This window comes from Pseudomonas sp. QLc11A, assembly GCF_052112305.1.
Taxonomy (GTDB): domain Bacteria; phylum Pseudomonadota; class Gammaproteobacteria; order Pseudomonadales; family Pseudomonadaceae; genus Aquipseudomonas; species Aquipseudomonas laurylsulfatiphila.
This window is the reverse complement of record NZ_JAVAJJ010000003.1, coordinates 171,825-227,814: the sequence shown is the minus strand read 5'-3', so window position 1 is coordinate 227,814 and position 55,990 is coordinate 171,825. Positions and strand designations below refer to the sequence as shown.

Below are 55,990 nucleotides of genomic sequence, written 5' to 3'. Positions count from 1 at the left end.
AAGTCGACTGACCGAAACCGGCGTCAGTAGTCTGCTTCACAGCTTCGTAGGTCAGGGTGCCGGAACGGGAAACGATACCGACCTTGCCTGGCAAGTGAATGTGACCTGGCATGATGCCGATCTTGCATTCGCCTGGAGTGATCACGCCTGGGCAGTTAGGGCCGATCAGGGTAACACCCAGCTCGTCGCACTTAACTTTAGCGTCCAGCATGTCCAGGGTAGGAATGCCTTCGGTGATGCAGACGATCAGCTTGATGCCGCCGAAAGCAGCTTCCAGGATCGAGTCCTTGCAGAAAGGAGCCGGAACGTAGATCACGCTGGCGGTGGCGCCAGTGGCAGCTACGGCGTCTTTCACGGTGTTGAACACTGGCAGACCCAGGTGCTCGGTGCCGCCTTTGCCTGGAGTTACACCACCAACCATCTTGGTGCCGTACTCGATGGCTTGCTGGGTGTGGAAACTACCTTGCGAACCGGTAATACCCTGGCAGATAACTTTGGTGTCTTTATTGATCAGGACGCTCATTATTTGCCCTCCGCAGCTTTGACAACTTGTTGAGCAGCGTCGGTCAGGCTGGTAGCAGCGATGATGTTCAAACCGCTTTCTGCCAGTACTTTAGCGCCCAGCTCAGCGTTGTTGCCTTCAAGGCGAACAACAACCGGGATTTTCACGCCGACTTCTTTCACCGCGCCGATGATGCCTTCGGCAATCATGTCGCAACGAACGATGCCGCCGAAGATGTTGACCAGTACTGCAGCGACGTTAGTGTCGGACAGGATGATCTTGAACGCTTCGGTAACGCGTTCCTTGGTAGCACCGCCGCCCACGTCGAGGAAGTTGGCTGGCTTGCCGCCATGCAGGTTGACGATGTCCATGGTACCCATGGCCAGGCCAGCACCGTTGACCATGCAACCGATGTTGCCTTCCAGTGCTACGTAGTTCAGTTCGAACTTGGCAGCGTGCGCTTCGCGCGGATCGTCTTGCGACGGATCGTGGAAAGTCTTCAGCTTAGGCTGACGGTACATGGCGTTGGCGTCGATGTTGATCTTGGCGTCCAGGCAGTGCAGATCGCCGTCAGCCTTGATCACCAGCGGGTTCACTTCCAGCAGGGCCAGATCGTGATCCTGGAACAGTTTGGCCAGACCTACGAAGATCTTGGCGAACTGGGCAACTTGCTTGCCTTCCAGACCCAGCTGGAAAGCCAGTTCGCGACCCTGGAATGGCTGAGCGCCAACCAGTGGATCGATAGTGGCCTTCAGAATTTTTTCTGGAGTGTCGTGAGCGATTTTCTCGATGTCCACGCCACCTTCGGTGGAAGCCATGAACACGATGCGACGGCTCGAACGGTCAACGACAGCGCCCAGGTACAGCTCTTTAGCGATATCAGTGCACGATTCAACCAGGATCTTGGTGACTGGCTGACCATTGGCGTCAGTCTGGTAAGTCACCAGACGCTTGCCCAGCCACTGCTGTGCGAAGGCTTTGGCGTCTTCTTTGTTGCGAACCAGCTTTACGCCGCCCGCTTTACCGCGACCACCGGCGTGGACCTGGGCTTTGACAACCCACTCGCTGCCGCCGATTTTGTCGCAAGCTTCTGCTGCTGCTTCCGGGGTGTCTACCGCGTAACCGGTGGATACTGGCAGGCCGTACTCAGCGAACAGCTGCTTACCCTGATACTCGTGAAGATTCATGCTTATTACCGTCTTCGTTAGGTACTGCGCATTCGGTGCTGCACTCATTCGAGTGCCGCACCACCTGTGACTGCTGCTTGCATAGCTGAGCTATGCAAGACTGCGTCCAGCGGATATTCCGCGGTGAGTCTTGCATGCAAGGCTCACGACGGGCCAAACCGCCGTGGTTTCTTATTATCTCTTAACGCTTCTTGCGGTTGGCGATGTGGATGGCGCCGCCATTCACTGCCAAAGCAGCTTCGTGCAAGGCTTCAGACAGGGTCGGATGGGAGAAAACCATCATGCCCAGGTCTTCAGCGCTGGTGCCGAATTCCATACCGATCGCGCCCTGCTGAACCAGTTCGGCAGCGCTTGGGCCAATCACGTGGACGCCCAGTACGCGGTCTGTCTTGGCATCTGCGATGACCTTGACGAAACCACCGGTGTCGTTGGCAGCCATGGCACGGCCGGAGGCTGCGAACGGGAAGGTGCCGACGTTAACTTCAACGCCTTCGGCTTTCAAGGCCTGCTCGGTTTTACCAACCCACGCGATTTCCGGGTGAGTATAAATAACCGACGGGATCAAATCATAGTTCATCTGGGCCTTGTGGCCCTTGATGCGCTCGACAACCATGATGCCTTCTTCGGACGCCTTGTGCGCCAGCATCATGCCGCGAACCACGTCGCCAATAGCGTAAACGCCCGGTACGGTGGTGGCGCAGTGATCGTCAACGTGCACGAAACCACGCTCGTCCAGGGTCACGCCGCAGTCGGCAGCCAACAGATCAGTGGTCACCGGACGGCGACCAACGGCTACGATCAGCTTGTCGAAAGTGATGTTCTGTTCGCCGTTGGCATCGGTGTAGTTCACCACGACTTCGTCGCCGTTCACTTTGGAACCGGTGACGCGAGCGCCCAGCTTGATGTCCAGACCTTGCTTGGTCAGGGTTTTCAGCGCTTCCTTGGAAACAGCGGTATCAGCTGCCATCAGGAAGGTGTCCAGGGCTTCCAGGACAGTCACTTGCGCACCCAGGCGCGACCAGACCGAACCCAGTTCCAGACCGATCACGCCAGCGCCGATCACGCCCAGACGTTTTGGAACGGATTGGAATTCCAGGGCGCCGGTGGAGTCGACGATCACATTCTGGTCAACCGGAGCTGGCGGAATGTCGATCGGACGCGAACCTGGTGCCAGGATGACGTTTTCGGCTTCGATGATTTCTACCGAGCCATCAGGCTTGGTGACTTCGACTTTCTTGCCGGCCAGCAGCTTGCCGTGACCCTGGATGGAGGTCACACCGTTGGCTTTGAACAGGGTCGCAACGCCGGAGGTCAGGCCTTTGACGATGTTGGCTTTACGGCCGACCATCGCTGGCACGTCCATGGTCACGCCAGCGTGATTGATACCGTGGATCGCGAAACCGTCCTGGGCTTCGTGGAATTTCCACGAGCTGTCCAGCAGGGCCTTGGATGGAATGCAGCCGACGTTCAGGCAAGTACCGCCCAGAGCCAGTTTGCCTTCCTTGTCGGTGTACTTCTCGATGCAGGCAGTGGAGAGACCCAACTGCGCGGCCTTGATGGCAGCGACGTAACCGCCAGGGCCCGCACCGATCACTACTACGTCAAATTTCTGCGACATTCAAAAAATCCTCTTTAGCGAAAAGCTTCAAGCCGCGAGCGGCAAGCCAGGCTGCGGGTTTTCCGACAGCACGGGCTTGCAGCTCATGGCTGCTTCTATCAGATATCCAGCAACAGACGAGCCGGATCTTCCAGCAGGTTCTTGATGGTCACCAGGAAGGTCACAGCTTCTTTGCCATCGATCAGACGGTGATCGTAGGACAGCGCCAGGTACATCATCGGACGGATAACGACCTGACCGTTGATGGCCATAGGACGCTGGATGATGTTGTGCATGCCCAGGATGGCGGCTTGTGGCGGGTTGACGATCGGGGTCGACATCATCGAACCGAAAGTACCGCCGTTGGTGATGGTGAACGTACCACCGGTCATTTCGTCCATCGACAGTTTGCCGTCGCGGGCTTTCTTGCCGAAGGTGGCGATGCCGCCTTCGATTTCAGCCAGGCTCATCAGTTCGGCGTTACGCAGAACCGGTACAACCAGGCCGCGATCGCTGGAAACTGCAACGCCGACGTCAGCGTAGCCGTGGTAAACGATGTCACCGCCGTCGATCGAGGCGTTGACAGCCGGGAAGCGCTTCAGTGCTTCGGTAGCCGCTTTCACGAAGAAGGACATGAAGCCCAGGCGCACGCCGTTGTGGGACTTCTCGAACAGGTCCTTGTACTTCGAACGCAGCGCCATGACTTCGGTCATGTCGACTTCGTTGAAAGTGGTCAGCATCGCCATGTTCGACTGGGCTTCAACCAGACGCTTGGCCACGGTGGCGCGAACGCGGGTCATCGGTACGCGCTTCTCGATGCGGTCGCCAGCAGCGAACACAGGAGCAGCGGCAGCCGGAGCAGCAGCCTTGGCAGGTGCGGCAGCAGGAGCGGCTTTCTTGGCTTCGACAGCGGCAACCACGTCTTCCTTGGTGACACGGCCATCTTTGCCGGTGCCTTTGACGGAAGCCAGATTGATGCCGTTCTCTTCGGCCAGCTTGCGAGCGGCTGGAGCGGCGATAGCGTCTTCGTCAGCGCCGGCAGCCGGAGCTGCGGCAGCAGCGGCCGGAGCAGCAGCGGCAGCCGGAGCAGCGGCAGCAGCGCCGCCTTCAACGATGGAGCCCAGGACTTCGTCGGACAGAACGGTGTCGCCTTCGTTCTTGACGATAGCGCCCAGCACGCCGTCAGCAGTAGCCAGCACTTCCAGCACGACTTTGTCGGTTTCGATGTCGACGATCAGTTCGTCGCGCTTGACCGCATCGCCCGGTTGTTTGTGCCAGGTGGCAACGGTGCCATCGGCAACCGATTCCGGGAAAGTGGGGGCTTTGATCTCGATAGCCATTGTCTGTGGTTCCTTAAATTCGGTTTCAGGTGCGCGAAGGCGTTAAACAGTAAAGGCGTCTTGCAGCAGTTTTTCCTGCTGTTCGGCGTGCATCGATGCGTAACCGCATGCAGGTGCAGCAGAAGCCTCACGGCCCGCGTACTCGAGTACGAGAGACTTGTTGAGGTTGCTGATGCTGCGACGCATGTGGTGTTGGCTGCAGTACCACGCACCCTGGTTCATCGGCTCTTCCTGACACCAGACGGCATGCTTGGCGTTGGTATAAGGAGCCAGGACTTCTTTCAAGTCGTCCTCAGGGAATGGGTACAGCTGCTCGATACGCACGATGGCGATGTCGTCACGACCTTCGGCACGGCGTTTTTCCAGCAGGTCGTAGTAGACCTTGCCGCTACACAGAACAACGCGCTCGACCTTTTTCGGATCTTGGGCATCGATTTCCGGGATGACGGTCTGGAACGAACCTTCGGCCAGATCCTCCAGCGTCGAGATGGCCAGCTTGTGGCGCAGCAGCGACTTCGGAGTCAGGACTACCAATGGTTTGCGCAGCGGGCGAATCACCTGACGGCGCAGCAAGTGGTAGATCTGAGCCGGCGTCGTCGGCATGCACACCTGAATGTTGTGCTCGGCGCACAGCTGCAGGTAACGCTCCAGACGAGCCGAGGAGTGCTCCGGACCCTGACCTTCATAACCGTGCGGCAGCAGCATGGTCAGACCGCACAGACGGCCCCACTTGTGCTCGCCACTGGTGATGAACTGGTCGATTACGACCTGGGCGCCGTTGGCGAAGTCGCCGAACTGGGCTTCCCAGATAACCAGGGCATTGGGCGTGGTGGTCGAGTAACCGTACTCGAACGCCAATACCGCCTCTTCGGACAGGAACGAGTCGTACAGGTCAAAACGCGGCTGACCGTCGTACAGGTTCTGCAGCGGGATGTAGGTGCCCGCGTCTTTCTGGTTGTGCAGGACAGCGTGACGGTGCGAGAACGTACCGCGGCCGATGTCCTGGCCAGTCATGCGAATCGGGTGACCTTCGAACGCCAGGGTCGCGTACGCCATGGTTTCGGCGTAGCCCCAGTTGATCGGCAGGCCACCGGCTTGCATCTTCTGGCGGTCTTCGTAGATCTTGGCAACCTGGCGCTGAACCACGAAGCCTTCCGGGATTTCCAGCAGCTTGGCGGACAGTTCCTGCAAGGTCTTCAGATCGAAGCGAGTGTCGTGACGCGCGGTCCAGGTGTGACCCAGGTACGGACGCCAGTCCACGAACAGTTCCTTGTTCGGTTCTTTGACCAGGCTCTTCACAACGTGCAGACCGTTGTCCAGCGCGTTGCGGTATTCGTCGACTTTCGCCTGAACACGCTCTGCATCCAGCACACCGGCCTGAGTCAGGCGATCGGCATACAGCTCACGGGTGGTGCGCTGCTTGGTGATCTGCTGATACATCAGAGGCTGGGTGCCGCTTGGCTCGTCGGCCTCGTTGTGGCCGCGACGACGGTAGCAGACCAGGTCGATCACCACGTCACGCTTGAACTGCATGCGGTAGTCGATGGCCAGCTGGGTCACGAACAATACGGCTTCCGGATCATCACCATTCACATGGAGGATCGGCGCCTGGATCATTTTCGCAACGTCGGTCGCGTACTCGGTGGAACGCGAGTCCAGCGGGTTGCTGATGGTGAAACCGACCTGGTTGTTGATCACGATGTGCACGGTACCGCCGGTCTTGAAACCGCGGGTCTGCGACATCTGGAAGGTTTCCATGACCACGCCCTGACCTGCGAAAGCAGCGTCACCGTGGATGGAGATCGGCAGAACCTTCTCGCCGGTCGGGTCGTTGCGACGATCCTGACGGGCGCGAACCGAACCTTCGACCACCGGGGAAACGATTTCCAGGTGGGACGGGTTGAACGCCATCGCCAGGTGAACTTCACCGCCAGTGGTCATCACGTTGGACGAGAAGCCCTGGTGGTATTTCACGTCACCGGAACCGAGCTCGACCTTCTTCTTGCCTTCGAACTCGTCGAACAGCTCGCGCGGGTTCTTGCCGAAGGTATTGACCAGCACGTTCAGACGGCCACGGTGGGCCATGCCGATGACGATTTCCTTGGTGCCGTAGGAACCGGAACGCTGGATCAGCTCGTCGAGCATCGGAATCAGGCTTTCGCCGCCTTCCAGACCGAAACGCTTGGTACCCGGGTATTTGGTGCCCAGGTATTTTTCCAGGCCTTCACCGGCGGTCACGCGCTCAAGCAGGTGGCTCTTGATGTCAGCGGAGTACGTCGGACGGCCGCGCACGCTTTCCAGACGCTGCTGGAACCACTGGCGCTGCTCGGAATCGGTGATATGCGTGAACTCGGCGCCGATGGTGCGGCAATATGTCTGCTGCAACGCTTCGTGAATTTCGCGTAGGCTCGCTTCCTCTTTGCCGATGAACAGGTCGCCGGCACGGAAGGTCGTATCAAGATCGGCATTGGTCAAGCCGTAATGATTGATCGACAGGTCTGCAGGTGCAGGACGCTGCCACAGCCCCAGCGGGTCAAGCTGGGCTGCCTGGTGGCCACGCATACGGTAGGCCTGGATCAATCGCAGCACTTCAACTTGCTTCTTCTCGTGCTCACTGCTCACGCTGCCGGCGGAAACCGGTTGGGCGCGGCGCTGGTTCTTTGCCAGCAAGACGAAATGATCGCGAATTGTGGAGTGCGAAACATCGGTGGCAGAGTTGCCGTCAGCAGGCAACTTCTGGAAGTAGGTGCGCCACTCTTCTGGCACAGCGTTAGGGTCGTGCAGGTAGAGCTCATAAAGCTCTTCCACATAGGCAGCGTTACTACCGGATAGGTAGGCACTGTTCCACATGCGCTGCATCACGCTTTCTTGCATGCTTGGTCACCCTCGGTTAGGGGAACACCACCGGTGTCGACACCGAGCAAACTTGCAGAAGTCCGAATGCAGCGACCAAAACAAGCCACTAGGATCACACTGATAGTCCGGGTACCAGCCCGGATGCCCCTGCTTGTCTCATTTCTTCAAAATAAGAGCCGCAGCCTTTTAAGCTGCTGCTCAGGTTAAAACTACGGCGCCGGTTGAAGCCTGCGCCGCAGCATCTACGGGTACAGCGGGTACAGCAGCTGAATCACACGCCGCTCGAGAGCAACATGTTACGGATGTGACCGATGGCCTTAGTCGGGTTCAGGCCTTTCGGACATACGTTGACGCAGTTCATGATCCCGCGGCAGCGGAATACGCTGAACGGGTCATCCAGCGAAGCCAGACGCTCGGACGTCTTGGTATCACGGCTGTCTGCCAGGAAGCGGTACGCTTGCAGCAGGGCAGCCGGGCCCAGGAACTTGTCCGGGTTCCACCAGAAGGACGGGCAGGAAGTCGAGCAGCAAGCGCACAGGATGCACTCGTACAGACCGTCCAGCTTTTCACGCTCTTCAGGGGACTGCAGACGCTCGATGGCCGGAGCCGGCGTGTCGTTCTGCAGGTATGGCTTAACCTTCTCGTATTGCTTGTAGAAGATGCTCATATCGACGACCAGGTCACGGATAACCGGCAAACCTGGCAGAGGACGAACGATCAACTTGTTACCTTTTACGACGGCAGACAGCGGCGTGATGCACGCCAAGCCGTTTTTGCCGTTGATGTTCATGCCGTCGGAACCGCAAACACCTTCACGGCAAGAGCGACGATAGGAGAAACCTTCGTCCTGCTCTTTGATCAGGGCCAGCACGTCCAGCACCATCAGGTCTTTACCACCGGTATCGACCTGGAATTCCTGCATGAACGGCGCAGCGTCCTGATCAGGGTTGTAACGATATACACTGACTTGCAACATGGCGGTCACCCTTAATAAGTCCGGACTTTAGGTTCGAAAGTCGGAACAGTCTTCGGCGAGAAGTTCACGGCACGCTTGGTGACGCGCTTGTCACCCGGGAAGTACAGGGTGTGGCACAGCCAGTTTTCGTCGTCACGGTCTTCGAAGTCTTCACGGGCGTGAGCACCGCGGGACTCTTTACGCACTTCAGCAGCGATAGCGGTAGCTTCGGCCACTTCCAGCAGGTTTTGCAGTTCCAGCGCTTCGATACGGGCAGTGTTGAACGCCTGCGACTTGTCGTTGATCTTCACGTTGGCGATGCGCTTGCGCAGCTCAGCCAGCTGGGCAATACCTTTCTGCATGTATTCGCCGGTACGGAATACACCGAAGTAGTTCTGCATGCAGCTTTGCAGCTCGCGACGCAGGGTAGCCACGTCTTCGCCATCAGTACGGTTGTTCAGTGCGTTCAGGCGCGACAGGGCAGCTTCGATGTCGGCTTCGGTAGCGTCGTCGTATTCGATGCCGTCGGTCAGCGCCTTTTCCAGGTGCAGGCCGGCAGCACGGCCGAATACCACCAGGTCGAGCAGCGAGTTGCCGCCCAGACGGTTGGCACCGTGAACCGATACGCAAGCCACTTCGCCTACGGCAAACAGACCAGGAATGATCTGGTCGACGCCTTCGGCGTTCTGGGTGATCGCCTGGCCATGAATGTTGGTGGCAACGCCGCCCATCATGTAGTGGCAGGTCGGAACAACCGGAACCGGAGCAACCACCGGGTCAACGTGTGCGAAAGTCTTCGACAGTTCGCAGATGCCTGGCAGACGGCTGTGCAGCACTTCCTCGCCCAGGTGGTCGAGCTTGAGCATCACGTGGTCGCCATTCGGACCGCAACCGTTGCCGGCGATGATCTCTTTAACCATCGAACGGGCAACAACGTCACGACCGGCAAGGTCCTTGGCGTTCGGAGCATAACGCTCCATGAAACGCTCGCCATGCTTGTTGATCAGGTATCCACCTTCACCACGGCAGCCTTCTGTAACCAGTACACCGGCGCCGGCGATACCGGTCGGGTGGAACTGCCACATTTCAATGTCTTGTACCGGTACGCCGGCACGCAGCGCCATGCCAACGCCGTCACCGGTGTTGATCAGGGCGTTGGTGGTCGACGCGTAGATACGGCCTGCACCGCCGGTCGCCAGCACGGTGGCTTTTGCACGGATGTAGGTGGTTTCACCGGTTTCGATGCAGATCGCGATCACACCGACGAACTCGCCTTCGCCGTTCTTCACCAGATCGACAGCGTAGTACTCGTTCAGGAACGTGGTACCGGCTTTCAGGTTGCCCTGATAGAGGGTGTGCAACAGTGCGTGACCGGTACGGTCGGAGGCAGCGCAAGTACGCGCAGCCTGGCCGCCCTTGCCGTAGTCCTTGGACTGGCCACCGAACGGACGCTGATAGATACGGCCTTGTTCGGTACGCGAGAACGGCAGACCCATGTGGTCCAGCTCGAAAACGGCGGCCGGGCCTTCCTGACACATGTATTCGATAGCGTCCTGGTCACCGATGTAGTCGGAACCCTTGACGGTATCGTACATGTGCCAGCGCCAGTCATCGTTCGGATCCGCAGACGCGATCGCGCAGGTGATGCCGCCCTGGGCGGATACAGTGTGCGAACGGGTCGGGAACACCTTGGTGATCACGGCAGTCTTGTGACCACCTTGTGCCAGTTGCAGCGCTGCGCGCATGCCGGCACCGCCACCACCAATAATGATGGCGTCGAAAGAAATCGTTGGAATGTTAGCCATGAATCAGATACCCCAGAGAATCTGCACACCCCAGACGAAGTAAGCGAACATCGCAACGCCGCATACTGCCTGGAAAAGGAAACGTACTGCAGTCGCGGACTTGCCCAGCGCCATTGGCGTCAGGTAGTCGGTCGCGATGGTCCACATGCCGACCCAGGCGTGAGCGCCCAGGGCAACGAGGGCCAGCAGACTGAAGATACGCATCCCGTTGTGGGCGAACAGGCCGTGCCATTGGTCGTAGCCAATGCCCGGGTTCGCTGCGAGGTATCCGATCAGGAAGATGAAATAAGCCGCGAGAACGACCGCAGACACACGTTGCGCCATCCAGTCATAAAGACCGGAACGCGAAAGGTTCGTAACGCTGGTTACCATATCCAAACTCCTGCCAGAACGATCAACACCACGGAAACGGCGATGATAATTTTCGAGCCCAGGCGGCCGCCTTCCAGCGTCTCACCGATGCCCATATCCATGATCAAGTGGCGCACACCGGCTACCAGGTGATACAGAAGAGCGGACAGGAGGCCCCATGCTACGAACTTGGCCAGCGGGCTGGTCAAGCATGCCTTCACCTCGGCGAAACCTTCCTCGGAACCCAGGGATTTGCCCAATGCATAAAGCATGAAGCCAAGGCCCAGGAAGAGGATGATGCCGGAAACACGGTGAAGAAACGACGTAACGCCGGTGATGGGGAGTTTGATGGTCCTTAGGTCTAGGTTTACAGGTCGTTGGCTTTTCACGGCTTTTTTTTCACACTGAAGAGCCCCTAACAATCAGGGCAAAGTTGTTGGGGAGTGCACTGGTCAGGTAACCACCACCCAGGGATGCGACCCCCAATAAAGCAGGCCCAAAAGCCCCTGGCGGTCGGTGGCCGAGTATAGACAGTTAGGCTACTAATGACAACGCAAAGACCTAACCCAAACAGCTGATTGCGCAACTGACATAAAAGGCGTAAATGGCAGCCAATTTCGAGAAAAAAGTCCGGTTAAAGCCTTCTGGAGCAAGACTTTAGGCAAATTGACATTCGAATTTATCTCACTATAGTGGTGCGGGCCCTGCGTGGGGGGTCTGTCTGATGATTTCAAGCATAAATAGGAGGCCACATGGCTGACAAAAAAGCGCAGTTGATCATCGAGGGCGCAGCCCCCGTCGAGCTGCCCATTTTAACCGGCACCGTTGGTCCCGATGTTATCGATGTTCGGGGCCTGACGGCCACGGGCCGTTTCACTTTTGACCCAGGCTTCATGTCGACCGCCTCGTGCGAATCGAAGATCACCTATATCGACGGCGACAACGGCATCCTGTTGCACCGCGGCTACCCGATCGAACAGCTGGCTGAAAAGTCGGACTACCTGGAAACCTGCTATCTGCTGCTCAACGGCGAACTGCCGACCGCAGAACAGAAGGCCCAGTTCGTCAGCACCGTGAAAAACCACACCATGGTTCACGAGCAGTTGAAGACCTTCTTCAACGGCTTCCGTCGCGACGCCCACCCGATGGCCGTCATGTGTGGCGTAGTCGGCGCCCTCTCGGCCTTCTACCACGACTCCCTGGACATCAATAACCCGCAGCATCGCGAAATCTCCGCGATCCGCCTGGTTGCCAAGATGCCGACCCTGGCAGCGATGGTTTACAAGTACTCCATGGGCCAACCCATGATGTACCCGCGCAACGACCTGTCGTACGCGGAAAACTTCCTGCACATGATGTTCAACACCCCGTGCGAGATCAAACCGATCAGCCCGGTACTCGCCAAGGCCATGGACCGGATCTTCATCCTCCATGCCGACCACGAGCAGAACGCCTCGACGTCCACCGTGCGCCTGGCGGGCTCCTCGGGCGCCAACCCGTTCGCCTGTATCGCTGCCGGCATCGCTGCACTGTGGGGCCCTGCCCACGGCGGTGCAAACGAAGCCGTACTGACCATGCTCGATGAAATCGGCGATGTTTCGAACATCGACAAGTTCATCGCCAAGGCCAAGGACAAGAACGATCCGTTCAAACTGATGGGCTTCGGTCACCGCGTTTACAAAAACCGCGACCCGCGCGCCACCGTCATGAAGCAGACCTGCGACGAAGTATTGAAGGAACTGGGCATCCAGAACGATCCGCAACTCGAACTGGCCATGCGCCTGGAAGAGATCGCCCTGACCGACCCGTACTTCATCGAGCGCTCGCTGTACCCGAACGTCGACTTCTACTCGGGGATCATCCTCAAGGCGATCGGCATTCCAACCAGCATGTTCACCGTGATCTTCGCCCTGGCGCGGACCGTCGGCTGGATCTCCCACTGGAAGGAAATGCTCTCCAGCCCGTACAAGATCGGCCGTCCGCGCCAGCTGTACACCGGCTACGAGTCGCGTGACATCACCAAGCTGGAAGACCGCAAGTAAGATCTGTCTTGCTGTAGCGAGTTGAGTTGTACCGGGAACGGCCTCTATTTATATAGAGGCCGTTTTTGTTTGTGTTTGGCGGTTTTTTGATCGTGGGCATATCCGTTATTTAGGTAACGGCGGCTTATGGTTCCGCCCTTACGGCGGGTCACTTGGAAAAGCCTGTAGGAGCGAGCTTGCTCGCGATGGAGGTCAACGATGATGCGGAAAGCCTGGCACCCCGCGGTGCTCTCAGGTTTTTCGTCGGAACGCCGCCCGGAGCAACGTTGGTAGAAGCGCCGATGGAGGTCGTCACAGGTTGACGGACAGGCTCAGGGCGTGAGGGGGCGTGTACCGCAACAACGCCCGAGGCGGCCTTACCGGCCGGCCTGTTTGCTGGCTTGGATCCGCGAGATTTCGGCCGGCTGACAGGCCGCCATCGCGAGCAAGCTCGCTCCCACAGAAGAGCAAAGGCAGGTCGGCGTACATCTTCGCTCTTCACCACTCAACAGGCCGAGCGTTAGCTCGCCTGCAGCTCTTGATCTTGATCCACCCACCCCCTCGGAAGGCTGAGCGGAGGTGTTCATCCGGGGATGGGCGCGCAGCGCCATTCGACGCAGTCGAACTCATTGCATGTAGGCCGAAGCGAAGCCGACCGGAGGGCAATGCCCCCGGATGAATACCGCAGCGAAGGAATCCCGAGCCTCAGCGAGGGGCCGTACGTTCGGGGCGAGCGTTTTTTGCTTACTTTTTTAGGCGCTTGTAAAAAAGTGAGTCGCCGTAGGGGCGAAACCATAAGCCGCCGTTACCGCAGCAATGGATATGTACACGATCAGCGAAAGACAGGTCGGCTGGCAGGCCGCCTTCGCGAGCAAGCCCGCTCCCACAGTAAATCGGTACATCCGCAAAATTCAGTTCGATTAACGCACAATAAAAAAGTGCCCCGATCTCTCGACCGGAGCACTTCATAAAACATCGCCAGCTATATCAAAGCATCAAGACTTAGTGCGACACCGCCCCACTCGCCCCAAGACCAGTCTGCGAACGAACAAACTGCGGGAAGAACAGCGCCCGCTCATTGTCAGCTGCAGTCGACTTGTCAGTAACCGAGAAGAACCAGATCCCGACAAAGGCAATCAACATCGAGAACAACGCCGGGTACTCATACGGGAAGATAGCCTTCTCGTGATGCAGGATCTGCACCCAGATGGTCGGACCAAGGACCATCAGGCCCACTGCACTGATCAGGCCCATCCAGCCGCCGATCATCGCACCGCGAGTGGTCAGCTTTTTCCAGTACATGGAAAGCAGCAGTACCGGGAAGTTGCAACTCGCCGCGATGGAGAACGCCAGGCCCACCATGAACGCGATGTTCTGGCTTTCGAACAGAATGCCCAGAACGATGGCCAGCACAGCCAAGGCAACGGTGGTGATCTTCGAAATGCGAATCTCATCCTTCTCGTTGGCCTTGCCCTTCTTGATCACACTGGCATACAGGTCGTGGGACACCGCCGAAGCACCCGCCAGGGTCAGGCCGGCGACTACCGCCAGAATGGTCGCGAACGCCACGGCCGAGATGAAGCCCAGGAAGATGCTGCCACCGACCGCATTGGCCAGGTGCACCGCCGCCATGTTGTTACCGCCGAGCAACGCGCCGGCCGCGTCTTTGAAGGCCGGATTGGTGCTGACCAGCAGGATCGCGCCGAAACCGATGATGAAGGTCAGGATGTAGAAGTAGCCAATGAAGCCGGTTGCGTACAGCACACTCTTGCGAGCTTCCTTTGCATCACTCACGGTGAAGAAGCGCATCAGGATGTGCGGCAGACCCGCAGTACCGAACATCAATGCCAACCCGAGGGAGAACGCCGAGACCGGATCTTTCACCAGACCGCCCGGGCTCATGATCGCTTCACCTTTAGGGTGAACCTTGATCGCCTCGGAAAACAGCATGTTGAAGTCGAAGTTGACGTGCTTCATCACCATCAGCGCCATGAAGGAAGCGCCGGACAGCAGCAGAACAGCCTTGATGATTTGCACCCAGGTGGTCGCCAGCATGCCGCCGAACAACACATAAAGGCACATCAGCACGCCCACCAGAATCACCGCGACGTGGTAATCGAGGCCGAACAACAGCTGGATCAGCTTGCCGGCACCGACCATCTGGGCGATCAGGTAGAACGCTACCACCACCAGCGAACCGCAGGCGGACAGCGAACGGATCTGGGTTTGCCCGAGGCGGTAGGACGCCACGTCGGCAAAGGTGTACTTGCCCAGGTTACGCAGGCGCTCGGCGATCAGGAACAGAATGATCGGCCAGCCCACCAGGAAACCGATCGAATAGATCAGCCCGTCGTAGCCTGAAGCGAACACCAGCGCGGAAATACCCAGGAAGGAAGCGGCCGACATGTAGTCACCGGCAATCGCCAGACCGTTCTGGAAACCGGTGATCTTGCCGCCAGCGGCGTAGTAGTCGGCTGCCGAATTATTACGCTTGGAAGCCCAGTAGGTGATGCACAGGGTGGCACCGACGAAGGCGACAAACATTACGATTGCCGACACGTTAAGCGGTTGCTTCTGCACGGCACCGGTCAGGGCGTCAGCCGCCCAGGCGCCAGGCGCGAAAGCTGCGATGCTCAAAAGAGCCATTAGACGGCGGATCATTGCTGAGCCTCCTTGAGAATCGCATTGTTCAGGTCGTCAAATTCGCCATTGGCACGGCGTACGTAGATACCGGTCAGGACGAAGGCCGAGACAATCAGCCCGACGCCAATCGGTATGCCCCAGGTAATCGAGGACTCAGGGTTGATTTTCGCCCCCAGCACCTGCGGCCCATAGGCAATCAGAAGAATGAATCCGGAGTAAAGCCCTAGCATGATCGCCGAAAGAATCCAGGCGAATCGTTCCCTCTTGCTAACCAGCTCCTTGAAGCGCGGGCTGTTTTGAATCGAGAGGTAAATGCTGTCGTTCATTGTTTTTATCCTCGCAGCACAGATTGAGTTGGAACGGTATCCACTCTATGCGGCTGCGGGGCAGGTTCCAGACGACCTTAGTCTTAGAACCACATGACAGATTCGCCAATTGTAGGAGCGAGCTTGCTCGCGATGGAGGTCAACGATGATGTGGGGAGCCTGACACCCCGCGGTGCTCTCAGGTTCTTCGCGAGCAAGCTCGCTCCTACAGAAAAACAAAGGGCCGCTTGGCATGAGTTTGCCGAGCGACCCTGGAAGATGCTGACCTGACGCATCAGCTCAAATCACTTGGTCCAGTCAGCCACGCGCTCAGGGTGCTTGGCGATCCAGTCCTTCGCCGCGGCTTCAGGTTTGGCACCATCCTGAATAGCCAGCATCACCTGGCCGATTTCATCCTTGGATTCCCACTGGAAGTTCTTCAGGAACTTGGCCACTTCCGGTGCCTTGGCCTCAAGCCCTTTGCTGCCGATGCTGTTCACGGTTTCTGCCGCGCCATACACGCCTTTCGGATCTTCGAGGAAGCGCAGTTTCCACTTGGCGAACATCCAGTGCGGTACCCAGCCGGTGACGGCGATGGATTCGTTTTTCTTCTCGGCACGGGTCAGCTCGGCAATCATGCCGGCGCCGGAACTGGCCTTGAGTTGATAACCGGTCAGGTCGTAGTCCTTGATTGCCTGGTCGGTCTTGAGCATCACGCCTGAACCGGCGTCGATGCCGACGATGCGATTCTTGAAGGTGTCGTCGGTTTTCAGGTCCTCGATTGACTTGGCTTTGACGTACTCCGGCACGATCAATCCGATTTTTGCGTCCTTGAAGTTCGGGCCGTAATCGACGACCTGATCCTTGTTCTTCGTCCAGTATTCGCCGTGGGTCACCGGCAGCCAGGCCGACAGCATGGCGTCGAGTTTGCCGGTCGCCACGCCCTGCCACATGATCCCGGTGGCAACGGCTTGCAACTTCACGTCATAACCGAGTTTCTGCCTGATCACTTCAGCGGCCACGTTGGTCGTGGCAACGCTGTCCGACCAGCCGTCAACGTAACCGATCGTCACTTCCTTTCCGGCGGCACTGGCCACGGTAGAGCTGATCGCCAGCACCAAAGCGGCACCTGCGCCCAAGAGTCGTCGCATCTTCATCGTTACTTCCCCGAAAGTGCTGCGCTCGACGGATGCCGAGTCGCTTAAACGTATAGTTATGGTGCACAGCGCCCCCATCACGCCTCACAGCAAACTCGTCCCGACATCAGCGGAGTACTGACGCCTTCGATGATCAACCTGACGCTCATCGCGACCTGCTCTGCCAGCGACCTCAAGGCATCGAGAAACGACATCAGAAAGCCATTAATCCTGACCACGGAAAACGCGCCTGCCAAACCGCCCGAACTTTGCATGTCAAAATCATGCAGGCCACCAAGCATGCGGTAAATGCAGGTAACATGCGCCGCTTTGCTCCCACACGGCCTGACCATGTCCGCGACATACCGCTTCCCTCTTGCTGCTTATCTATTCGCTTGCCTGCTCGGGCTGTTCGCCCTTGGCGGCTTCTGGTACGGCCTCGGCAAACCGGTGGTCCTGCCGGACGCTGCCAGCGCCACGCACAAGCTGCAATGCGCGTCCTATACGCCGTTCGACAAGGATCAGTCACCGTTCGACCAACCGTTCAAGCTGCGCCCCGAACGCATGGACGCCGACCTCGCGTTGCTGGCGACCCGTTTCGAGTGCATCCGCACCTACTCCATGACCGGCCTTGAAGCCCTGCCGGACCTTGCACGCAAGCACGGTCTGAAGTTGATGATCGGCGCCTGGGTCAACAGCAACCCGGTAGACACGGAAAAAGAAGTCGACCTGCTGATCACTTCTGCCAACGCCAACCAGGATGTGGTGAGCGCAGTGATCGTCGGCAACGAAACCCTGCTGCGCAAGGAAGTCACCGGTGCGCAACTGGTGAAGCTGATCAACAAGGTCAAGAGCCAGGTCAAACAGCCCGTCACCTATGCCGACGTCTGGGAGTTCTGGCTCAAGCACCCTGAAATTGCCCCTGCCGTGGACTTCCTGACCATCCATTTGCTGCCGTACTGGGAGGACGATCCATCGAACATCGACGCCGCCCTGCAACATGTGGCCGAAGTGCGTCAGGTGTTCGGCAACAAATTCGCGCCCAAGGACGTACTGATCGGCGAAACCGGCTGGCCGAGCGAAGGCCGCCAGCGCGAAACCGCCCTGCCGAGCCGGGTCAATGAAGCCAAATTCATTCGTGGTTTTGTCACCATGGCCGAGCAGCAGGGCTGGCATTACAACCTGATCGAAGCCTTCGACCAGCCATGGAAGCGCGCCAGTGAAGGCGCGGTTGGCGGCTACTGGGGACTGTTCGATGCCGATCGCCAGGACAAGGGCATACTGGCCGGGCCAGTGACAAACGTCCCGTACTGGTCGCAATGGCTGGCGGTGGGCGGCCTGATCTTTATCGGTACCCTGCTGCTTGGCGGCCGGGTTCGCACAACGCGAGCGGCGCTGGTGCTGCCACTGCTCGGCGCATTGGCCGCTTGCTCGATTGGCGCCTGGGGCGACCTGGCACGCGTCACCACTCGCTTCACCAGTGAATGGCTGTGGGTCGGGTTGCTGACCGTGCTGAATCTGCTGGTGCTGGCCCACGCTGCACTGGCGCTGAGTCCACGTGACGGGTGGCGCGGGCAGGCTTTCGATTTACTGGAGCGCCGTGCTGGCTGGCTGGTTGCAACGGCAGGTTTCGCGGCGGCCGTGATGATGCTGGAGCTGGCTTTCGATCCGCGTTATCGCAGCTTCCCGAGTGTCGCGTTCATTGTGCCGGCGATGGTGTATCTGTGCCGTCCGGTGAGCGTGCCGCGCCGGGAAATCGCCCTGTTGACCTTCATCATTGGCGCCGGCATCGCGCCGCAACTGTTTCGTGAAGGTTTACTGAACCAGCAGGCCTGGGGCTGGGCGCTGGTGAGTGTGTTGATGGTAACGGCGTTGTGGCGCTGCTTGCGGGTTCGCACAGCTTGATGTTGCATTGACCCGACTGGCCTCATCGCGAGCAAGCTCGCTCCCACAATTGATCTTTATCGCACACGGACTTTGTGTTCACTGAAGATCTACTGTGGGAGCGAGCTTGCTCGCGATAGCGAACTATCAGGCGCTGCGCGAAGCCCTGACCAACCGCAACCCCGCAATCACCACCGCAAACACCGCCAGCGTGGTGTTGTACAACGCCAGCGCCGGGAAACCGAACACCAGCGCCAGTACCGCCAGCCACCAGCCTGCCCGCCCCTGCACGATAAAGCCGATGATCGCCGTGCCCAGCGCAGCCCAGCCCAGAACTCCGAAGTGAATCATCAGACCCAGGTTCGAACGCACCTGGCATTCCCAGCGGCTCGCCTCATCCACGCAAATGCCGACCCACTGCGCATCCTCCATGAAGCCATAACGCGCGCCATAACTGGCGGCCAGCCAAACAGGCAACAAAACAAGCAGCAGGATCACGGGCAGGTGGCGGGACATGAAACACTCCAATTGGCGAAAAACGGCGGCCAGCTTAATCGCCCTTAAGCGTTTCGCAAGCGATAACAACTGTTAACTGGGCATTCAATCGCTGCAAAGTGTATCGTCCAGCTACTATAACTTCGAAATCAGGCCTGTTTGGTGCCGAGGCTTGGCACTTTGGCGTATATCCGGTGGTCATAGCCTGCGAATTTCATTTGACACCTTCTTCTAAGGGATTTAGTCATGCTCCGTTCCTTGCGCTTCGCCGCCCTGTTTGGCGGCCTTATATTGAGTGCGTCCGCACTGGCAGTCGACATTGACGCCGCCGGTTATGGCTACCCCCTGACCAACCCGTTCGAGGCGACCATCGCGACCACGCCGCCGGACCTGCGTCCGGAGCTCCCCCTGGACGATGACATCGATCAGGAAGTGCGCAGCGTCACCTTGCGTCCGGAACGGGCGTTCGAATTGCCGGACAATTTCTGGGCGGTCAAGAAACTCGACTACCGCATTGCCACGCAGGATCACGCCGCGCCGCTGATTTTCCTGATCGCCGGCACCGGTGCGCGCTATGACAGTACCCTGAACGAATACCTGAAGAAGCTCTATTACAAAGCCGGCTACCATGTGGTGCAGTTGTCATCGCCCACCAGCTATGACTTCATGAGCGCCGCCTCGCGCTTCGCCACGCCGGGTGTATCCAAGGAAGATGCCGAAGATCTGTACCGGGTGATGCAGGCCGTGCGGGCACAGAACCCGAACGTACCGGTCACCGACTACTACCTGACCGGGTACAGCCTGGGGGCACTGGATGCCGCCTTCGTCGCACACCTGGACGAAACCCGCCGCAGCTTCAACTTCAAGAAAGTGCTGCTGCTCAACCCGCCGGTCAACCTCTACACCTCGATCACCAACCTCGACAAGCTGGTCCAGACCGAGGTCAAGGGCATCAACAACAGCACCACGTTCTATGAACTGGTACTGAACAAACTGACCCGCTACTTCCAGCAGAAGGGCTACATCGACCTCAACGATGCCCTGCTCTACGACTTCCAACAGTCCAAACAGCACCTGACCAACGAACAGATGGCCATGCTGATCGGCACCTCGTTTCGCTTTTCGGCAGCGGACATCGCCTTCACTTCGGACCTGGTCAACCGTCGCGGCCTGATCACCCCGCCCAAGTTCCCGATCACCGAAGGCACCAGCCTCACGCCGTTCCTCAAGCGTGCGTTGCAATGCGACTTCGACTGCTACATCACCGAACAAGTCATCCCTATGTGGCGCGCCCGCACCGATGGCGGCAGCCTGCTGCAACTGATTGACCAGGTCAGCCTGTATGCGCTGAAGGACTATCTGCACGAAAGCCCGAAAATCGCCGTCATGCACAACGCCGACGACGTGATCCTCGGTCCAGGCGACCTGGGCTTCCTGCGCAAGACCTTCGGTGATCGCCTGACCGTTTACCCGTACGGGGGCCACTGCGGCAACATTAACTACCGCGTCAACAGCGACGCCATGCTGGAGTTCTTCCGTGGCTAAATTTCTCCTGCTTTTCGCAGCGTTACTCTGTGCAGGCGTCGCCCATGCAGACAACAGCAAAGCCAACGCCCCCGTAGTCGTCGACAGTGACGGCTTCAAGGAACCATTGAGCAAACTCAAATTCAACCCGGGCCTGGATCAGCGCGAGTTCGAGCGTTCGACGCTCGGTGCACTGGCCGTCTACGATCCGCTGGAAGAATGGAACCGTCGCGTCTATCACTTCAACTACCGCTTTGACCAATGGGTGTTCCTGCCGGTGGTCAATGGTTACCGCTACGTCACCCCGAGTTTCCTGCGCACCGGCGTCAGCAACTTCTTCAACAACCTCGGCGACGTGCCGAACCTGTTGAACAGCCTGCTGCAACTCAAGGGCCAGCGCTCACTGGAAACCACCGGGCGACTGCTGCTCAACACCACCATCGGCATCGCCGGGCTGTGGGACCCGGCCACCGCCATGGGCCTGCCGCGCCAGAGCGAAGACTTCGGCCAGACCCTGGGCTTCTATGGTGTTCCGGGCGGCGCTTACTTCGTCCTGCCGATCCTCGGTCCGTCGAACCTGCGTGATACCGGCGGCCTGCTGGTGGATTACACGGCCGAGAATGCGATCAACTTCCTCAACGTAGCCGAGGTCAGCTCCAACCATCCGGAAGTCTTGATCCTGCGCGGCATCGACAAGCGCAACCAGACCAGCTTCCGCTATGGCCAGCTGAACTCACCGTTCGAGTACGACAAAGTGCGTTACGTGTATACCGAAGCGCGCAAGTTGCAGATCGCCGAGTAACTCATCGGCAACAAAAAAGGCCATTCGATGTGAATCGAATGGCCTTTTTTATTTCACGGCAACGCTATACTCAAGACATTTTAAATACCTTTAAAACAATGCCGTTGGTAACATAAACTTGAGTACCATCGAGTGTAACAACTACATTCTTTGGATTTCCACCAATCGAAACGTCTTCGATTTTTTTGACCTCACCATCCACGTCATATACAGCCAATTTTGCGCCCACATGCGAAATGACAAACGCCATTGAGCCTGACGGAGTCAATGCAACGCCTTGAACAAAGTCATCTCCAGGGATTGAGCCAAGAGAACCACCAGTTTCGAGATTGAGTATCTCTACAGTTTTTCTCCTGACTTGCCCCACAAATGCACGTTCTCTTCTCGGATCAATCTCTACCAGATGGCCGCCTTCAATCGCTTTTTCAAACTTCTTGTCCCAGCTCTTAACATCAAAAACGATAAATTTTTCAAGCGCAACCAGACAAAGAAGATTGCCTGAATTTAATGCCGAGCTGTTTTTAAGCCCCGGATACGCGAAACTCCTGACAATCTCAGACCGGGCAAAATCAAGTTCATCGACGCCCCTGGATGAGACAGCGTATGCACAACGTTCAACGTTACCAGCTACTATTTTTGTCCATATAGTATCAGCCCAAGGAATACGCTTGGTCTCACGCCAGTCGGAAGTAGAAAACTCCACGATAGAGTCGCGATCAAGAACGACATAGAGAAACATGCCATTGCGACTAAACTCCACTCCGGTGGGTTGTTTGGGAAACGAAACAGCCTTCAATATTTTACCCGAACAGGTGTCAATAATTGAGATTTTCGACGAACTGGACTGGCAGACAACAGCGAATCCACCACTGGGACTGATAGCAAATGCACCCGCATCAGGAAGAGGAATTTCAGATAAAAATTGCAATTTAGTCGTCGACATAACGATTACCTTCAGAAGAGCCAAGTTTAACGATCACAGCCACACTTGATCATCATATTCTCTCTCCCTGCAAGTCACGCACTGTCAGAAATACCAGTTAAGACCAACTGTCCTGGTTCATTTCAAAATATGATTTGTTCGACTCATGATGAAGCGTAAATCGCGCGTCGCCGAGGACCATTGGCAACAACATTCGATTCAGATCGCATGGCCTTTTTTTATGCGCACTACTTCAAACACTACAACTCAACTGCGTGCGAGCCTGTTCGCGAAAGGGGGTGCATCAGTCAACATTAATGTTAAATGCTGCGGCCTCTTCGCGAGCAGGCTCGCTCCTACATTTAAAGAGCGCCCGACCTCAGCTTCTAATCGCCTTGAAGATCTTGCTGATAACCATTACCCCCGCCAACACCACCGCACCCGCCACAATCCCCGCCACGCCATTGAGCAATACCGGCACGATAAATCCGCCGCCACCCGCCGCCGCACCGACACTTTCGATCCAGTGATGCACCACCGGCACACCGTGCGTGAGAATCCCGCCGCCCACCAGGAACATCGCCGCGGTGCCGATCACCGACAGGCTCTTCATCATGTAAGGTGCCGCACGCAGAATCCCGCCGCCGATGCTTTTCGCCATCTGCCCGGGTTTCTGGGTCAACCACAGGCCAAGGTCGTCGAGCTTGACGATACCCGCCACCAATCCGTACACGCCGACCGTCATGACAATGGCAATGCCCGAAAGCACGATGATCTGTTGGGTCAACGGAGCACCGGCCACGGTGCCGAGGGTGATGGCGATGATTTCCGCCGAAAGAATGAAGTCGGTGCGGATCGCGCCTTTGATCTTGTCCTTCTCGAACGCCACCAGGTCAGTGGCAGGATCGGCCACCGCCTCGACCAGCTGCGCATGCTCGACGGCGTCTTCAGCCTTGCTGTGCAGGAACTTGTGGGCGAGTTTTTCAAAGCCTTCGAAGCACAGATAAGCCCCGCCGACCATCAACAACGGCGTGACCAGCCACGGAATGAACGCACTGATCGCCAATGCCGACGGCACCAGGATCAATTTATTGATGAATGAACCCTTGGCGACCGCCCAGACCACCGGGATTTCCCGCTCGGCCCGCACACCACTGACTTGCTGGGCATTGAGTGCCAGGTCGTCACCGAGTACGCCGGCCGTTTTCTTGGCGGCCATTTGGGTCATTACCGACACGTCGTCCAGCACGGCCGCGATATCGTCGATCAGCAACAGCAAACTGCTTCCTGCCATGAATCGGGTTTCCTTCTGCAATGAATGCGCAGCAGCATAGCGCGACACAAGAGCCTACGGTGCATTCTTGAGCGCCGCGCGAGGCCGGTGATACCATGCGCAACCGCCAGAACAGGCAAGGAATCACCGGGTTTATGAGCACTATCCGCGAGCGCAACAAACAATTGATCCTGCGTGCCGCCAGTGAGGAGTTCGCCGACAAAGGCTTCGCTGCGACCAAAACCAGCGACATCGCAGCCAAGGCGGGATTGCCCAAGCCCAACGTCTACTACTACTTCAAATCCAAGGAAAACCTCTACCGCGAGGTCCTGGAAAGCATCATCGAACCGATCCTGCAGGCTTCGACACCGTTCAATCCGGACGGCGAACCCGGTGAAGTGCTCAGCGGCTACATTCGCTCGAAAATCCGCATCTCCCGCGACCTGCCTTTCGCCTCCAAGGTGTTCGCCAGCGAAATCATGCACGGCGCGCCCCACCTGAGCAGCGATCTGGTCGACCAGCTCAATGGCCAGGCCAAACACAACATCGAGTGCATCCAGACCTGGATCGACCGCGGACAAATCGCCCCCATCGACCCCAACCACCTGATGTTCAGCATCTGGGCCGCCACCCAGACCTACGCCGACTTCGACTGGCAGATCACCGCCATCACCGGCAAGGCCAGGCTGGATGAAGAAGATTACGAAGCGGCGGCGCAGACGATTATCCGGTTGGTGTTGAAGGGGTGTGAGCCGGGCTGAACGACCGCGGTGTGGCCATCACTGGCAAGCCAGCTCCCACAGGTTTCTGTGTTGAATTCAAAATCCGTGAACGACACAAATCTCTGTGGGAGCTGGCTTGCCAGCGATGAAGGCAACTCGATGCTGACTCAAACCCAGATAGCATCCCACAGCGGATAGTCGCCAAGTTTTTCAACAAGTCCGGCCCGCAGTGGATTTGCCACGACATACCGGGCCAACTTCACCAAGTCCTCCTCCCGCCTCAACGCCCGGTCGTGATAACCCTGCTGCCAAAGCGGCCCGCTTCTACTACTCGAAAGATTCACCTCCCTCGTAATCAGGGATTTGGTCTGGCGCATCAGCTTTCTTAGCGAGCAGTTTTCCAATTCGACCAGCCAATGAAAATGGTCGGGCATGACGACCCAAGCCAATGTTTTTTGCCAATCCGCCATCTTGTGCCCGGCGAAATTGATGAACCACCAATCTGCCCAAAGCGAAGTCGGCAAAAATCGGCTCGCGATCCAGAGTGTTGGTGGTCAGCAAATAGATTCGATTGGGTTCGGCATAGCGACCCGTGCGCAGGCGATGTGAAGCAGGTGAGTCGGACATTCCTTTGCCACTCCCAAGATGAAGTCATGAGAAGGCTAGCCCTGGAAATACTGGAGGGTAATGCAGACTTTTAGCTGGATGTGTCCCGTCGATAGCCATCGCGGGCAAGCCCGCTCCCACAGGGTCTGATGGTGCACATAAAATATGTGAGCACCTTCGATCATTGCAGGAGCGAGCCTGCTCGCGATGGCATTAGCTCAAACGCAGAAGATCAAGCCGCCACCCCCGCATCCGCCACCAACCCCAACGCCTCGATGGCATTGATCGCGCACTGCTCGTCAACATCCGACAGATCGCCGCTGATCCCCACCGCCCCCAGCACGTTCCCGTCCTGATCCCGCACCAGCACACCACCCGGTGCCGGCACGACGCTGCCCTGCCCCAGGCTGTTCAACGCGGCGATAAACGCCGGGCGTTGCTGGGCGTCCAGCGCCAGCAGGCGTGAGCCCTTGCCCAGGGCGATGGCGCCCCAGGCTTTGCCGATGGCGACGTGCGGGCGCAGCAGGCTGGCGCCGTCTTCGCGTTGCAGGGTGATCAGATGCCCGCCGGCATCCAGTACCGCGATGGTCAAGGGTGCCGCGGCGATTGCTCGCCCGGCGGTGATGGCCTCGTTGACCAGGTTGACTGCGACTTTCAAGGTTAAAGCGCTCATGGTGCCGTCCTCATTTTGTTATAGGGAAAGTCGTGGAGCTGCGCGTTTGTGCCGCAGCCCGATGCAACAAATAGAACACAATGAATTATTTTTTTGTATACAATAATTCTCGAAAGGCGCCACATGCGACGAAAAGCCACAGTGGAAAGGGCTTACGACGAATGAAACAAGCGCTTGAGAAAATGGATTGACCTGCGCCGTCCGCCGTGAATACACTCTGCGCAAAGCCACTTGTATACAATTACAAAACGTAAAGAGGCACAAAACCATGAGCAAAATGAGAGCAATCGAAGCCGCCGTTCTGGTGATGCGCCGTGAAGGGGTCGATACCGCTTTTGGCATCCCGGGTGCCGCCATCAACCCGCTGTACTCCGCCCTGCAAAAGGTCGGCGGCATCGATCACGTACTCGCTCGCCACGTTGAAGGCGCCTCGCACATGGCCGAGGGCTACACCCGCACCAAGGCCGGCAACATCGGCGTGTGCATCGGTACTTCCGGCCCTGCAGGCACCGACATGGTCACCGGGCTCTACAGCGCCTCGGCCGACTCGATTCCAATCCTCTGCATCACAGGCCAGGCACCCCGCGCCCGTATGCACAAGGAAGATTTCCAGGCTGTCGACATCACCAGCATCGTCAAGCCAGTCACCAAGTGGGCGACCACTGTTCTGGAACCGGGCCAGGTGCCTTACGCGTTCCAGAAAGCCTTCTATGAAATGCGCTCCGGCCGTCCAGGCCCGGTGCTGATCGACCTGCCGTTCGACGTTCAAATGGCGGAAATCGAATTCGACATCGACGCTTACCAGCCACTGCCACTGGCCAAGCCGACCGCTAGCCGGGTTCAGGTCGAGAAGGCCCTGGCCTTGCTGGATCAGGCCGAGCGTCCATTGCTGGTGGCCGGTGGCGGCATCATCAACGCCGACGCCAGCGACCTGCTGGTGGAGTTCGCCGAGCTGACCGGTATTCCGGTGATCCCGACCCTGATGGGCTGGGGCACCATCCCGGACGATCACCCACTGATGGTGGGCATGGTTGGCTTGCAGACCTCGCACCGCTACGGCAACGCGACCATGCTCAAGTCGGACGTGGTGCTGGGCATCGGTAACCGTTGGGCCAACCGTCACACCGGTTCGGTTGACGTCTACACCGAAGGCCGCAAGTTCATCCACGTCGACATCGAAGGCACTCAGATCGGCCGCGTGTTCACCCCGGACCTGGGCATCGTTTCCGACGCCGCTGCCGCGCTGACCGTGTTCATCGAAGTCGCTCGCGAATGGCAAGCCGCCGGCAAACTGAAAAACCGCAGCGCCTGGCTGCAAGACTGCCAGCAGCGTAAAGCCAGCCTGCAGCGCAAGACTCACTTCGACAACGTGCCGGTCAAGCCGCAACGCGTTTACGAAGAGATGAACCAGGTGTTCGGCAAAGACACCTGCTACGTCAGCACCATCGGTCTGTCGCAGATTGCCGGCGCGCAATTCCTGCACGTCTACAAGCCGCGTCACTGGATCAACTGCGGTCAGGCAGGCCCTCTGGGCTGGACCATTCCGGCAGCGCTGGGCGTAGTCAAGGCTGATCCGAACCGTAAAGTCGTGGCCCTGTCGGGGGACTATGACTTCCAGTTCATGATCGAGGAATTGGCGGTGGGCGCGCAGTTCAAGCTGCCGTACATCCATGTCGTGGTGAACAACTCGTACCTGGGCCTGATCCGCCAGGCGCAACGCGGTTTCGACATGGACTACTGCGTGCAGCTGTCCTTCGACAACCTGAACGCGCCTGAACTCAACGGCTACGGTGTGGACCACGTCGCGGTGGCCGAAGGCCTCGGCTGCAAGGCACTGCGCGTATTCGAACCGGCTCAGATCCAGCCTGCCCTGCGTAAGGCTCAGGAACTGATCGAAGAGTTCAAGGTGCCAGTGATCGTCGAGATCATCCTGGAGCGCGTGACCAACATTTCCATGGGCACCGAGATCAACGCCGTCAACGAATTCGAAGACCTGGCGCTGGTCGGCAACGACGCACCAACCGCGATTTCGCTGCTGGACTAACTGCTGACCGCTCTCCCTGTGGGAGCGGGCTTACTCGCGAAGGCGGTCTGACATTCACCATTGATGTCGACTGACACTCCGCCTTCGCGAGCAAGCCCGCTCCCACAAGGGACTTCATACATATACGGGAGACCACCATGCCGCGTTTCGCAGCCAACCTGTCCATGCTGTTCACCGAACAGGACTTTCTTGCCCGTTTCGAAGCGGCCGCCAAAGCCGGCTTCAGTGGTGTCGAGTACCTGTTCCCGTACGACTTCAGCTCCGCCGAAATCAAGGCCAAGCTCGACGCCAACGGTCTGACTCAAGTGCTGTTCAATCTGCCGGCCGGTGACTGGGCCAAGGGCGAGCGCGGTATCGCGTGCCTGCCGGACCGGGTTGAGGAGTTCCGTGCCGGTGTCGATCTGGCCATCGCCTACGCGCAAGTGCTGGGCAACACACAGGTCAACTGCCTGGCCGGTATCCGGCCGCAGGGCTTTGACGATGCCACCGTGGAGAAAACCTTCGTCGCCAACCTCAAGTACGCGGCCGACAAGCTGCAAGCGGCGGGCATCAAGCTGGTGATGGAAGCGATCAACACCCGTGACATTCCAGGTTTCTATCTGAACAACACGGCGCAAGCCCTGTCGATTCGCGAGCAGGTCGGCAGCGCCAACCTGTTCCTGCAATACGACATCTACCACATGCAAATCATGGAAGGCGACCTGGCCCGCACCCTGCAATCGCACCTGGGCGAGATCAACCATGTGCAGCTCGCGGACAACCCGGGGCGCAACGAACCAGGCACCGGTGAAATCAACTACCGCTTCCTGTTCGAACACCTGGACCGCATCGGGTATCAGGGCTGGGTCGGTTGCGAATACAAGCCGCTGACCACCACCGAAGCGGGCCTGGGCTGGCTCAAAACCCATAACGCAATCTGAGATTGAAGTTGTGCCCTTGTGGCGAGGGGGCTTGCCCCCGTTCGGCTGCGAAGCAGTCGTAGCGCTGCACCCGCGCCTCAACTGACGAAAACAATTGGGGCCGCTTCGCGACCCAACGGGGGCAAGCCCCCTCGCCACAAAGAGCTCATCGGCCCAAAACCGGGAGCAACACAAAAACAAGAGGATCTTCTCATGGCTAAAATCGGATTTATCGGCACCGGCATCATGGGCCACCCAATGGCGTTGAACCTGCAGAAAGCCGGTCACAGCCTGTTCCTGTCGGCGCACCACGACGCCGCCCCTGCCGACCTGGTCGCCGCTGGCGCCGTTGCTCTGGCGAACCCGAAAGAAGTCGCCCAGGAAGCCGAGTTCATCATCGTCATGGTGCCGGATACCCCGCAGGTCGACGACGTGCTGTTCCGCGCCGATGGCATTGCCGCCGGTGTTGGCAAAGGCAAAGTGGTGATCGACATGAGCTCGATCTCGCCGACCGCCACCAAGGCTTTCGCCGCGAAGATCAACGAAAAAGGCGCGCAATACCTCGACGCTCCGGTGTCCGGTGGTGAAGTCGGCGCCAAGGCGGCGACCCTGAGCATCATGGTCGGCGGCGATGCCGACGCCTTCGAACGCGCCCTGCCGCTGTTCCAGGCCATGGGCAAGAACATCACTCTGGTCGGTGGCAACGGCGACGGTCAAACCGCCAAGGTGGCCAACCAGATCATCGTGGCCCTGAACATCCAGGCGGTGGCCGAAGCCCTGCTGTTCGCTTCGAAAAACGGTGCCGACCCAGCCAAGGTGCGTGAAGCACTGATGGGCGGTTTCGCTTCCTCGAAGATCCTCGAAGTGCACGGCGAGCGCATGATCAAGGGCACCTTCGATCCAGGCTTCCGCATCAGCCTGCACCAGAAGGACCTGAACCTGGCCCTGCAAGGCGCCAAGGAACTGAACATCAACCTGCCGAACACCGCCAACACCCAGCAAGTGTTCAGCACCTGCGCGGCCATCGGTGGCAGCAACTGGGACCACTCGGCGCTGATCAAGGGCCTGGAACACATGGCGAACTTCTCGATTCGCGACAAAAAATAATCTGCGCCTCTGGCTCGCTCCCTGTGGGAGCGGGCTTGCCCGCGATGGCATCGATGCGGTTTTCCTGAATGACCGCGGCGCCTGAATCGCTGGCAAGCCAGCTCCCACAGGACCGTGTCGCAACACCTGCTGTCGTCTTATCCCAATAACAAGAATTCCGGGAGCCCGCCATGTCGGTCGATCCGCAACAATTGCTGCGCGAGCTGTTTGCCACAGCCATCGACGCGGCGCATCCGCAACAAGTCCTCGAAGCCCATCTGCCTGCCGACCGCAGCGGTCGCGTCATTGTCATCGGCGCCGGCAAAGCCGCAGCCGCCATGGCACAGGTGGTCGAGCGCTGCTGGCAGGGTGAAGTGTCAGGCCTGGTGGTGACCCGTTACGGTCACGGCGCACCTTGCGAAAAAATCGAAGTGGTCGAAGCCGCGCACCCGGTACCGGACGCCGCCGGCCTGGCCGTGGCCAAGCGTGTGCTGGAACTGGTCAGCGACCTCAACGAATCCGACCGCGTGATCTTCCTGCTCTCCGGTGGTGGCTCTGCCCTGCTGGCACTGCCGGCCGAAGGCATCACCCTGGCCGACAAGCAGTCGATCAACAAAGCCCTGCTCAAGTCCGGCGCGACCATCGGCGAGATGAACTGCGTGCGCAAGCACCTCTCGGCGATCAAGGGCGGCCGCCTGGGCAAAGCCTGCTGGCCGGCCACTGTCTACACCTATGCGATTTCCGATGTACCGGGCGACCTCGCCACGGTCATCGCCTCTGGCCCTACCGTGGCCGACCCGAGCACCTCGGCCGAAGCCCTGGCGATCCTCAAGCGTTATGCCATCGAGGTTCCGGCCTCGGTGCGCACCTGGCTGCAAAGCCCCGAATCGGAAACCGTTAAACCCGGCGACCCGAGCCTGGCACGCAGTCACTTCCAATTGATCGCCCGTCCGCAGCAATCCCTTGAAGCGGCGGCAGTGAAATGCCGTCAGGCCGGGTTCAGTCCGCTGATCCTCGGCGACCTCGAAGGCGAATCCCGCGAGGTGGCGAAGGTCCACGCCGGCATCGCGCGACAGATCGTCCTGCACGGTCAGCCACTGGCGGCGCCCTGCGTGATTCTCTCGGGCGGTGAAACCACCGTCACCGTGCGCGGCAATGGCCGTGGCGGGCGCAACGCCGAGTTCCTGCTGAGCCTGACCGACAGCCTCAAAGGCCTGCCCGGCGTCTACGCACTGGCCGGTGACACCGACGGCATCGACGGCTCGGAAGACAACGCCGGCGCAATCATGACCCCGGACAGCTACGCCCGCGCCGCCGCAAAGGGCCTGAGCGCCAGCGACGAGTTGGACAACAACAACGGTTACGGCTACTTCGAGGCACTCGACGCCCTGATCGTCACCGAGCCGACCCGAACCAACGTCAACGACTTCCGCGCCATTCTGATCCTTGAGAGCACTAAACATGACGCCTGACAAAAAGGTCAAAATCCTCGCTACGCTCGGCCCGGCCATCGACGGCATCGACGACATCCGTGAGCTGGTGCTGGCCGGGGTCAACATCTTCCGCCTGAACTTCAGCCATGGCGATCACGCCGACCACGCCCAGCGTTTCCAGTGGATTCGTGAAGTCGAGCGCCAACTGAATTATCCATTGGGCATTCTGATGGACCTTCAAGGCCCGAAACTGCGGGTTGGCAAATTCGCCGAAGGCAAGGTGCAACTGGTACGCGGCCAGGCCCTGCGCCTGGACCTCGATGCCACGCCGGGTGATGAGCGCCGGGGCAACCTGCCCCACCCGGAAATCATCGCCGCGCTGGAGCCGGGCATGGACCTGCTGCTGGACGACGGCAAGTTGCGCCTGCGGGTCGTGACCAAGTACGCCGACGCCATCGACACCACCGTGCTCAATGGCGGCGAACTGTCGGACCGCAAAGGCGTGAACGTGCCGCAAGCGGTGCTCGACCTGAGCCCGCTGACCGCCAAGGATCGCCGCGACTTGACCTTCGGTCTGGAGCTGGGCGTGGACTGGGTGGCACTGTCGTTCGTGCAACGTCCGGACGACATCCGCGAAGCCCGCAGCCTGATCGGCGACAAGGCCTTCCTGATGGCCAAGATCGAGAAGCCCTCGGCGGTCGAACAACTGCGCGAAATCGCCGAATTGAGTGATGCGATCATGGTCGCCCGCGGTGACCTGGGCGTGGAAGTGCCGGCCGAAAGCGTGCCGCAGATCCAGAAGAACATCATCAGCACCTGCCGCCAGCTCGGCAAACCGGTGGTGGTGGCCACGCAGATGCTGGAGTCGATGCGCTTCTCGCCGGCGCCCACCCGCGCCGAAGTCACAGACGTCGCCAACGCCGTGGCCGAAGGTGCGGATGCGGTGATGCTGTCGGCGGAAACCGCGTCCGGCGAATACCCGCTCGAAGCCGTGCAGATGATGAGCAAGATCATCCGCCAGGTGGAAAACGGTCCGGACTACCAGACTCAACTCGACGTCAGCCGACCGAAAGCCGAAGCCACCGTTTCCGACGCGATCAGCTGCGCCATTCGCCGTATCAGCAACGTGCTGCCGGTGGCGGTGCTGGTCAATTACAGCGAATCCGGCGCGTCGAGCCTGCGTGCGGCGCGGGAGCGGCCGACCGTGCCGATCCTCAACCTGACGCCGAACCTGCAGACCGCCCGTCGCCTGAGCGTGGCGTGGGGTGTGCACTCGGTGGTCAACGATCGCCTGCGCCAGGTCGATGAAGTCTGCTCCACAGCGCTGGAGATCGCCCAGGCCCAAGGCATGGCGCAGCGTGGCGACACCTTATTGATCACCGCCGGTGTGCCCTTTGGGCAGCCGGGATCGACTAACTCTCTGCGTATCGAGACATTGATCTAGCGCCCATACCGGCCTCATCGCGAGCAAGCTCGCTCCCACAGTTGATTTGTGTACGGCACAAATACAATGACTGAGCAAAGACTCAATGTGGGAGCGAGCTTGCTCGCGATGCAGGCAACTCGGTTTCATTGACTTTCAGAACTGCCATGCCTGCCAATCACTTCAACACCCACTGCCCCGACTGGGCCGAAGCCTTGCTCAACGGCTTCAGCCAGATCTTTCTCCAGCGTAATCCGCTGTGCGGCCTGCTGTGTCTGTTGGCCATTTTGTTCACTGCGCCCGCCTTGCTGGGCGGCGCCTTGCTCGGCGGTGTCGCCGGGTTGTTCACCGCGCAACGTCGCAACTACGCCAAGGCTGACCGTCAGGCCGGGTTGTTCAGCTACAACGGCGTTCTGCTCGGTCTGTTGCTGAGCCTGTACTTCCCCTGGTCGGCGATGATGCCGCCGCTGATTCTGGCCGCCGGTGGCCTGAGCGCGATGTTCACCCAGCAGTGGCTCAAGCGCGTCCGCCTCAGCCAATACCTCCCCGCCTACACCACGCCATTCGTGGTGCTGAGCTGGGTGTTGCTGTGCTTCGCCACGCCCTCGACAGAGGCGCACTTGATCGAGGTCAGCACCCTGAACATGCTCGCCGCCCCTTTCATAGGCATCGGCCAGGTGATGTTCCTCGGTCATCCGCTGGCCGGTGCGATGATTGCCGCCGGTTTGCTGATCGCTGATCGCCGCGCCTTCTGCTGGGCGTTGTTGGCGTCTGTCGCGGGCATGGGCTGGAGCCTGCTGCAGCACGACTTCTACACCGCACTGCTGGGTCTCGGCGGCTACAACGCCGTACTCGCCGCCCTCGCCTTCAGCTCGCAGCGTCGCCAACCGTGGCTGCCGCTGGTTGGCATCGGCCTGGCGCTGTTGCTGACGCCGGTGTTTGCCGCCATTGGTCTGCCCACGCTGACCGCGCCGTTCATTCTTGGCTGCTGGCTGATCCGCACGGTTGTTCAGATGCTCGGCAAAGCCCGGGTCGAAAGCGCGCCTTGCGCTACCGGGGAGAATCAACCTAGGCTGCGCTGATCATCGAGTCAGGCGTTATCCATGGACAGCAACAAACACTGGCGTGAAGATCTTTACGTCATGATTTTCCAGACCGACACCCAGGCGGGCCGGCGCTTCGACGGCATCCTGCTGTTGATCATCCTCGCCAGCCTGGTGATCGTGATGCTCGACAGCATCGACAGCATTCACCGCAACTACGCCGATGTACTCGCCTATATCGAGTGGGGCTTCACGGTGATCTTCCTCGGCGAATACATCCTGCGCCTGTACTGCTCGCCCAAACCCCTGCGCTACGCCTTCAGCTTTTACGGACTGGTGGACCTGCTGGCCATCGTGCCCGGCATCCTCGCGCTGTATTACGCCGATGCGCAGTATCTGCTGATTATCCGGATCATCCGCATGCTGCGGATTTTCCGCGTACTCAAGCTCAGCCCTTATCTCAAGCAAGCCAACTACCTGATGTCGGCGCTGCGCGGCAGCAAGCAGAAAATCGTGGTGTTCCTGGTCAGCGTCTGCACGCTGGTGACGGTATTCGGCACGCTGATGTATGTGATCGAAGGCCCGGAACACGGCTTCACCAGCATTCCCAAAGGCATCTATTGGGCTATCGTGACACTGACCACCGTGGGCTTCGGCGACATCGTGCCAAAGACGCCGCTGGGCCAGGTTGTTTCGTCGCTGGTGATGATCACCGGTTACTCGATCATCGCCGTGCCAACCGGGATTTTCACTGCTGAACTGGCCAACGCCATGCGCGGCGATCAGCTTCAACACGACTGTCCGGTGTGCAAGAAAAACAGCCACGAACACGGTGCTGCATTCTGCTCCCGTTGCGGCAATGCACTGTTCAAAAAACTGGAATAAGCAAAGAGCTTTTTAATCTTTAAAGGACTAAACGACCCCGGCTATAGTCGCGTGCTTTAAAACCAACAAATAACCCGTAGGAGCTGCCGCAGGCTGCGATCTTTTGATTTTTCGTTTTTTAAAAGCAAGATCAAAAGATCGCAGCCTTCGGCAGCTCCTACATAGAACAGGGAATTCGCAGTGAAAAAACTCTTTGGCGCCTCACTTCTCGCCGCTGGCCTGGCCCTGGGCAACATCGCCCAGGCTGCACCGACGCTGCTCAACGTTTCCTACGACGTGATGCGCGATTTCTACAAGGACTACAACACTGCGTTCCAGAAACACTGGCAAGCCGAGCACAACGAAAACATCACCCTGCAGATGTCCTTCGGCGGCTCCAGCAAACAGGCGCGCTCGGTGATCGACGGTCTGCCGGCGGATGTCATCACCATGAACATGGCCACCGACATCAATGCCCTGGCGGACAACGGCAAACTGGTTCCGGAGAACTGGGTCACGCGCCTGCCGAACAACAGCGCGCCGTTCACCTCGGCCACCGTGTTCATCGTGCGCAAGGGCAACCCGAAAGCCCTGAAAGACTGGCCGGACCTGCTCAAGGATGGCGTGCAAGTCATCGTGCCGAACCCGAAGACTTCGGGGAACGGTCGCTACACCTACCTGTCGGCCTGGGGCTACGTGCTGAAAAACGGCGGTGACGAGAACAAGGCCAAAGACTTCGTCGGCAAGCTGTTCAAGCAAGCGCCGGTACTCGATACCGGTGGCCGCGCCGCCACCACCACCTTCATGACCAACCAGATCGGCGACGTGCTGGTGACCTTCGAGAACGAAGCGGAAATGATCGCCCGCGAGTTCGGCCGTGATCAGTTCGAAGTCATCTACCCTAGCGTTTCCGCCGAAGCCGAGCCACCGGTGTCGGTGGTCGATAAAACCGTCGACAAGAAAGGCACCCGCGCCGCCGCCGAGGAATACCTGAAGTACCTGTGGTCGCCGCAAGGCCAGGAGATCGCTGCCGCCAATTACCTGCGCCCGCGTGACCCGGCCGTGCTGGCCAAGTACACCGACCGTTTCCCGAAAGTGGACTTCCTGTCCGTCGAGAAGACCTTCGGTGACTGGCGTACCGTGCAGAAGACCCACTTCAACGATGGCGGGATTTTCGACCAGATTTATGCGCAATAAACACCTGTAGGAGCGAGCTTGCTCGCGATGGACGTCAACGATAATGCGTTTTTTCTGAATAAACGCGTTGACCGTGACTCCATCGCGAGCAGGCTCGCTCCTACAGTCAAGGCCATTCGGCGGACGACACACGCGTCCGCCAGTCATTCCGCAATGGAATGATAGCTATCACTCCAATCCCGCTTCCGCCGTTTCAGTCAGCCCGTTAGCCTGCGCGCATTCCTTTCCGTACAGCGAGACCCGTTATGAACCCAGCGACCCAGGCGCCCCGCGGCACCACGACAATGACCCGAAGCATGGTGCTGCTGTTCGCCTTCTGCTGCGGCGCCATTGTCGCCAACATCTACTACGCCCAGCCGATCATCGGCCTGATCGCCCCGGACATCGGCCTGACCAACACCATGGCCAGCCTGATCGTTTCCCTGACTCAGATCGGCTATGCGCTGGGGCTGTTTTTCCTGGTGCCGCTGGGGGATCTGCTGGAGAACCGCCGGTTGATGATCATCACCACCCTGGTGGCGATTGCCAGCCTGCTGGGTGCGGCGTTCACCGATCAGCCGAACGTGTTCCTGCTGATTTCACTGTTGGTGGGGTTCAGCTCGGTTTCGGTGCAGATCCTGATTCCACTGGCCGCACACCTGGCGCCGGAGGAAACCCGTGGCCGTGTGGTGGGCGGGATCATGGGCGGTTTGCTGCTCGGCATTCTGCTGGCCCGGCCGGTGTCCAGCGTGGTGGCCGACCACTTCGGGTGGCGCGCGATGTTTGTGATTGCCGCGGTGTTGATGGCGGCCATCAGCATCGTGCTGGCCATGACCATTCCCAAGCGTGAGCCTGATCACAGCGCCTCCTATGGCCAGTTGCTGGGCTCGCTGTGGACGCTGCTGCGCAAGCAACCGGTGCTGCGTCAGCGGGCGTTTTACCAGGGCTGCATGTTTGCCACTTTCAGCCTGTTCTGGACCGCCGTACCGCTGGAGTTGGCGCGCAATCACGGTTTGTCGCAAAGCGAAATCGCGATTTTCGCCCTGGTCGGGGCCATCGGCGCCATCGCCGCCCCGATCGCCGGACGCCTGGCCGATGCCGGCCACACCCGCATCGCGTCGTTGCTGGCCCTGCTGTTCGCCAGCCTGAGTTTTATGCCGGCGTTCATCCATCCGGCCTACAGCGTCATCGGCCTGGCCGTGACCGGTGTGGTGCTGGACTTCTGCGTACAGATGAACATGGTCCTCGGCCAGCGTGCGGTGTACGCCCTCGACGGCAAAAGCCGCAGCCGCCTGAATGCGCTGTACATGACCAGCATCTTCATCGGCGGCGCCTTCGGTTCTTCGGTGGCCAGCGCAGTGTACGAACAGGGCGGCTGGTTGTGGATCGTGATCGTCGGTAGTGCATTTCCGCTGCTGGCGTTGTTGCGGTTCTTGAGTGTTTCACCAAAGGCATCGTTGGCGACGGCTTGAAACCGTTGACTTGCGACATCCTCTAGATTTTGCACAAGGACCCTCAATGGACCGCCTCGGCGCAATGGAAACCTTCGTCTACGTGGTGGAAACCGGCTCGTTTTCCGCCGCGGCACGACGCCTGAACATCGGCCAGCCGGCCGTGTCGAAAACCATCGCGCAACTCGAATCACGTCTGGCAGTGCGATTGTTGCTGCGCTCGACTCGCGGCCTGACGCCCACCGAAGCCGGGCTGGCCTTTTTCGAGCGGGCCAAGCGTGCCATCGAAGAAGCCGACGAGGCCGACAACGCCGCACGGGGTTGCGCCAGCGGGCTGAGTGGCAACCTGCGTATCTGCGCGGCGGTCACCTTCGGCCGGCTGCACATCGTTCCGCACCTGGGGCCCTTCCTGGAGCAACACCCGGAGCTGAACATCGACCTGATGCTCGACGATCGCAATGTCAATCTGGTGGAAGAAGGCGTCGATATCGCCCTGCGCATGGGCGCGCTGAGCGACTCGGGCCTGACTGCGTGCAAGATCGCCGAATGCCGGCGCATGGTACTGGGTACACCGGCGTACTTCGAAAAACACGACGCCCCCACCTGCCCCGCCGACCTGTGCAAGCATCAGGCAATCGTCTACACCCTCGGTGACGGTGCCAGTTGGCAGTTCAACAAGGCCGGCGAGGAGCGATCGGTGACCGTCAGCGGCCGCATCCGTGTCAACGCCGCCGAAGGCCTGCGTGAAGCCGTGCTGGCCCATCAAGGACTGACCATGGCCTCGCAATGGATGTTCGCGCCGGAACTGGCCGACGGTTCGGTCCGGGAAGTGATGAAGGACTGGGCAGTGCCGAACCAGGACCTGTGGGCTGTGTTCCCTACAGGCAGGATGGCCAGCGCCAAGGCTCGGGCGTTTGTGGAGTATGTGCAGGGGTTGTTGAAGAACGAGGTTTGAAAGCCAGGCGTTTCGTTTATTGCGATTTTCGATTAATTCGAATAGCCTGTTGAAATCGATTATTCTGAAATTGGAAGCCGTCATGTCGACCGTCATTCATCCGCCAATCAATTTGCCCGCAAAACACGAAATACAGGCCGCGATCGAGGGGCAACGCACCCTGGCTGCCTATCTCGCCACCCGGTTCGAAACTCAGCACATCCAGATATTCGATGAGCAGAACGAAGCGCATAACATCGAACTGCCCACCTCGGCGCTCCGTTTGCTAGTCGATATTCTGGCGGAACTCGCGGCCGGTAACGCTGTGAAAGTAGTTCCGGTTCACGCTGAACTGACTACGCAAGAAGCGGCAGACCTGCTCAATGTCTCACGTCCACACCTGATCAAACTGCTCGAATCCGGCGAACTGTCCTACCACAAAACCGGCAAGCACCGACGTGTGCGTTTTGCCGACTTGATGGACTATAAAAACCGGCGCGACACCGCCAGCGAGCAGGCAATGATGCTTCTCGCCGAGCAGGCACAGGCGTTAAGGACAGGATACGAGTGAGGCACTCTTCATTTACCGCTGTATATGACGCTTGCGTGCTTTACCCCGCGCCCTTGCGAGACTTTCTGATGTGGCTAGCGCTCTCCGGGCTTTTCAGGGCGAAATGGTCAGTGGCAATACACGATGAATGGAAACGCAATCTGCTGAAAAACCGCCCGGATCTCAACGCCACGCAATTGAATCGCACCTGCGAGCTAATGGATCTGGCGATTCCCGACGCCTGCGTGTCGGGGTACGAAGCTTTGATACAAGCACTGACGCTGCCCGACGCGGATGACCGACATGTCCTGGCGGCTGCCATTCGTTGCAACGCCAGCGTCATTGTCACCTTCAACCAGAAAGACTTCCCCCGCACCGCGTTGCAACCTTATGGCATCGAGGCCCAGCACCCCGACGAATTCGTCAATGACCTTTTCGACCTGGATCCGGCAGCAGTGGTCGCCGCGGCACAACGACAGCGCAAGCAACTGAAGGCCCCACCGATGAACACTGACACTTATCTCGATCTATTGTTACGTCAAGGCCTGGTTCAGTCGGTCAAGGCATTGAACAGTTTCCGGGCAATGCTTTGAAAATCACCACGATGCTCTATCAACCACGCATCCAGGGTGTGCCCGACACGGGTCAACACCAGCGGCTTCGGCTGCAACTCGACGATGCACTGCAACGTCAGGCACATGGGGATTGCTCGTCAATACAGGCCAGCAAGTGTTCGACCGTGGACTCCAGCGGCCCGGAGTTGTCGAGCAGGAGTACGGCCGGGTCGTCGGCCAGCAGCCGCTCGCTGAATCGCGCATTGCGCGCCAGACGCTGATCGATCTCGATCAACGATTCTCGTCCGCGCGCCAGCAAGCGATGGCGCAGTACCGTTTGATCCACAGTCAACAACAGCACCAACACGTCTGGATAGCGCAGGCGCGTGCTCTGCAAATGCCCCCGAGAGCCATTGACCAGCACGTCCTCGCCAGCGGCCAGCCAATCGTCGATTTCCCGCGGGATGCCATAGGACAACCCATTGGCGTGCCAGCTCAGGGCAAACGCGCCCTGAGCTTCCATATCTGCAAACTGCTGCGCACTGACACCCAGCGCCGCCTCACCCACGGCTTCGGCCGAGCGGGTAATGACCCGCCTCACGATACGACAGCCGCGTTCGGCCAACCGCGTTCGTGCGGCATCCAGCAGGCTGTCCTTGCCCGAACCTGAAGGCCCGATGAGATAGATCAACCTGCCCGCCATCAAACCATCCTCTTCATTTGTCGCCACACTTGCTGGACCACCGGCAAACCATCCTGACGGCGCTTGCACCCGATCAGCCCGCTGGCCTGGCGAATGATCCATCACCTGCACCCGTTGCACCAGCAGGTTTTCCACCCGATCACGGTATAGGCTCAGGGTGTTCGACCAGTGCCGGTTAAAAACTGTTACCTATGTGCTTGAACTGTTTTGTTACCTATGTGGGTGAGTCATACCCTGCAACCTTGGACTTTGATTTTTGACAATGTCGAAGACGCGGAAGATCAAGATCAGAAGATCGCAGCCTGCGGCAGCTCCTACAGGGGGAGTGCATTTAGCCGAAGAGCAGGTTTGCCCCCACAGTGGGTCGGCGTACACAAACGCTCTTCACCACTCAACAGGCCGAGCGTTAGCTCGCCTGCCGCTCTTGATCTTGATCCACCCGCCCCCTCGGCAGGCTGAGCGGAGGTGTTCATCCGGGGATGGGCGCGCAGCGCCGTTCGACGCAGTCGAACTCATTGCATGTAGGTCGAAGCGAAGCCGACCGGAGGGCAATGTCCCCGGATGAATACCGCAGCGAAGGTACCCCGAGCCTCAGCGAGGGGCCGTACGTAAGGGGCGAGCGTTTTTTGCTTCCTTTTTTAGGCGCTTGTAAAAAAGGGAGTCGCCGTCAGGGCGAAACCATAAGCCGCCGTTACCGAAGAAACGGATATGTACACAGTCAACAAAGACAGGTCGGCTGTCAGGCCGCCTTCGCGAGCAAGCCCGCTCCCACAGGGGTTCAACATTGGCCCGGCAATCACATTTCAGCAGGCACAAAAAAGGCGACCCGAAAGTCGCCCTGGTGCCTCACTGCCCGAACTGCCGTCCCAGCCCACCCGGTACACCGTGAATATCAGTCTCCTCCCAAGGCCCTTTCGGACTGATCGACCGGCTCCAGCCATTATCCCAGCGGTAATAGGTACGCTGGCGATAAAAGGTATTGGGCTGATCATCAAGCACATAAACCCCAAGCTTCGGATCCCAATGGCTATTGCCCCCCGGTGGTGGCGCAAAGCTGGCGGACGTGCGCGGCAGCGGCTTGGAGGGTTTTACCGGAACAGACGGCTTGCTCGGTACCGGCGACGTCGATGGCGTGGGGCTGGGCTGCGACCGCGGAATCGGCGGCGGAGCCGTTTGCTCCGGTGGTCGCTGGACCGCACAAGCGCTTAACCCCAAAACGACGCTGAGCAGGGCAATACGAGCGATAGCGGTCATGGTAGCGTTTTCCTGTTATTTGTCCGGACTGTCGATGGTCAGTGTTTGCGGCGCGGTGGTGCTGCTGGCCAAAGGCTGGCTGCGACCAATCCACTCGCCGGCGGTCGGTTTGCCGGCACGGGAAATGCGCGCAACCAGTTGGACTTCAGGGAAGTTCGACAGTTTCAATTGCGGCATCATCGCGTCGGCATCGCTCAGCTCGACGGTCACCGGCAGGTCGGCCACGGTCATGCGCTTGACCGCCAGCGGGGCCGGCGGACCGGAGACAGCGCGGGCGAAGATGAACACGCTGTCGCCCGGCTGGACCTTGGTTTTGAGCTCCGCAGCCAGATCGACGCTGACCTTGAGCAACGCCGCGGTCTTGGCCGCCGGTGCTTGCGCAACCTTGCCACCACTGGCCACCAGTTTCTCCGTGGCCCGGGTGATCCCGCCTTGCAGCGCCTCCCGGGACGGGTCGTTCGGCGGCAACTGCGCCAACAGGCGATTCCAGTAATCGATGGCGTCCTGATAACGCTCGCCTTCAAACGCGGCAATGCCGAGCAGGCCGAGGCTGGTGACTTCTTTCGGATCGGCCTTGAGCGCTTCGTCGGTCAGGGCCTGGACCTTGTCCGACCACTTCTTGCCATCGGCGAAGTACTGGGCCTGGGCCCATTGACCGAGCAGCTCGGGCTGACGACCGGCCAGGTTCACCGTGCGCTCGAACATCTTCGCTGCGTCCGCCGGGCGATCCTGCGCCATGTAGGTACGACCGAGGAAGTACATGCCTTCGGCGGAATCCGGTTGAGCGGCGACCACACGCTCCAGGCGTTGGGTCATTTCTTCCATCGACTTGGGTGCCTGGGAGAATTCACGGGTCAGTTCGACCTTGTCGCTGGCGCCGTAATGCATGTACAGCCCCAGGCCCAGCACCGGCACCAGAACGGCCGCCAGCAACGGCAAGGGTTTACCCAGTCGCGACGCCCGCGGCGCTTCGACGCCTTCGGTGTCCGCCAGCAACTCACGGGCGGCTTCGGCGCGACCGGCGTCCATTTGCGCCGCATCGAGCACGCCCTCTTCCTGCTGAGTCTGCAACTCAGCCACGCGCTCCTGATAAAGCGCGACGTTCAAGGCGGTACGATCCTCTTCACGCTGGGCACGACGGCTGCGCAAAACCGGGATCAACAGAAAACTCAGGGCAACCAGAAGCAGCAGACCTGCAGCGAGCCAGAAATCAATCATTCTTGGTTTTATCCAACAGGTGGTCGAGGCGCGAGCGCTCCTCGGCAGACAGCGAGCCCGGGGTGCCGGCGCGTTGCACGCGACGACGGCGGACGATCACCGCAATGATCACGACACCCCCCAGCAACAGGCCGGCGGGGCCGAACCAGAGCAAGGCAGTCTTGGCGTTCAACGCAGGTTTGTAGCGGACGAAGTCACCGTAGCGGTCGACCATGAAGTCGATGATCTGCTGGTTGTCCTTGCCTTCGCCGATCATGCGGAAAATCTCTTTGCGCAGGTCGGCGGCAATCGGTGCGTTGGAATCGGCAATGTCCTGGTTCTGGCACTTGGGGCAACGCAGCTCCTTGGTCAGCTCGCGAAAACGCTCGCGGTCACCTTCCTTGGCAAACTCATAGGTGTCGATGGCCGCGTGAGCCACACCGGCCATACTCAAGCCCAGGACAGCGGCAGCAATCCAGCGCTTCATGGCTTGGCCTCGTCGACCAGCGCCTGGTACTTGCCCGCCAGTTTTTCGCGCCAGACCTGCTCGTCGATCACACCGACGAACTTGTCACGGATGATGCCCTTGGCGTCGATGAAGAAGGTTTCCGGCGCGCCGTACACGCCGAGGTTCAGGCCCAGCGAGCCTTCGTCATCACGGATGTCCAGCACATACGGGTTGTGGAAGTCCGTCAGCCACTTCAAGGCATCGGCGTTGACGTCCTTGTAGTTGATGCCGTAGATCACCACGCCCTGCTTGGCCAGCTTGTTCAGCACCGGGTGCTCGACCCGGCAGGAAATGCACCAGGTGCCCCAGACGTTGACCAGCGCCGGCTTGCCCAGAATGTCGGCACGGGTCAGGGTCTTGTCGCCCTGCACCGACGGCAGGGAAAACTCCGGAAACGGCTTGTTGATCATGGCCGAAGGCAACTCGGCCGGATCCAGGTACAACCCACGGTAGAGAAACACGGCAACCACCAGAAAAATCGCCAGTGGCAACAACATCAACCAACGCTTCATGCAGTGGCTCCCGACATGCCCAGTGCTTCGCGCACGCGGCTTTTGACCTTGACCCGATAACGCCGATCCAGCGCCGCCAGCAACCCACCTGCACCTGTCAGCAAACCACCGAACCAGATCCAGCGCACGAACGGCTTGACGTGTACGCGCACAGCCCAGGCGCCGTTACCCAGCGGTTCACCTAGGGCGACATAGAGGTCGCGGGTGAAACCGGCGTCGATGCCGGCTTCGGTCATCACCGAGTTCTGCACGGTGTACAGGCGTTTTTCCGGGTGCAGCACGCTGATTTCCTTGCCGTTGCGGATCACCCGGACGGTGCCCTTGTCGGACGTGAAGTTCGGGCCTTCGAAGTGCTTGGCGCCTTCGAAGATGAAGTGATAACCGGCCAGGTCCATGGACTCGCCCGGCGCCAGGCGCAGGTCGCGCTCGGCACTGTTCTGGCTCGACAGCACGACACCCAGCGCACACACGGCAATACCAAGGTGTGCGATCTGCATGCCCCAGTAGCTGCGGGTCAGGGTGGGCAAGCCTTTGATCAGGCCTTTGTGGCGGGTCTTGTCGACAATGTCACGCGCACCGGCCAACAGCACCCAGGCGGCAAGCATGAAGGTCGCGAGCACTGCCCAGTTGAAGTCCCCGTACGCGACGCCAGCCACCACGGCCATGGCCGCACTGCCGAGCAATACCGGCGTCAGCATGCTCAGCAGCCATTTCACCGGGGTGTCTTTCCAGCGCACGATCACGCCGACCGCCATCACCACCATCAACAACGCCATCAACGGAATGAACAGCGCGTTGAAGTACGGCGGGCCGACCGACAGCTTGGCGCCGGTCATGGCATCGAGAATCAGTGGGTACAAGGTGCCCAGCAGGATCATCGAGGCGGCCACCACCAGCACCAGGTTGTTGCCCAGCAGCAGGGTTTCCCGGGACCACAGGTTGAAGCCGACCTGGCTCTTGACCACCGGCGCGCGCAGGGCGAACAACGTCAATGAACCGCCGACCACGAACAGCAGGAAAATCAGGATGAACACGCCGCGCTCCGGATCGGAGGCAAAGGCGTGCACCGAGGTCAACACGCCGGAGCGCACGAGGAAGGTGCCCAGCAAGCTCAACGAGAACGCAGCGATGGCCAGCAAAACCGTCCAGCTCTTGAACACGCCACGTTTTTCCGTGACCGCCAGCGAGTGAATCAGCGCGGTACCCACCAGCCATGGCATGAACGAGGCGTTTTCCACCGGGTCCCAGAACCACCAGCCACCCCAGCCGAGTTCGTAGTACGCCCACCACGAACCGAGGGTGATGCCGATGCCGAGGAACGCCCAGGCCACGATCGTCCACGGACGCGACCAGCGCGCCCACGCGGCATCCAGGCGACCGCCCATCAGCGCAGCGATGGCGAAGGCGAAGGCCACCGAGAAACCGACGTAGCCCATGTACAGCATCGGCGGGTGCACGATCAGGCCGATGTCTTGCAGCAAGGGGTTGAGGTCGGCACCGTCGCTGGGCATTTGCGGCAGGATGCGTTTGAACGGATTGGAGGTCATGATCAGGAACAGCAGGAAACCAGTGCTGATCATGCCCATCACCGCCAGCACACGGGCCAGCATGACCTGTGGCAACTGCCGGGAGAACACCGACACCGCGAAGGTCCAGCCACCGAGAATCAAGGCCCACAACAGCAAGGAACCCTCGTGGGCACCCCACACCGCACTGAACTTGTAGTACCACGGCAAGGCGCTGTTGGAGTTGTTGGCCACATAGGCCACGGAGAAGTCATCGACCATGAAGGCGTAGGTCAGGCAACCGAAGGCAAACAGCAGAAAGCTGAACTGCCCCCACGCGGCCGGCTGGGCCAGGCTCATCCACAGCCGGTCACCGCGCCAGGCACCGAACAGCGGCACCACGGCCTGGGCCAGGGCGAAGCACAGGGCCAGGATCATCGCCAGATGGCCAAGCTCGGGAATAAAGATGCCGGATGTCATGGATCAACCCTCCTTCGCGGGCGTTGGCGCCGATTGACCGCTGTCTTTCAACGCCTTGGTCACTTCCGGCGGCATGTACTTCTCGTCGTGCTTGGCCAGCACTTCATCGGCCACCACCACGCCATCGGCATTGAGCTTGCCCAGGGCGACGATGCCCTGCCCTTCGCGGAACAGGTCCGGAAGGATGCCGCGATAGGTGATGGTCACGGATTTGTTGAAGTCGGTGACGACGAACTTCACGTCCAGCGAGTCGCCAGAACGCTGCAAGGAACCGGCCTCGACCATGCCACCGGCACGGATGCGCGTGTCATGGGGGGCTTCGCCGTTGGCGATCTGGGTCGGTGTGTAAAACAGGTTGATGTTCTGCTGCAGGGCGCTCAGGGCCAGGCCGACGGCAGCGCCGACCCCGACCAGGATCGCGAGAATGATGATAAGACGCTTTTTGCGCAGCGGATTCACTTGCCGTTCTCCCGGCGCAGACGACGCGCCTCTTGTTGCAGATACCGCTTGCGGGCCAGGATCGGCGCCGCCACGTTGAGGGCCAATACCGCCAGGCAGATGCCATAGGCTGACCAGACATACAGGCCATGATGACCCATGGCGATGAAGTCGCCGAATGAAGCAAAACTCATCGAGCGACCTCCAGGCTGTTTTCCACTTCGGCCTTGACCCAACTGGCCCGGGCTTCGCGCTTGAGCACTTCAAGACGCATGCGCAGCAACAGCACCGCGCCGAAGAAACAGTAGAAACCCAGCGCCGTCAGCAGCAATGGCAGCCACATCTCGGCAGGCATTGCCGGTTTTTCGGTGAGGGTGAAGGTCGCGCCCTGGTGCAGGGTGTTCCACCACTCCACCGAGTACTTGATGATCGGGATGTTGATCACGCCGACGATCGCCAGCACCGCACAGGCCTTGGCCGCGCTGTCACGATTGCTGATCGCGTTGCCCAGCGCAATGAGACCGAAGTACAGGAACAGCAGGATAAGCATGGACGTCAGGCGTGCATCCCAGACCCACCACGAGCCCCAGGTCGGTTTGCCCCAGATCGCCCCGGTGACCAGCGCCACGGCAGTCATCCACGCACCGATGGGGGCCGCGCACTGCAGGGCGACGTCGGCCAGTTTCATCTTCCACACCAGCCCGACGATGCCGCACACCGCCAGCATCACATAGATGGACTGCGCCAGCATGGCGGCCGGAACGTGGATATAGATGATGCGGAAGCTGTTGCCCTGCTGGTAGTCCGGCGGCGCGAAGGCCAGGCCCCAGACCACGCCAACGCTGATCAGCAGCAACGCCGCAACGCTCAGCCAGGGCAACATTTTGCCGCTGATGCCGTAAAACCATTTGGGCGAGCCGAGCTTGTGAAACCACGTCCAGTTCATACTGTTTCCATCACGGTTGCTCTTTACTGTGAAGAGCCAGGGCCTTTACTGGTCATTTTTTAACCAGACCTCATTATTCGCCGACGCTGATCTTCAGGCCAGCGGCTATTGCAAAAGGTGTCAGGGTTATCGCCAGGGCGGTCAGGCTACCAAGCCACAGGAGATAACCGGTCGCCGGCATCCCCTGCAAGGCAGCCTGCAAGGCGCCACTGCCAAGGATCAATACCGGGATGTACAACGGCAGAATCAGCAGCGCCAGCAACAGGCCACCGCGCTTCAAGCCGACCGTCAGCGCCGCACCCACTGCACCGAGCAGGCTCAGTACCGGTGTACCGAGCAGCAACGAAAGCAGCAACACCGGCAGACAGGCGGCAGGCAAACCGAGCATCAGTGCCAGCAAGGGGGCCAGCAAAACCAGTGCCAGGCCGGAAAAAGCCCAGTGTGCCAGCACTTTGGCCAAAACCAGAAGAGCCAGGGGGTGCGGCGAAAGGACCCACTGTTCAAGGGATCCGTCTTCGAAATCACTGCGGAAAAGCCCGTCCAGCGAGAGCAGAACCGATAAAAGTGCTGCCACCCAGACCAAGCCCGGAGACAAGGTTTGCAACAATTGAGACTCGGGTCCGACCGCCAGCGGGAACAGCGAAACGACAATGGCAAAGAACACCAGCGGATTGGCCAGCTCCGCCGGACGACGGAACAGCAGACGCGCCTCGCGGGCGACCAACAGGCCGAACACACTCATACGGCCCAGCTCCCCAGATCGATATCGCGATAACCGGCCGGCATCCGGCTCAGCGTGTGGTGAGTGGTCAACACCACCATGCCGCCGCGTTCGCAGTGGCCGGCCAGGTGTTCCTCGAGTTGCGCCACGCCCTGCTTGTCGAGGGCGGTAAAGGGTTCATCGAGGATCCACAACGCCGGGCTATCCAGATACAGACGCGCCAAGGCGACGCGACGCTGCTGACCAGCGGACAACGTATGACAGGGCACATCCTCGAATCCGCGCAGCCCGACCGCAGCCAGCGCCTGCCAGATCGCCTCATGGCTCGCCGGATGATGCAAGGCACACAGCCAGCTCAGATTCTCTTCCGGTGTCAGCAAATCCTTGATCCCGGCTGCGTGGCCGATCCACAACAGGTTGCGCGCCAGTTCGCCGCGTTGCTCGTTCAGCGGCTGGCCGTTGAGCAGCACTTGACCGGCAGTCGGCTGCATCAGCCCCGAGAGCAGGCGCAACAGACTGGTCTTGCCACTGCCGTTGGGGCCACTGATTTGCATCATTTCGCCACTGGCCAGTCTCAAATCGAGATTTTCGAAGAGCAGCCGAAGGTCTCGCTCACAGGCAAGGGCAACGGTTTGCAGGACAGGACTGGTCAAGGGTTCACGGGCCTTATACGGTTCAAGTCGGCACTGGCGCGGCCGTTAAAGAGATGCAGCATAGATGCAATGACGTCTTGTTCTAGAGAGCTGCGTCAAACAATTGCAAAGTTTTCGCCATTTTTGGATACAACGGCGCGGCATTATACATGCCAGGCCCTACTCTAAAGAGTGCATTTTCCTCAGGTTGTGACCGCGTATGACAGGCGAAATGAACATCCTACCGCTGCCGCAGGCCCTCCCGGCGACTTCACGCCCACAGGTGCTCAGCGGTGAGTTGCTCAAATTGCTGACGCCGGTGGAGGGGCTGATCAGCGTCGGTCAAACCGCCCAGGCCGAAGTGTTGTCGCTCAAGCAGGCGGATCAGACTTTCCAGATGCTGCTCAAGGTCACCCTCGACAGCGGCCGCCAGACCACGGTCCAGACCACCAGCAATCAACCGCTGGCCCTGGGCACCACGCTGGTCGTCAGCCAGCCCTCGGCCGGCAACCTGGCCGTGACGGTGCAACAGGCCATCGCCTCCAGCGTCGCCACCCTCACCCGCCTCGACACCGCGCAACTGCCCGTTGGCACCCTGCTGCAGGGCAAGGTGCTGACCTCGCAAGTGCTGCCGCAAGTGCCCGGCCAGCCCCTGGTGTTTCGCTCGATGGTGAGCCTGCTCAATACCGCGCTGAGCGGCAGCACCCTGAGCATCGACAGTCCGCAGCCCTTGCGCATCGGCACCTTGTTGAGCGCGCAGGTGCAAGACAGCCAGACATTGAAATTCGTGCCCCTGAGCAGCCGCCAGGAACAACTGGCAGTCACGCGGCAACTGGTCGACCAGCAAAGCCGCCAGGGCTCGCTGGATGGCTTGCTCCAGCGCCTGCAGAACCTTGCGCCCTCGGACCAGACCTCCGCCGAACTGCGCAGCGCCGCTGCCCGGTTGCTCGCCAACCTGCCGGATGTCCAGCAACTGAGCACCCCCAAGGGCCTGGCCCTGGCGCTGGCCAGCAGTGGTGCGTTCCTCGAAAGCAAACTGCTGAACGGGCAAAACCCGACACTCGCACCGGACATGAAAGGCGACCTGCTCAAACTGGTTGCGCAGTTGAGCCAGGGCTTGCCGGCCAACACCAGCCTCGGTGCGATCATCGCCGCCAACACCCTGGCCCAAGCCATGCCGAATTTTGTCCGCAATGCCCTCGGCATGCTCGGCCAGGTCAGTGCCAAACCGTCGCCGAGCGGCTTCCCGCTGCCCGACCGCCTGCTGCAAAGCGCCGTGGGTGAAAACGACCTCGAACACCTGCTTCGCCTGGCCGCCGCTGCGGTTTCACGCCTGCAAAGCCATCAGCTGTCGAGCCTGGAACAAACCGGCGTCACCGCCGACGGACGGCTGATGAGCACCTGGCAACTGGAAATCCCGATGCGCAACATGCAGGACATCGTGCCCTTGCAGGTCAAGTTCCAGCGCGAGGACGCCGCCGAGAAAGAACAACCAAAAGAACGTCGCGAACAAGGCGAACCCAAGCAACAGCTGTGGCGAGTCGAACTGGCCTTCGCCATGGAGCCCTTGGGCCCCCTGCAAATCCAGGCGCAATTGATCAAGGGCAGCCTCTCCAGCCAGCTCTGGGCCGAACGGCCGTACACCGCCAGCCTGATCGAAAGCAATCTGGCCGGGCTGCGTGATCGCCTGCTGGCCGCCGGCCTGAACGTCGGCGACCTGGACTGCCACCTCGGCAGACCACCCCAAGGCCCCCAAACCCGCCTCGAACAACGCTGGGTCGACGAAACCGCATGAAAAATCCCAACGCCCCACGCCAGGCCATCGCCCTCAAATACGACGGCACCCACGCCCCCACCCTCACCGCCAAGGGCGACGAAGAACTGGCGGAAGAAATCCTGCGGATCGCCCGCGACTGCGAAGTGCCGATCTACGAAAATGCCGAGTTGGTGAGGCTGCTGGCGCGCATGGAACTGGGGGACAGCATTCCACAGGAGCTGTATCTGACGATTGCCGAGATCATTGCGTTTGCTTGGAGTTTGAAGGGGAAGTTTCCGGCGGGGATGGGTCCGGATGCACTGATGATGGAGAAGGATGTGACGGATCGTGGGGATGACTATTGATCAACGCTGAGAAACACTCAACAACGGAGACCAGCACATACCCCTCGTCCCCTTTGAATACCATTACTTACTGCTAACAGAAAACCTGCCTGCGTAAAACATCGACACTTCCTCTGAAAGAAAACCATCTAAAGCGGCTCTCGCAAGCACATCTCCCAAACCCGTCGCGAATTTAAAGCCATGCCCGGAGCATGCAGAAACATAAAAAACGCCGGGCAAACTTACTGATCCAAAGCGAAGTACTTCCAACAACGCCCAGGCCAATTACGACGACTTTGTATTTATTCTTCATCTTGCCCTCCACCACCACAAAAACACAGTTTTTTGGGAATTGGTTCGAACACAACTACTAACAGCCCAATAATTACGACTAAAAGAGCCATTACAGTTATTGGAGAAGCAGTTTGCTTGTAAATTATCGTTGCCACAAAAAACTGCGTGAGTGGCAATACAAACTGGGACAAACCCATAGACATTACAGAAAGCCTTTTAGCCGAAAACGAAAACAGCGCTAACGGAATAATAGATACAACACCACAACTAAAAACAAGAAGCGTGCGCCACAAACCAAAATCATCAGGAATCGCCATGCCGAGATCTGAAAATATAAAAAACAAAGTGCAAAAAAAAGAAAGCACAAGAGACTCTAACAACAAACCACTAAAAACATTCAAAGATGTCATTTTTTTCAGGCACGAATAAAAGCCCCAAGCCAGACCGATACCTAGATAAACTCTTATATCAAGATCATTACTCAATACGAAAAGACTCACCACACTGATCAGCATCATCAACACGGCCACGGCTTTGAACACGGTGACTGGCTCTTTGTAAACAACGATACCCATCGCGATACTTAAAATTGGCGCCACCAGGTAACCGAGACTGCTTTCAAGTACCCGACCATGGACAGATGCCCATATGAACGTCCCCCAGTTGATCGCTATCAGTATGGCTGCAACGGCATGTAAAATTAGTAGCCTAATGTTAAGTTGAGCAAAAAGCGGTCTTAGCTCCCGACCAGCGTACACAACAAGAAATACCGTCAGCAAAGACAAGTAAACCCTATAACTGAGCAACGCCAACGCACTCAACGACCCAATATACTTCCAAAAAACAGAAGACAACCCCAATAGCACGTTCGCCAATACCCCACTGAGCGCGCCGATAAAAAAATGTCGACCTCTATTTGAAGGCAGCATCCCTCTACCTTTCCCACAAAATTATTTCAACTATTTCATACAGCCATATTACTTTGCCATCCTCGTGCATACTGCAATAGGCTTCACCCTTCCTTGTCCAATTCATTACTTCATCCACCAAAAGGTTTTGTATCCGCGCCCGTTCTTCTGCCGCCACCCATATGACCAGCGCCCAGAGTATAAATTTTCCTCACCCCCCCTTTCCTTTATCGATTACTTTTGATCACCCCTCGCTAACAAAACTTAAAGAATTGTGTTTCCACCTGTCAACACACAAACGACAAGTCCATTAGCGCCAAAATAAACAAGCCGTTAAAACACAGATTTAGCTGTAGGAATATTCATACTTCATCCCGTAGGACTTAGTTGATCGCGACGGTCTATTCAGGACTTCTTAAAGTAGGACTAGGATTCCCTGAAAAGGAAAAATTTTGAATCATTCTGCAACACTCAAAGTGACGTATTTTATCTATCAATCGATTAGTCATCTGGCAAACCGTCCCTACCTTCCCCGCCAAGGGCGACGAAGAACTGGCGGAAGAAATCCTGCGGATCGCCCGCGACTGCCAAGTGCCGATCTACGAAAATGCCGAGTTGGTGAGGCTGCTGGCGCGCATGGAGCTTGGGGACAGCATTCCACAGGAGCTGTATCTGACGATTGCCGAGATCATTGCGTTTGCGTGGAGTTTGAAGGGGAAGTTTCCAGCGGGACAGGCCCCGGATGCGCTGATGGTCGAGAAGGACATCACCGAACGCGGGGATGATTATTGAAGTTTCGAGGACGCCATCGCGGGCAAGCCCGTTCCCACAGGGGCAGAGGTGGCTCCGGATTTTGTGAACGACTCCGAACCCTTGTAGGAGCGAGCGATGGACTCAAGTGCGACGCGTTTATTCAGAATGCCCGCGTTATCGTTGACGTCCATCGCGAGCAGGCTCGCTCCTACAGGTAACTAGTTCTTGTGCACCTTGCTCATCAACTCCGCCTCAGCCTGGGTCAAGCCGCAGGACTGGGTGAGTTCGTCGACGCTGGCGCCCATTCCGACCAATCGTGCTGCCTGGGCAAACGACAGGCTGGTCGGGTCGCGCTGTTCCAGCTGCGCCAGTTTGTCCGGCAACGGCGCAACGATCGCCCGCAGTTCATGCAGGTCTTCGCCCATGCGCACGTTGCCGTTCTGGTAGTTGTCAACGCGTTTGCCCAGGTCCTTGATGCGCTGGTCGCGCTGCGCATCGCTCTGGGCCTGTTGCGCGGCGATCTGCTTCTGGGCGCGAATGTACGCCAGGAACATCGCCAGCGTGCCTGCCCAGAACAGGAACAGGACAATGACCGCAACCTCGAGAATCAATCAGATACTCTCCAGTTCCGACCATTCTTCTTCGCTCATCATCTTGTCCAGCTCGACCAGGATGAGCAATTCGTTGTTCTTGTTGCACACGCCTTGAATGAACTTGGCGGACTCTTCGTTACCCACGTTCGGCGCGGTTTCGATTTCCGACTGACGCAGGTAAACCACTTCGGCCACGCTGTCGACCATGATCCCGACAACCTGCTTGTCGGCTTCGATGATGACGATACGGGTGTTGTCGCTGATCTCGGCATTCATCAGGCCGAAGCGCTGACGGGTGTCGATCACGGTGACGACGTTGCCGCGCAGGTTGATGATGCCCAGCACGTAGCTCGGGGCACCCGGGACCGGGGCGATTTCGGTGTAGCGCAGGACTTCCTGGACGCGCATCACGTTGATGCCGTAGGTCTCGTTGTCCAGCTTGAAGGTGACCCATTGCAGGATCGGATCTTCGGAACCTTTTGCCGCCGTTGCCTTGTCATTCATACCCTGCCCCCTCAAGAAACCGCCCTGGCGGTGTGTGTTCCGTGCAACGCCATCGAATGACGTCACCTGTTGTTTATTTGATGTTTGTCGGTTTGTGGTTCGGCTTGCTGCCGGACATGTGCTTTGCCCCGCCACTGGCGATCAACTCCGCCAGGGAGGCGACGTCGAGCAAGGCGCACATGTGTTCAATCACCGTGCCGGCGAGCCATGGCCGCTGACCCCGGTGACTTCTCCATTTGATTTCATTCGGGTCCAGTCGCAATGAGCGGCTGACCTGATGCACCGCCAGGCCCCATTCGTAGCCCTGGACCGAAATCACGTATTGCAGGCCCTGCTTGAAATCGTCGCGGTAACGGTCGGGCATGACCCAACGCGCGGTATCGAGCACCTTGAGGTTGCCGGCCTGGCTCGGCAGGATGCCCAGGAACCACTCCGGCTGGCCGAACAAAGGCGTCAGCTCGTGACCGGCCAGGGAATAGATCGACCCCAGGCACACCAGCGGCACCGCCAGGGTCAAGCCGGCGACATCGAACAACAGGCATTCGAAAGGCTCGGCGGCCCAGGACGGACGACCCTCGGTGTCCACCGGTGGCGGCGTATTGCTTGGTGGCAGATGCACTTCGACGACGGGCGGTACCAGGGTTTGCGGCACTTCGACAGCGACTGGTTGCGCTTCAACAGGTGGCGGTACCAAGACTTGCAGCAGCGGAGCGATGGTCGAAACGGACGCCATGACCGGCGCCGGGGCTTCGATCACCGGCGCCTTGAACACTGGCGCTACGGATGCCGGCACCGGCGCGGCCGCCGCGGCATCACGGGCCTGCTCTTCGAGCACCGCTGCCTGGAATTCGTCCAGCACCGCTTCGGCGGCGATCTCCTCGACCACTTCCTCCGGGGGCAGCGCCAACTCTTCGGTCACTTCCTGCAGCAGGCTGTCCAGATACGACTGCAACGCCAGTTGCGGGCGCGATGTTGTCTTCAATGGCCGGTTCATCCGCACGCACCTGTAGGAGCGAGCTTGCTCGCGATGAACCTGAGAGCGCCACGGGGTGCCAGGTTTCCCGCGTCATCGTTGACGACCATCGCGAGCAGGCTCGCTCCTACAGGGATCGAGGTCATGTCACGCCACCTGCGCAACAAGTTGCGCTGCCAGCAGATGCTTGAGCAACGCACGGTAAGCGAGAACGCCACGGCTCTTGCCGTCGAACTGCGAAGGCGTCAGCCCGGCACGGCTGGCATCGCGCAGGCGCGTGTCCACCGGGATATAGCCTTGCCAGATTTCGTCGGGGAACTTGTCGCGCAGCACGCGCAAGGTTCCGAGGGACGCCTGGGTGCGGCGGTCAAACAGGGTCGGCACGATGGTGAATGGCAATGCCTGTTTGCGCGAGCGGTTGATCATCGCCAGGGTGTTGACCATGCGCTCGAGGCCCTTGACCGCCAGGTGTTCGGTCTGCACCGGGATCACCAGTTGCTGGCTCGCCGCCAAGGCATTGACCATCAGCACGCCGAGCAAGGGCGGGCTGTCGATCACGGCGTAATCGAAGTCCTGCCACAGTTGCGCCAGGCTCTTGGCAATCACCAGGCCCAGACCGCTCTGCCCCGGCGACTGGCGCTCGAGGGTCGCCAGCGCGGTGCTGGACGGCAACAGGGAAATGCGTTCGTCGCTGGTCGACAGCAACAGTTGGCCCGGCAGGCCTTGGGGCACGTTGCCCTTGTGCAGGAACAGATCGTAGTTGCTGTGTTCCAGGCTGTCGGGATCGTAGCCGAAGTAGCTGGTCATGGAGCCGTGGGGGTCGAGATCGACCACGACCACGCGCTTGCCCGCCTCGGCCAGCAACCCGGCTAAAGCGATGGAGGAAGTGGTTTTACCGACACCACCCTTTTGATTGGCGACTGCCCAGACTCTCATTCGGATTGTTCCTCCCGGTCGAACGGATCGGCCGAGAAATAGCTCAACGTGTTAATGCGGGTGACGGAGAATTGACGGCGTTCTCTCGTACCGGCGACTTGACCGGGGTCGGTGCAGTTTGTGTGCCAGCACGCTTCAACGCGGCATCCGGTTGCGCATGGGCGGTTCCGGTGCCGGTCAGGCTGCGGCGAACATCGAGGTTGCGCGACACCACCAGCACCACGCGACGGTTGCGGGCACGGCCTTCGGCGGTGGCGTTGTTGGCCACCGGCTGAAACTCGCCGTAGCCCACCGACGCCAGGCGACCGGGGTTCACCCCTTGCATCGCCAGCATGCGCACGATGCTGGCCGAGCGCGCCGAAGACAGCTCCCAGTTAGTCGGATACTGCGCGGTGCGGATCGGTTGATCGTCGGTGAAACCTTCGACATGGATCGGGTTGTCGAACGGCTTCAGGATCGCTGCGACCCTGTCGATGATGCTGAACGCGATGTCGCTGGGCATGGCGTCGCCGCTGCCGAACAACAGGCTGGAATTGAGCTCGATCTCGACCCACAGCTCGTTGCCGCGCACGGTCATCTGGTTGGAACTGATCAGGTCACCGAACGCCGCGCTGATGTCGTCGGCGATGCTCTTGAGCGGATCGCTGGCGCCGGAGACACCGGCATCGACCTGGTCACTGTCCTTGACCAGCGGCTTGGCCGGGGTCACGGTCTTCGGCCGCTCGTCACCGATAGGGATCGGCTTGAGCGAACGATCGGAATCGGTGAAGACGCCAACCAGCGCCTCGGAAATGACCTTGTACTTGCCTTCGTTGATCGAAGAGATGGAGTACATCACCACGAAAAAGGCGAACAGCAAGGTGATGAAGTCCGCGTAGGACACCAGCCAGCGTTCGTGGTTGACGTGTTCTTCATGCTGGCGACGGCGAGCCATGAGCTTATTCCCTTAATCCATGAAGCCCTGAAGCTTCAACTCG

Annotated in this window: 56 protein-coding genes and 2 pseudogenes (2 of these 58 only partly in view); 21 read left to right on the top strand and 37 right to left on the bottom strand. The window is 59.3% G+C overall.

Translation table 11 applies throughout. From position 1 onward, the window contains the following. The 9 genes from sucD to sdhC form a co-directional block, all read right to left on the bottom strand. A protein-coding gene (gene sucD / locus Q8X48_RS06475; RefSeq protein WP_003223019.1) for a succinate--CoA ligase subunit alpha crosses the window boundary here: on the bottom strand, positions 1 to 523 show its 5' portion. It extends 359 nt beyond the left edge of the window; the window shows 523 of its 882 coding nt (coding positions 1–523); the start codon lies at positions 521 to 523; the stop codon falls past the left edge of the window. After that, entirely contained in the window at positions 523 to 1,689 is a 1,167-nt protein-coding gene (sucC, locus tag Q8X48_RS06470; protein ID WP_003223015.1) for an ADP-forming succinate--CoA ligase subunit beta, read from the bottom strand. The genes sucD and sucC overlap by 1 nt, the downstream gene beginning before the upstream one ends. A 181-nt stretch (positions 1,690 to 1,870) precedes the next feature. After that, positions 1,871 to 3,307: a dihydrolipoyl dehydrogenase gene (gene lpdA / locus Q8X48_RS06465; protein ID WP_008017863.1), complete on the bottom strand. Its 1,437-nt coding sequence runs from the start codon at positions 3,305 to 3,307 to the stop codon at positions 1,871 to 1,873. A gap of 98 nt (positions 3,308 to 3,405) precedes the next feature. Continuing rightward, positions 3,406 to 4,626, bottom strand: a complete 1,221-nt coding sequence (odhB, locus tag Q8X48_RS06460) for a 2-oxoglutarate dehydrogenase complex dihydrolipoyllysine-residue succinyltransferase (RefSeq protein ID WP_007977514.1) — start codon at positions 4,624 to 4,626, stop codon at positions 3,406 to 3,408. Positions 4,627 to 4,668: 42 nt separating this feature from the next. After that, positions 4,669 to 7,500: a 2-oxoglutarate dehydrogenase E1 component gene (locus Q8X48_RS06455; RefSeq protein WP_095963892.1), complete on the bottom strand. Its 2,832-nt coding sequence runs from the start codon at positions 7,498 to 7,500 to the stop codon at positions 4,669 to 4,671. A 253-nt stretch (positions 7,501 to 7,753) separates the two neighbouring features. After that, positions 7,754 to 8,458, bottom strand: coding sequence for a succinate dehydrogenase iron-sulfur subunit (locus Q8X48_RS06450; protein ID WP_003223007.1), 705 nt, complete (start codon positions 8,456 to 8,458; stop codon positions 7,754 to 7,756). Positions 8,459 to 8,469: 11 nt separating this feature from the next. Next, positions 8,470 to 10,242: a succinate dehydrogenase flavoprotein subunit gene (sdhA, locus tag Q8X48_RS06445; RefSeq protein ID WP_015096189.1), complete on the bottom strand. Its 1,773-nt coding sequence runs from the start codon at positions 10,240 to 10,242 to the stop codon at positions 8,470 to 8,472. A gap of 3 nt (positions 10,243 to 10,245) precedes the next feature. Beyond that, entirely contained in the window at positions 10,246 to 10,614 is a 369-nt protein-coding gene (gene sdhD / locus Q8X48_RS06440) for a succinate dehydrogenase, hydrophobic membrane anchor protein (protein ID WP_007977503.1), read from the bottom strand. Further along, on the bottom strand, positions 10,608 to 10,982 hold the full coding sequence (gene sdhC / locus Q8X48_RS06435) for a succinate dehydrogenase, cytochrome b556 subunit (RefSeq protein WP_015096190.1): 375 nt from the start codon (positions 10,980 to 10,982) through the stop codon (positions 10,608 to 10,610). The genes sdhD and sdhC overlap by 7 nt, the downstream gene beginning before the upstream one ends. A gap of 363 nt (positions 10,983 to 11,345) precedes the next feature. Here sdhC and gltA point away from each other — a divergent pair, with 363 nt between their 5' ends. Continuing rightward, on the top strand, positions 11,346 to 12,635 hold the full coding sequence (gene gltA / locus Q8X48_RS06430; RefSeq protein WP_007977501.1) for a citrate synthase: 1,290 nt from the start codon (positions 11,346 to 11,348) through the stop codon (positions 12,633 to 12,635). Between the two features lie 981 nt (positions 12,636 to 13,616). On the opposite strand, the gene Q8X48_RS06425 is transcribed toward gltA, so the two are convergent. Both Q8X48_RS06425 and Q8X48_RS06420 read right to left on the bottom strand, forming a co-directional pair. After that, positions 13,617 to 15,275, bottom strand: coding sequence for a cation acetate symporter (locus tag Q8X48_RS06425; protein ID WP_407799467.1), 1,659 nt, complete (start codon positions 15,273 to 15,275; stop codon positions 13,617 to 13,619). After that, on the bottom strand, positions 15,272 to 15,583 hold the full coding sequence (locus Q8X48_RS06420; RefSeq protein WP_007971395.1) for a DUF485 domain-containing protein: 312 nt from the start codon (positions 15,581 to 15,583) through the stop codon (positions 15,272 to 15,274). The genes Q8X48_RS06425 and Q8X48_RS06420 overlap by 4 nt, the downstream gene beginning before the upstream one ends. A gap of 93 nt (positions 15,584 to 15,676) precedes the next feature. Between Q8X48_RS06420 and Q8X48_RS06415 the strand changes: the two are divergent. Continuing rightward, positions 15,677 to 15,793: pseudogene (locus Q8X48_RS06415) on the top strand (outer membrane lipoprotein carrier protein LolA); the annotation flags it as partial. Positions 15,794 to 15,867: 74 nt separating this feature from the next. Here the strand turns inward: Q8X48_RS06415 and Q8X48_RS06410 are convergent. Beyond that, positions 15,868 to 16,719 carry a glycine betaine ABC transporter substrate-binding protein gene (locus Q8X48_RS06410; protein ID WP_015096193.1) on the bottom strand — a complete coding sequence of 284 codons (852 nt, stop codon included), beginning with the start codon at positions 16,717 to 16,719 and terminating at the stop codon, positions 15,868 to 15,870. A gap of 77 nt (positions 16,720 to 16,796) precedes the next feature. Next, entirely contained in the window at positions 16,797 to 17,000 is a 204-nt protein-coding gene (locus Q8X48_RS06405; protein WP_407799466.1) for a hypothetical protein, read from the bottom strand. A 7-nt stretch (positions 17,001 to 17,007) separates the two neighbouring features. Here Q8X48_RS06405 and Q8X48_RS06400 point away from each other — a divergent pair, with 7 nt between their 5' ends. Next, positions 17,008 to 18,603, top strand: coding sequence for a glycoside hydrolase family 17 protein (locus tag Q8X48_RS06400; protein WP_407799464.1), 1,596 nt, complete (start codon positions 17,008 to 17,010; stop codon positions 18,601 to 18,603). A gap of 126 nt (positions 18,604 to 18,729) precedes the next feature. On the opposite strand, the gene Q8X48_RS06395 is transcribed toward Q8X48_RS06400, so the two are convergent. After that, positions 18,730 to 19,098, bottom strand: a complete 369-nt coding sequence (locus Q8X48_RS06395) for a hypothetical protein (protein WP_407799463.1) — start codon at positions 19,096 to 19,098, stop codon at positions 18,730 to 18,732. A 225-nt stretch (positions 19,099 to 19,323) separates the two neighbouring features. Between Q8X48_RS06395 and Q8X48_RS06390 the strand changes: the two genes are divergently transcribed. Further along, positions 19,324 to 20,622: a serine/threonine protein kinase gene (locus Q8X48_RS06390; protein ID WP_407799462.1), complete on the top strand. Its 1,299-nt coding sequence runs from the start codon at positions 19,324 to 19,326 to the stop codon at positions 20,620 to 20,622. Then, the gene (locus Q8X48_RS06385; RefSeq protein WP_407799461.1) at positions 20,615 to 21,403 is read left to right on the top strand and encodes an MlaA family lipoprotein; all 789 of its coding nucleotides are present in this window, start codon (positions 20,615 to 20,617) and stop codon (positions 21,401 to 21,403) included. The genes Q8X48_RS06390 and Q8X48_RS06385 overlap by 8 nt, the downstream gene beginning before the upstream one ends. 70 nt (positions 21,404 to 21,473) lie before the next feature. Here Q8X48_RS06385 and Q8X48_RS06380 read toward each other — a convergent pair whose 3' ends face one another. Next, on the bottom strand, positions 21,474 to 22,346 hold the full coding sequence (locus tag Q8X48_RS06380; RefSeq protein ID WP_407799460.1) for a YncE family protein: 873 nt from the start codon (positions 22,344 to 22,346) through the stop codon (positions 21,474 to 21,476). Between the two features lie 358 nt (positions 22,347 to 22,704). Further along, positions 22,705 to 23,619: a DUF808 domain-containing protein gene (locus Q8X48_RS06375; RefSeq protein WP_407799459.1), complete on the bottom strand. Its 915-nt coding sequence runs from the start codon at positions 23,617 to 23,619 to the stop codon at positions 22,705 to 22,707. 134 nt (positions 23,620 to 23,753) lie between these two features. On the opposite strand from Q8X48_RS06375, the gene Q8X48_RS06370 reads away from it, so the two are divergent. Beyond that, on the top strand, positions 23,754 to 24,359 hold the full coding sequence (locus Q8X48_RS06370; protein WP_126046714.1) for a TetR/AcrR family transcriptional regulator: 606 nt from the start codon (positions 23,754 to 23,756) through the stop codon (positions 24,357 to 24,359). Positions 24,360 to 24,487: 128 nt separating this feature from the next. Here the strand turns inward: Q8X48_RS06370 and Q8X48_RS06365 are convergent. Next, a pseudogene (locus Q8X48_RS06365) lies at positions 24,488 to 24,947 on the bottom strand (REP-associated tyrosine transposase). A gap of 211 nt (positions 24,948 to 25,158) precedes the next feature. After that, on the bottom strand, positions 25,159 to 25,599 hold the full coding sequence (locus Q8X48_RS06360) for a GlcG/HbpS family heme-binding protein (RefSeq protein ID WP_015096201.1): 441 nt from the start codon (positions 25,597 to 25,599) through the stop codon (positions 25,159 to 25,161). 268 nt (positions 25,600 to 25,867) lie between these two features. On the opposite strand from Q8X48_RS06360, the gene gcl reads away from it, so the two are divergent. The 12 genes from gcl (at position 25,868) to Q8X48_RS06300 (ending at position 39,095) form a co-directional block, all read left to right on the top strand. Next, positions 25,868 to 27,643 (top strand): glyoxylate carboligase, encoded by a 1,776-nt coding sequence (gcl, locus tag Q8X48_RS06355; protein ID WP_015096202.1) that lies wholly within the window; start codon positions 25,868 to 25,870, stop codon positions 27,641 to 27,643. Between the two features lie 137 nt (positions 27,644 to 27,780). Beyond that, entirely contained in the window at positions 27,781 to 28,563 is a 783-nt protein-coding gene (hyi, locus tag Q8X48_RS06350; RefSeq protein WP_007971414.1) for a hydroxypyruvate isomerase, read from the top strand. 192 nt (positions 28,564 to 28,755) lie between these two features. After that, positions 28,756 to 29,649 (top strand): 2-hydroxy-3-oxopropionate reductase, encoded by an 894-nt coding sequence (locus Q8X48_RS06345; RefSeq protein ID WP_095963879.1) that lies wholly within the window; start codon positions 28,756 to 28,758, stop codon positions 29,647 to 29,649. Positions 29,650 to 29,819: 170 nt separating this feature from the next. Further along, positions 29,820 to 31,100, top strand: a complete 1,281-nt coding sequence (locus tag Q8X48_RS06340; protein ID WP_007971416.1) for a glycerate kinase type-2 family protein — start codon at positions 29,820 to 29,822, stop codon at positions 31,098 to 31,100. Then, positions 31,090 to 32,505 carry a pyruvate kinase gene (pyk, locus tag Q8X48_RS06335; protein ID WP_407799458.1) on the top strand — a complete coding sequence of 472 codons (1,416 nt, stop codon included), beginning with the start codon at positions 31,090 to 31,092 and terminating at the stop codon, positions 32,503 to 32,505. Before Q8X48_RS06340 ends, pyk begins: the two co-directional genes overlap by 11 nt. Before the next feature lie 146 nt (positions 32,506 to 32,651). Further along, the gene (locus tag Q8X48_RS06330) at positions 32,652 to 33,566 is read left to right on the top strand and encodes an urea transporter (RefSeq protein WP_407799457.1); all 915 of its coding nucleotides are present in this window, start codon (positions 32,652 to 32,654) and stop codon (positions 33,564 to 33,566) included. 21 nt (positions 33,567 to 33,587) lie between these two features. Beyond that, complete coding sequence (locus tag Q8X48_RS06325; protein WP_218475314.1) at positions 33,588 to 34,412, top strand: ion transporter; 825 nt, start codon at positions 33,588 to 33,590, stop codon at positions 34,410 to 34,412. A gap of 180 nt (positions 34,413 to 34,592) precedes the next feature. Beyond that, positions 34,593 to 35,588, top strand: a complete 996-nt coding sequence (locus Q8X48_RS06320) for a sulfate ABC transporter substrate-binding protein (RefSeq protein WP_407799456.1) — start codon at positions 34,593 to 34,595, stop codon at positions 35,586 to 35,588. Positions 35,589 to 35,833: 245 nt separating this feature from the next. Next, positions 35,834 to 37,039, top strand: coding sequence for an MFS transporter (locus Q8X48_RS06315; RefSeq protein WP_407799455.1), 1,206 nt, complete (start codon positions 35,834 to 35,836; stop codon positions 37,037 to 37,039). Between the two features lie 46 nt (positions 37,040 to 37,085). Continuing rightward, entirely contained in the window at positions 37,086 to 37,973 is an 888-nt protein-coding gene (locus Q8X48_RS06310) for a LysR family transcriptional regulator (RefSeq protein ID WP_407799454.1), read from the top strand. Positions 37,974 to 38,055: 82 nt separating this feature from the next. Continuing rightward, complete coding sequence (locus Q8X48_RS06305; protein WP_095964055.1) at positions 38,056 to 38,523, top strand: helix-turn-helix domain-containing protein; 468 nt, start codon at positions 38,056 to 38,058, stop codon at positions 38,521 to 38,523. Beyond that, positions 38,520 to 39,095: a PIN domain-containing protein gene (locus Q8X48_RS06300; protein WP_407799453.1), complete on the top strand. Its 576-nt coding sequence runs from the start codon at positions 38,520 to 38,522 to the stop codon at positions 39,093 to 39,095. The genes Q8X48_RS06305 and Q8X48_RS06300 overlap by 4 nt, the downstream gene beginning before the upstream one ends. Here the strand turns inward: Q8X48_RS06300 and Q8X48_RS06295 are convergent. From Q8X48_RS06295 to ccmA, 12 genes are all read right to left on the bottom strand, one after another. Beyond that, on the bottom strand, positions 39,053 to 39,202 hold the full coding sequence (locus tag Q8X48_RS06295) for a hypothetical protein (protein WP_158467558.1): 150 nt from the start codon (positions 39,200 to 39,202) through the stop codon (positions 39,053 to 39,055). The two genes, Q8X48_RS06300 and Q8X48_RS06295, sit on opposite strands and share 43 nt — an antisense overlap. Continuing rightward, on the bottom strand, positions 39,193 to 39,759 hold the full coding sequence (gene phnN, locus Q8X48_RS06290) for a phosphonate metabolism protein/1,5-bisphosphokinase (PRPP-forming) PhnN (protein ID WP_407799451.1): 567 nt from the start codon (positions 39,757 to 39,759) through the stop codon (positions 39,193 to 39,195). Before phnN ends, Q8X48_RS06295 begins: the two co-directional genes overlap by 10 nt. Before the next feature lie 846 nt (positions 39,760 to 40,605). Next, complete coding sequence (locus Q8X48_RS06285; RefSeq protein ID WP_007980770.1) at positions 40,606 to 41,013, bottom strand: hypothetical protein; 408 nt, start codon at positions 41,011 to 41,013, stop codon at positions 40,606 to 40,608. Positions 41,014 to 41,028: 15 nt separating this feature from the next. Continuing rightward, a complete protein-coding gene (ccmI, locus tag Q8X48_RS06280) occupies positions 41,029 to 42,231 on the bottom strand; it encodes a c-type cytochrome biogenesis protein CcmI (protein ID WP_217835971.1) in 1,203 nt (400 codons plus the stop codon). Then, positions 42,224 to 42,697, bottom strand: coding sequence for a cytochrome c-type biogenesis protein (locus Q8X48_RS06275; protein WP_407799450.1), 474 nt, complete (start codon positions 42,695 to 42,697; stop codon positions 42,224 to 42,226). The genes ccmI and Q8X48_RS06275 overlap by 8 nt, the downstream gene beginning before the upstream one ends. Beyond that, on the bottom strand, positions 42,694 to 43,230 hold the full coding sequence (locus Q8X48_RS06270) for a DsbE family thiol:disulfide interchange protein (RefSeq protein ID WP_126046738.1): 537 nt from the start codon (positions 43,228 to 43,230) through the stop codon (positions 42,694 to 42,696). The genes Q8X48_RS06275 and Q8X48_RS06270 overlap by 4 nt, the downstream gene beginning before the upstream one ends. Then, positions 43,227 to 45,215 carry a heme lyase CcmF/NrfE family subunit gene (locus tag Q8X48_RS06265; RefSeq protein WP_007980762.1) on the bottom strand — a complete coding sequence of 663 codons (1,989 nt, stop codon included), beginning with the start codon at positions 45,213 to 45,215 and terminating at the stop codon, positions 43,227 to 43,229. The genes Q8X48_RS06270 and Q8X48_RS06265 overlap by 4 nt, the downstream gene beginning before the upstream one ends. Before the next feature lie 3 nt (positions 45,216 to 45,218). Continuing rightward, positions 45,219 to 45,674, bottom strand: a complete 456-nt coding sequence (ccmE, locus tag Q8X48_RS06260) for a cytochrome c maturation protein CcmE (RefSeq protein ID WP_007980760.1) — start codon at positions 45,672 to 45,674, stop codon at positions 45,219 to 45,221. Next, the gene (ccmD, locus tag Q8X48_RS06255; protein WP_007980758.1) at positions 45,671 to 45,847 is read right to left on the bottom strand and encodes a heme exporter protein CcmD; all 177 of its coding nucleotides are present in this window, start codon (positions 45,845 to 45,847) and stop codon (positions 45,671 to 45,673) included. The genes ccmE and ccmD overlap by 4 nt, the downstream gene beginning before the upstream one ends. Beyond that, positions 45,844 to 46,599 (bottom strand): heme ABC transporter permease, encoded by a 756-nt coding sequence (locus Q8X48_RS06250; RefSeq protein ID WP_007980756.1) that lies wholly within the window; start codon positions 46,597 to 46,599, stop codon positions 45,844 to 45,846. Before Q8X48_RS06250 ends, ccmD begins: the two co-directional genes overlap by 4 nt. A 73-nt stretch (positions 46,600 to 46,672) precedes the next feature. Beyond that, the gene (gene ccmB / locus Q8X48_RS06245) at positions 46,673 to 47,341 is read right to left on the bottom strand and encodes a heme exporter protein CcmB (protein ID WP_007980754.1); all 669 of its coding nucleotides are present in this window, start codon (positions 47,339 to 47,341) and stop codon (positions 46,673 to 46,675) included. Then, positions 47,338 to 47,973: a cytochrome c biogenesis heme-transporting ATPase CcmA gene (ccmA, locus tag Q8X48_RS06240; RefSeq protein ID WP_126046745.1), complete on the bottom strand. Its 636-nt coding sequence runs from the start codon at positions 47,971 to 47,973 to the stop codon at positions 47,338 to 47,340. Before ccmA ends, ccmB begins: the two co-directional genes overlap by 4 nt. A gap of 199 nt (positions 47,974 to 48,172) precedes the next feature. On the opposite strand from ccmA, the gene Q8X48_RS06235 reads away from it, so the two are divergent. Together Q8X48_RS06235 and Q8X48_RS06230 are read left to right on the top strand one after the other, a co-directional pair. Continuing rightward, positions 48,173 to 49,747 carry a flagellar hook-length control protein FliK gene (locus Q8X48_RS06235; RefSeq protein WP_407799448.1) on the top strand — a complete coding sequence of 525 codons (1,575 nt, stop codon included), beginning with the start codon at positions 48,173 to 48,175 and terminating at the stop codon, positions 49,745 to 49,747. Continuing rightward, positions 49,744 to 50,073 carry an EscU/YscU/HrcU family type III secretion system export apparatus switch protein gene (locus tag Q8X48_RS06230; RefSeq protein WP_407799446.1) on the top strand — a complete coding sequence of 110 codons (330 nt, stop codon included), beginning with the start codon at positions 49,744 to 49,746 and terminating at the stop codon, positions 50,071 to 50,073. The genes Q8X48_RS06235 and Q8X48_RS06230 overlap by 4 nt, the downstream gene beginning before the upstream one ends. Positions 50,074 to 50,354: 281 nt before the next feature. On the opposite strand, the gene Q8X48_RS06225 is transcribed toward Q8X48_RS06230, so the two are convergent. Beyond that, positions 50,355 to 51,275 carry an EamA family transporter gene (locus tag Q8X48_RS06225; RefSeq protein ID WP_407799445.1) on the bottom strand — a complete coding sequence of 307 codons (921 nt, stop codon included), beginning with the start codon at positions 51,273 to 51,275 and terminating at the stop codon, positions 50,355 to 50,357. 462 nt (positions 51,276 to 51,737) lie between these two features. Between Q8X48_RS06225 and Q8X48_RS06220 the strand changes: the two genes are divergently transcribed. After that, positions 51,738 to 52,046, top strand: a complete 309-nt coding sequence (locus Q8X48_RS06220) for an EscU/YscU/HrcU family type III secretion system export apparatus switch protein (protein WP_407799595.1) — start codon at positions 51,738 to 51,740, stop codon at positions 52,044 to 52,046. A gap of 179 nt (positions 52,047 to 52,225) precedes the next feature. On the opposite strand, the gene Q8X48_RS06215 is transcribed toward Q8X48_RS06220, so the two are convergent. The 6 genes from Q8X48_RS06215 to Q8X48_RS06190 form a co-directional block, all read right to left on the bottom strand. Continuing rightward, entirely contained in the window at positions 52,226 to 52,618 is a 393-nt protein-coding gene (locus tag Q8X48_RS06215; RefSeq protein ID WP_407799444.1) for a DUF2802 domain-containing protein, read from the bottom strand. Then, positions 52,619 to 53,104, bottom strand: coding sequence for a chemotaxis protein CheW (locus tag Q8X48_RS06210; RefSeq protein ID WP_007980742.1), 486 nt, complete (start codon positions 53,102 to 53,104; stop codon positions 52,619 to 52,621). A 73-nt stretch (positions 53,105 to 53,177) separates the two neighbouring features. Beyond that, positions 53,178 to 54,098, bottom strand: coding sequence for a CheW domain-containing protein (locus tag Q8X48_RS06205; RefSeq protein ID WP_102674957.1), 921 nt, complete (start codon positions 54,096 to 54,098; stop codon positions 53,178 to 53,180). Between the two features lie 126 nt (positions 54,099 to 54,224). Further along, positions 54,225 to 55,013, bottom strand: a complete 789-nt coding sequence (locus tag Q8X48_RS06200) for a ParA family protein (RefSeq protein ID WP_007980740.1) — start codon at positions 55,011 to 55,013, stop codon at positions 54,225 to 54,227. A gap of 43 nt (positions 55,014 to 55,056) precedes the next feature. After that, positions 55,057 to 55,947 (bottom strand): flagellar motor protein MotD, encoded by an 891-nt coding sequence (gene motD / locus Q8X48_RS06195; protein ID WP_217835982.1) that lies wholly within the window; start codon positions 55,945 to 55,947, stop codon positions 55,057 to 55,059. Positions 55,948 to 55,959: 12 nt separating this feature from the next. Continuing rightward, on the bottom strand, positions 55,960 to 55,990 hold the end of the coding sequence (locus Q8X48_RS06190; RefSeq protein WP_007980738.1) for a flagellar motor protein. Its footprint extends 710 nt past the window's final position; the window shows 31 of its 741 coding nt (coding positions 711–741); the start codon falls outside the window, past its right edge; its stop codon occupies positions 55,960 to 55,962.

What these genes read in the sequence shown, in the direction of transcription:
- Q8X48_RS06325 (WP_218475314.1), top strand. Translation starts at nt 33,588, where the DNA reads ATGGACAGCAACAAACACTGGCGTGAAGATCTTTACGTCATGATTTTC.
- Q8X48_RS06205 (WP_102674957.1), bottom strand. Translation starts at nt 54,098, where the DNA reads ATGAACCGGCCATTGAAGACAACATCGCGCCCGCAACTGGCGTTGCAG.
- Q8X48_RS06380 (WP_407799460.1), bottom strand. Translation starts at nt 22,346, where the DNA reads ATGTCGACGACTAAATTGCAATTTTTATCTGAAATTCCTCTTCCTGAT.
- Q8X48_RS06420 (WP_007971395.1), bottom strand. Translation starts at nt 15,583, where the DNA reads ATGAACGACAGCATTTACCTCTCGATTCAAAACAGCCCGCGCTTCAAG.
- ccmB (WP_007980754.1), bottom strand. Translation starts at nt 47,341, where the DNA reads ATGAGTGTGTTCGGCCTGTTGGTCGCCCGCGAGGCGCGTCTGCTGTTC.
- Q8X48_RS06360 (WP_015096201.1), bottom strand. Translation starts at nt 25,599, where the DNA reads ATGAGCGCTTTAACCTTGAAAGTCGCAGTCAACCTGGTCAACGAGGCC.
- sdhD (WP_007977503.1), bottom strand. Translation starts at nt 10,614, where the DNA reads ATGGTAACCAGCGTTACGAACCTTTCGCGTTCCGGTCTTTATGACTGG.
- Q8X48_RS06455 (WP_095963892.1), bottom strand. Translation starts at nt 7,500, where the DNA reads ATGCAAGAAAGCGTGATGCAGCGCATGTGGAACAGTGCCTACCTATCC.
- ccmI (WP_217835971.1), bottom strand. Translation starts at nt 42,231, where the DNA reads ATGATTGATTTCTGGCTCGCTGCAGGTCTGCTGCTTCTGGTTGCCCTG.
- Q8X48_RS06200 (WP_007980740.1), bottom strand. Translation starts at nt 55,013, where the DNA reads ATGAGAGTCTGGGCAGTCGCCAATCAAAAGGGTGGTGTCGGTAAAACC.
- hyi (WP_007971414.1), top strand. Translation starts at nt 27,781, where the DNA reads ATGCCGCGTTTCGCAGCCAACCTGTCCATGCTGTTCACCGAACAGGAC.
- Q8X48_RS06210 (WP_007980742.1), bottom strand. Translation starts at nt 53,104, where the DNA reads ATGAATGACAAGGCAACGGCGGCAAAAGGTTCCGAAGATCCGATCCTG.
- sdhA (WP_015096189.1), bottom strand. Translation starts at nt 10,242, where the DNA reads ATGGCTAACATTCCAACGATTTCTTTCGACGCCATCATTATTGGTGGT.
- phnN (WP_407799451.1), bottom strand. Translation starts at nt 39,759, where the DNA reads ATGGCGGGCAGGTTGATCTATCTCATCGGGCCTTCAGGTTCGGGCAAG.
- gcl (WP_015096202.1), top strand. Translation starts at nt 25,868, where the DNA reads ATGAGCAAAATGAGAGCAATCGAAGCCGCCGTTCTGGTGATGCGCCGT.
- Q8X48_RS06250 (WP_007980756.1), bottom strand. Translation starts at nt 46,599, where the DNA reads ATGAACTGGACGTGGTTTCACAAGCTCGGCTCGCCCAAATGGTTTTAC.
- Q8X48_RS06345 (WP_095963879.1), top strand. Translation starts at nt 28,756, where the DNA reads ATGGCTAAAATCGGATTTATCGGCACCGGCATCATGGGCCACCCAATG.
- lpdA (WP_008017863.1), bottom strand. Translation starts at nt 3,307, where the DNA reads ATGTCGCAGAAATTTGACGTAGTAGTGATCGGTGCGGGCCCTGGCGGT.
- ccmD (WP_007980758.1), bottom strand. Translation starts at nt 45,847, where the DNA reads ATGAGTTTTGCTTCATTCGGCGACTTCATCGCCATGGGTCATCATGGC.
- pyk (WP_407799458.1), top strand. Translation starts at nt 31,090, where the DNA reads ATGACGCCTGACAAAAAGGTCAAAATCCTCGCTACGCTCGGCCCGGCC.
- Q8X48_RS06275 (WP_407799450.1), bottom strand. Translation starts at nt 42,697, where the DNA reads ATGAAGCGCTGGATTGCTGCCGCTGTCCTGGGCTTGAGTATGGCCGGT.
- Q8X48_RS06395 (WP_407799463.1), bottom strand. Translation starts at nt 19,098, where the DNA reads ATGTCCCGCCACCTGCCCGTGATCCTGCTGCTTGTTTTGTTGCCTGTT.
- Q8X48_RS06410 (WP_015096193.1), bottom strand. Translation starts at nt 16,719, where the DNA reads ATGAAGATGCGACGACTCTTGGGCGCAGGTGCCGCTTTGGTGCTGGCG.
- Q8X48_RS06390 (WP_407799462.1), top strand. Translation starts at nt 19,324, where the DNA reads ATGCTCCGTTCCTTGCGCTTCGCCGCCCTGTTTGGCGGCCTTATATTG.
- Q8X48_RS06340 (WP_007971416.1), top strand. Translation starts at nt 29,820, where the DNA reads ATGTCGGTCGATCCGCAACAATTGCTGCGCGAGCTGTTTGCCACAGCC.
- Q8X48_RS06295 (WP_158467558.1), bottom strand. Translation starts at nt 39,202, where the DNA reads ATGTGCCTGACGTTGCAGTGCATCGTCGAGTTGCAGCCGAAGCCGCTG.
- motD (WP_217835982.1), bottom strand. Translation starts at nt 55,947, where the DNA reads ATGGCTCGCCGTCGCCAGCATGAAGAACACGTCAACCACGAACGCTGG.
- odhB (WP_007977514.1), bottom strand. Translation starts at nt 4,626, where the DNA reads ATGGCTATCGAGATCAAAGCCCCCACTTTCCCGGAATCGGTTGCCGAT.
- Q8X48_RS06230 (WP_407799446.1), top strand. Translation starts at nt 49,744, where the DNA reads ATGAAAAATCCCAACGCCCCACGCCAGGCCATCGCCCTCAAATACGAC.
- Q8X48_RS06265 (WP_007980762.1), bottom strand. Translation starts at nt 45,215, where the DNA reads ATGACATCCGGCATCTTTATTCCCGAGCTTGGCCATCTGGCGATGATC.
- Q8X48_RS06425 (WP_407799467.1), bottom strand. Translation starts at nt 15,275, where the DNA reads ATGATCCGCCGTCTAATGGCTCTTTTGAGCATCGCAGCTTTCGCGCCT.
- Q8X48_RS06400 (WP_407799464.1), top strand. Translation starts at nt 17,008, where the DNA reads ATGCAGGTAACATGCGCCGCTTTGCTCCCACACGGCCTGACCATGTCC.
- Q8X48_RS06370 (WP_126046714.1), top strand. Translation starts at nt 23,754, where the DNA reads ATGAGCACTATCCGCGAGCGCAACAAACAATTGATCCTGCGTGCCGCC.
- Q8X48_RS06375 (WP_407799459.1), bottom strand. Translation starts at nt 23,619, where the DNA reads ATGGCAGGAAGCAGTTTGCTGTTGCTGATCGACGATATCGCGGCCGTG.
- Q8X48_RS06270 (WP_126046738.1), bottom strand. Translation starts at nt 43,230, where the DNA reads ATGAAGCGTTGGTTGATGTTGTTGCCACTGGCGATTTTTCTGGTGGTT.
- Q8X48_RS06235 (WP_407799448.1), top strand. Translation starts at nt 48,173, where the DNA reads ATGACAGGCGAAATGAACATCCTACCGCTGCCGCAGGCCCTCCCGGCG.
- gltA (WP_007977501.1), top strand. Translation starts at nt 11,346, where the DNA reads ATGGCTGACAAAAAAGCGCAGTTGATCATCGAGGGCGCAGCCCCCGTC.
- Q8X48_RS06405 (WP_407799466.1), bottom strand. Translation starts at nt 17,000, where the DNA reads ATGCTTGGTGGCCTGCATGATTTTGACATGCAAAGTTCGGGCGGTTTG.
- Q8X48_RS06285 (WP_007980770.1), bottom strand. Translation starts at nt 41,013, where the DNA reads ATGACCGCTATCGCTCGTATTGCCCTGCTCAGCGTCGTTTTGGGGTTA.
- Q8X48_RS06330 (WP_407799457.1), top strand. Translation starts at nt 32,652, where the DNA reads ATGCCTGCCAATCACTTCAACACCCACTGCCCCGACTGGGCCGAAGCC.
- Q8X48_RS06225 (WP_407799445.1), bottom strand. Translation starts at nt 51,275, where the DNA reads ATGCTGCCTTCAAATAGAGGTCGACATTTTTTTATCGGCGCGCTCAGT.
- Q8X48_RS06450 (WP_003223007.1), bottom strand. Translation starts at nt 8,458, where the DNA reads ATGTTGCAAGTCAGTGTATATCGTTACAACCCTGATCAGGACGCTGCG.
- Q8X48_RS06310 (WP_407799454.1), top strand. Translation starts at nt 37,086, where the DNA reads ATGGACCGCCTCGGCGCAATGGAAACCTTCGTCTACGTGGTGGAAACC.
- sucC (WP_003223015.1), bottom strand. Translation starts at nt 1,689, where the DNA reads ATGAATCTTCACGAGTATCAGGGTAAGCAGCTGTTCGCTGAGTACGGC.
- Q8X48_RS06315 (WP_407799455.1), top strand. Translation starts at nt 35,834, where the DNA reads ATGAACCCAGCGACCCAGGCGCCCCGCGGCACCACGACAATGACCCGA.
- Q8X48_RS06305 (WP_095964055.1), top strand. Translation starts at nt 38,056, where the DNA reads ATGTCGACCGTCATTCATCCGCCAATCAATTTGCCCGCAAAACACGAA.